50 protein-coding genes and 1 pseudogene (2 of these 51 only partly in view) are annotated in these 56,820 nt (G+C 70.5%); 22 read left to right on the plus strand and 29 right to left on the minus strand.

Annotated features, from left to right (window positions below; all coding sequences use genetic code 11):
* The 7 genes from AB0C19_RS13895 to AB0C19_RS13925 all read right to left on the minus strand — a co-directional run.
* On the minus strand, window positions 1–2,559 hold the 5' portion of the coding sequence (locus tag AB0C19_RS13895; protein ID WP_357184228.1) for a DUF3427 domain-containing protein. 525 nt of this gene lie to the left of the window's left edge; only the first 2,559 of its 3,084 coding nucleotides appear in the window; its start codon is at window positions 2,557–2,559; the stop codon falls past the left edge of the window.
* 53 nt (window positions 2,560–2,612) lie between these two features.
* A complete protein-coding gene (locus tag AB0C19_RS13900) occupies window positions 2,613–3,695 on the minus strand; it encodes a macro domain-containing protein (protein WP_357184231.1) in 1,083 nt (360 codons plus the stop codon).
* The gene (locus AB0C19_RS13905; protein ID WP_357184233.1) at window positions 3,692–4,381 is read right to left on the minus strand and encodes a DUF4433 domain-containing protein; all 690 of its coding nucleotides are present in this window, start codon (window positions 4,379–4,381) and stop codon (window positions 3,692–3,694) included. Before AB0C19_RS13905 ends, AB0C19_RS13900 begins: the two co-directional genes overlap by 4 nt.
* A 3-nt stretch (window positions 4,382–4,384) precedes the next feature.
* Window positions 4,385–5,983: a restriction endonuclease gene (locus tag AB0C19_RS13910; RefSeq protein ID WP_357184236.1), complete on the minus strand. Its 1,599-nt coding sequence runs from the start codon at window positions 5,981–5,983 to the stop codon at window positions 4,385–4,387.
* A gap of 348 nt (window positions 5,984–6,331) precedes the next feature.
* A complete protein-coding gene (locus AB0C19_RS13915) occupies window positions 6,332–6,877 on the minus strand; it encodes a GNAT family N-acetyltransferase (protein WP_357184240.1) in 546 nt (181 codons plus the stop codon).
* On the minus strand, window positions 6,874–8,247 hold the full coding sequence (locus AB0C19_RS13920; protein WP_357184243.1) for a hypothetical protein: 1,374 nt from the start codon (window positions 8,245–8,247) through the stop codon (window positions 6,874–6,876). The genes AB0C19_RS13915 and AB0C19_RS13920 overlap by 4 nt, the downstream gene beginning before the upstream one ends.
* Before the next feature lie 264 nt (window positions 8,248–8,511).
* Entirely contained in the window at window positions 8,512–9,030 is a 519-nt protein-coding gene (locus AB0C19_RS13925) for a flavoprotein (RefSeq protein ID WP_357184246.1), read from the minus strand.
* Between the two features lie 220 nt (window positions 9,031–9,250).
* Here AB0C19_RS13925 and AB0C19_RS13930 point away from each other — a divergent pair, with 220 nt between their 5' ends.
* Entirely contained in the window at window positions 9,251–10,351 is a 1,101-nt protein-coding gene (locus tag AB0C19_RS13930) for an FAD-binding oxidoreductase (protein WP_357184249.1), read from the plus strand.
* Here AB0C19_RS13930 and AB0C19_RS13935 read toward each other — a convergent pair.
* Together AB0C19_RS13935 and AB0C19_RS13940 are read right to left on the minus strand one after the other, a co-directional pair.
* Window positions 10,344–11,810, minus strand: a complete 1,467-nt coding sequence (locus tag AB0C19_RS13935; protein ID WP_357184252.1) for a hypothetical protein — start codon at window positions 11,808–11,810, stop codon at window positions 10,344–10,346. The two genes, AB0C19_RS13930 and AB0C19_RS13935, sit on opposite strands and share 8 nt — an antisense overlap.
* Window positions 11,811–11,886: 76 nt before the next feature.
* Complete coding sequence (locus tag AB0C19_RS13940) at window positions 11,887–12,771, minus strand: cellulose binding domain-containing protein (protein ID WP_357184255.1); 885 nt, start codon at window positions 12,769–12,771, stop codon at window positions 11,887–11,889.
* A gap of 206 nt (window positions 12,772–12,977) precedes the next feature.
* Here AB0C19_RS13940 and AB0C19_RS13945 point away from each other — a divergent pair, with 206 nt between their 5' ends.
* Entirely contained in the window at window positions 12,978–13,883 is a 906-nt protein-coding gene (locus AB0C19_RS13945; protein ID WP_357184258.1) for a hypothetical protein, read from the plus strand.
* A gap of 150 nt (window positions 13,884–14,033) precedes the next feature.
* On the plus strand, window positions 14,034–18,068 hold the full coding sequence (locus AB0C19_RS13950) for an SdrD B-like domain-containing protein (RefSeq protein ID WP_357184261.1): 4,035 nt from the start codon (window positions 14,034–14,036) through the stop codon (window positions 18,066–18,068).
* Window positions 18,069–18,095: 27 nt separating this feature from the next.
* Here the strand turns inward: AB0C19_RS13950 and AB0C19_RS13955 are convergent, their stop codons facing one another.
* On the minus strand, window positions 18,096–19,079 hold the full coding sequence (locus AB0C19_RS13955; protein WP_357184264.1) for a hypothetical protein: 984 nt from the start codon (window positions 19,077–19,079) through the stop codon (window positions 18,096–18,098).
* Window positions 19,080–19,129: 50 nt separating this feature from the next.
* Here AB0C19_RS13955 and AB0C19_RS13960 point away from each other — a divergent pair, with 50 nt between their 5' ends.
* Window positions 19,130–19,765 carry a hypothetical protein gene (locus tag AB0C19_RS13960; protein ID WP_357184266.1) on the plus strand — a complete coding sequence of 212 codons (636 nt, stop codon included), beginning with the start codon at window positions 19,130–19,132 and terminating at the stop codon, window positions 19,763–19,765.
* Between the two features lie 5 nt (window positions 19,766–19,770).
* Here AB0C19_RS13960 and AB0C19_RS13965 read toward each other — a convergent pair whose 3' ends face one another.
* Together AB0C19_RS13965 and AB0C19_RS13970 are read right to left on the minus strand one after the other, a co-directional pair.
* The gene (locus AB0C19_RS13965) at window positions 19,771–20,139 is read right to left on the minus strand and encodes a DUF4180 domain-containing protein (protein WP_357184269.1); all 369 of its coding nucleotides are present in this window, start codon (window positions 20,137–20,139) and stop codon (window positions 19,771–19,773) included.
* Window positions 20,132–20,584, minus strand: coding sequence for a helix-turn-helix domain-containing protein (locus AB0C19_RS13970; RefSeq protein ID WP_357184272.1), 453 nt, complete (start codon window positions 20,582–20,584; stop codon window positions 20,132–20,134). The genes AB0C19_RS13965 and AB0C19_RS13970 overlap by 8 nt, the downstream gene beginning before the upstream one ends.
* A gap of 168 nt (window positions 20,585–20,752) precedes the next feature.
* Here AB0C19_RS13970 and AB0C19_RS13975 point away from each other — a divergent pair, with 168 nt between their 5' ends.
* On the plus strand, window positions 20,753–24,046 hold the full coding sequence (locus AB0C19_RS13975; RefSeq protein ID WP_357184275.1) for an AAA family ATPase: 3,294 nt from the start codon (window positions 20,753–20,755) through the stop codon (window positions 24,044–24,046).
* A gap of 134 nt (window positions 24,047–24,180) precedes the next feature.
* Here the strand turns inward: AB0C19_RS13975 and AB0C19_RS13980 are convergent, their stop codons facing one another.
* From AB0C19_RS13980 to AB0C19_RS13990, 3 genes are read right to left on the minus strand one after another with little or no spacing between them, the layout of a single operon-like run.
* A complete protein-coding gene (locus tag AB0C19_RS13980; RefSeq protein ID WP_266303560.1) occupies window positions 24,181–25,038 on the minus strand; it encodes an ABC transporter permease in 858 nt (285 codons plus the stop codon).
* Window positions 25,035–26,048 carry an ATP-binding cassette domain-containing protein gene (locus AB0C19_RS13985; protein ID WP_357184278.1) on the minus strand — a complete coding sequence of 338 codons (1,014 nt, stop codon included), beginning with the start codon at window positions 26,046–26,048 and terminating at the stop codon, window positions 25,035–25,037. Before AB0C19_RS13985 ends, AB0C19_RS13980 begins: the two co-directional genes overlap by 4 nt.
* A 27-nt stretch (window positions 26,049–26,075) precedes the next feature.
* Window positions 26,076–26,630, minus strand: coding sequence for an NAD(P)H-dependent oxidoreductase (locus tag AB0C19_RS13990; RefSeq protein WP_357184281.1), 555 nt, complete (start codon window positions 26,628–26,630; stop codon window positions 26,076–26,078).
* Window positions 26,631–26,761: 131 nt separating this feature from the next.
* Between AB0C19_RS13990 and AB0C19_RS13995 the strand changes: the two genes are divergently transcribed.
* The gene (locus tag AB0C19_RS13995) at window positions 26,762–27,277 is read left to right on the plus strand and encodes a GNAT family N-acetyltransferase (protein ID WP_357184284.1); all 516 of its coding nucleotides are present in this window, start codon (window positions 26,762–26,764) and stop codon (window positions 27,275–27,277) included.
* A 25-nt stretch (window positions 27,278–27,302) separates the two neighbouring features.
* Here AB0C19_RS13995 and AB0C19_RS14000 read toward each other — a convergent pair.
* A pseudogene (locus AB0C19_RS14000) lies at window positions 27,303–28,289 on the minus strand (aldo/keto reductase).
* A gap of 179 nt (window positions 28,290–28,468) precedes the next feature.
* Entirely contained in the window at window positions 28,469–29,479 is a 1,011-nt protein-coding gene (locus AB0C19_RS14005) for a winged helix-turn-helix domain-containing protein (RefSeq protein WP_357184702.1), read from the minus strand.
* 130 nt (window positions 29,480–29,609) lie between these two features.
* Between AB0C19_RS14005 and AB0C19_RS14010 the strand changes: the two genes are divergently transcribed.
* Entirely contained in the window at window positions 29,610–30,140 is a 531-nt protein-coding gene (locus tag AB0C19_RS14010; RefSeq protein ID WP_357184287.1) for a nuclear transport factor 2 family protein, read from the plus strand.
* Window positions 30,141–30,196: 56 nt separating this feature from the next.
* On the opposite strand, the gene AB0C19_RS14015 is transcribed toward AB0C19_RS14010, so the two are convergent.
* Both AB0C19_RS14015 and AB0C19_RS14020 read right to left on the minus strand, forming a co-directional pair.
* Window positions 30,197–31,048 (minus strand): aldo/keto reductase, encoded by an 852-nt coding sequence (locus AB0C19_RS14015; RefSeq protein ID WP_357184290.1) that lies wholly within the window; start codon window positions 31,046–31,048, stop codon window positions 30,197–30,199.
* A gap of 96 nt (window positions 31,049–31,144) precedes the next feature.
* Window positions 31,145–32,110, minus strand: coding sequence for a LysR family transcriptional regulator (locus AB0C19_RS14020; protein WP_357184293.1), 966 nt, complete (start codon window positions 32,108–32,110; stop codon window positions 31,145–31,147).
* A gap of 52 nt (window positions 32,111–32,162) precedes the next feature.
* On the opposite strand from AB0C19_RS14020, the gene AB0C19_RS14025 reads away from it, so the two are divergent.
* Together AB0C19_RS14025 and AB0C19_RS14030 are read left to right on the plus strand one after the other, a co-directional pair.
* A complete protein-coding gene (locus AB0C19_RS14025) occupies window positions 32,163–33,092 on the plus strand; it encodes a serine hydrolase (protein ID WP_357184296.1) in 930 nt (309 codons plus the stop codon).
* A 153-nt stretch (window positions 33,093–33,245) separates the two neighbouring features.
* A complete protein-coding gene (locus AB0C19_RS14030) occupies window positions 33,246–34,223 on the plus strand; it encodes an MBL fold metallo-hydrolase (protein ID WP_357184299.1) in 978 nt (325 codons plus the stop codon).
* Between the two features lie 42 nt (window positions 34,224–34,265).
* Here the strand turns inward: AB0C19_RS14030 and AB0C19_RS14035 are convergent, their stop codons facing one another.
* Window positions 34,266–34,805 carry a DUF1697 domain-containing protein gene (locus AB0C19_RS14035; RefSeq protein ID WP_357184302.1) on the minus strand — a complete coding sequence of 180 codons (540 nt, stop codon included), beginning with the start codon at window positions 34,803–34,805 and terminating at the stop codon, window positions 34,266–34,268.
* A gap of 150 nt (window positions 34,806–34,955) precedes the next feature.
* Between AB0C19_RS14035 and AB0C19_RS14040 the strand changes: the two genes are divergently transcribed.
* Window positions 34,956–36,242, plus strand: coding sequence for a hypothetical protein (locus AB0C19_RS14040; protein WP_357184304.1), 1,287 nt, complete (start codon window positions 34,956–34,958; stop codon window positions 36,240–36,242).
* 63 nt (window positions 36,243–36,305) lie between these two features.
* Here AB0C19_RS14040 and AB0C19_RS14045 read toward each other — a convergent pair whose 3' ends face one another.
* Complete coding sequence (locus tag AB0C19_RS14045; RefSeq protein WP_357184307.1) at window positions 36,306–36,974, minus strand: response regulator transcription factor; 669 nt, start codon at window positions 36,972–36,974, stop codon at window positions 36,306–36,308.
* Window positions 36,971–38,128: a sensor histidine kinase gene (locus AB0C19_RS14050; RefSeq protein WP_357184309.1), complete on the minus strand. Its 1,158-nt coding sequence runs from the start codon at window positions 38,126–38,128 to the stop codon at window positions 36,971–36,973. The genes AB0C19_RS14045 and AB0C19_RS14050 overlap by 4 nt, the downstream gene beginning before the upstream one ends.
* Window positions 38,129–38,297: 169 nt before the next feature.
* On the opposite strand from AB0C19_RS14050, the gene AB0C19_RS14055 reads away from it, so the two are divergent.
* From AB0C19_RS14055 to AB0C19_RS14065, 3 genes are read left to right on the plus strand one after another with little or no spacing between them, the layout of a single operon-like run.
* Complete coding sequence (locus AB0C19_RS14055; protein ID WP_357184312.1) at window positions 38,298–39,047, plus strand: ABC transporter ATP-binding protein; 750 nt, start codon at window positions 38,298–38,300, stop codon at window positions 39,045–39,047.
* Window positions 39,041–41,464, plus strand: coding sequence for an ABC transporter permease (locus AB0C19_RS14060; RefSeq protein ID WP_357184315.1), 2,424 nt, complete (start codon window positions 39,041–39,043; stop codon window positions 41,462–41,464). The genes AB0C19_RS14055 and AB0C19_RS14060 overlap by 7 nt, the downstream gene beginning before the upstream one ends.
* Window positions 41,465–41,505: 41 nt before the next feature.
* Complete coding sequence (locus AB0C19_RS14065; protein ID WP_357184318.1) at window positions 41,506–42,537, plus strand: hypothetical protein; 1,032 nt, start codon at window positions 41,506–41,508, stop codon at window positions 42,535–42,537.
* Window position 42,538: 1 nt separating this feature from the next.
* Here AB0C19_RS14065 and AB0C19_RS14070 read toward each other — a convergent pair whose 3' ends face one another.
* From AB0C19_RS14070 to AB0C19_RS14085, 4 genes are read right to left on the minus strand one after another with little or no spacing between them, the layout of a single operon-like run.
* Window positions 42,539–43,102 (minus strand): heme-binding protein, encoded by a 564-nt coding sequence (locus AB0C19_RS14070; protein WP_357184321.1) that lies wholly within the window; start codon window positions 43,100–43,102, stop codon window positions 42,539–42,541.
* A gap of 32 nt (window positions 43,103–43,134) precedes the next feature.
* A complete protein-coding gene (locus AB0C19_RS14075; protein WP_357184323.1) occupies window positions 43,135–43,884 on the minus strand; it encodes a hypothetical protein in 750 nt (249 codons plus the stop codon).
* Window positions 43,885–43,886: 2 nt separating this feature from the next.
* Window positions 43,887–44,684 (minus strand): ABC transporter permease, encoded by a 798-nt coding sequence (locus tag AB0C19_RS14080; protein ID WP_357184326.1) that lies wholly within the window; start codon window positions 44,682–44,684, stop codon window positions 43,887–43,889.
* The gene (locus AB0C19_RS14085) at window positions 44,681–45,577 is read right to left on the minus strand and encodes an ATP-binding cassette domain-containing protein (protein WP_357184329.1); all 897 of its coding nucleotides are present in this window, start codon (window positions 45,575–45,577) and stop codon (window positions 44,681–44,683) included. The genes AB0C19_RS14080 and AB0C19_RS14085 overlap by 4 nt, the downstream gene beginning before the upstream one ends.
* Before the next feature lie 132 nt (window positions 45,578–45,709).
* Between AB0C19_RS14085 and AB0C19_RS14090 the strand changes: the two genes are divergently transcribed.
* The 4 genes from AB0C19_RS14090 to AB0C19_RS14105 all read left to right on the plus strand — a co-directional run bounded on the left by AB0C19_RS14090 (window position 45,710) and on the right by AB0C19_RS14105 (window position 49,719).
* Window positions 45,710–46,969, plus strand: coding sequence for a histidine kinase (locus AB0C19_RS14090; protein WP_357184332.1), 1,260 nt, complete (start codon window positions 45,710–45,712; stop codon window positions 46,967–46,969).
* Window positions 46,948–47,697 carry a response regulator transcription factor gene (locus AB0C19_RS14095; RefSeq protein ID WP_357184705.1) on the plus strand — a complete coding sequence of 250 codons (750 nt, stop codon included), beginning with the start codon at window positions 46,948–46,950 and terminating at the stop codon, window positions 47,695–47,697. Before AB0C19_RS14090 ends, AB0C19_RS14095 begins: the two co-directional genes overlap by 22 nt.
* Before the next feature lie 98 nt (window positions 47,698–47,795).
* Window positions 47,796–49,220, plus strand: a complete 1,425-nt coding sequence (locus tag AB0C19_RS14100) for a DUF234 domain-containing protein (RefSeq protein ID WP_357184335.1) — start codon at window positions 47,796–47,798, stop codon at window positions 49,218–49,220.
* A gap of 145 nt (window positions 49,221–49,365) precedes the next feature.
* Entirely contained in the window at window positions 49,366–49,719 is a 354-nt protein-coding gene (locus AB0C19_RS14105) for a hypothetical protein (RefSeq protein WP_357184338.1), read from the plus strand.
* Between the two features lie 102 nt (window positions 49,720–49,821).
* Here the strand turns inward: AB0C19_RS14105 and AB0C19_RS14110 are convergent, their stop codons facing one another.
* Window positions 49,822–50,601: a D-Ala-D-Ala carboxypeptidase family metallohydrolase gene (locus AB0C19_RS14110; protein ID WP_357184341.1), complete on the minus strand. Its 780-nt coding sequence runs from the start codon at window positions 50,599–50,601 to the stop codon at window positions 49,822–49,824.
* A 305-nt stretch (window positions 50,602–50,906) separates the two neighbouring features.
* Between AB0C19_RS14110 and AB0C19_RS14115 the strand changes: the two genes are divergently transcribed.
* Together AB0C19_RS14115 and AB0C19_RS14120 are read left to right on the plus strand one after the other, a co-directional pair.
* The gene (locus AB0C19_RS14115; RefSeq protein ID WP_357184344.1) at window positions 50,907–51,545 is read left to right on the plus strand and encodes a hypothetical protein; all 639 of its coding nucleotides are present in this window, start codon (window positions 50,907–50,909) and stop codon (window positions 51,543–51,545) included.
* A 42-nt stretch (window positions 51,546–51,587) separates the two neighbouring features.
* Entirely contained in the window at window positions 51,588–52,052 is a 465-nt protein-coding gene (locus AB0C19_RS14120) for a PPOX class F420-dependent oxidoreductase (RefSeq protein WP_357184347.1), read from the plus strand.
* A 132-nt stretch (window positions 52,053–52,184) separates the two neighbouring features.
* On the opposite strand, the gene AB0C19_RS14125 is transcribed toward AB0C19_RS14120, so the two are convergent.
* Window positions 52,185–53,417 carry a serine hydrolase domain-containing protein gene (locus tag AB0C19_RS14125; protein ID WP_357184350.1) on the minus strand — a complete coding sequence of 411 codons (1,233 nt, stop codon included), beginning with the start codon at window positions 53,415–53,417 and terminating at the stop codon, window positions 52,185–52,187.
* Between the two features lie 96 nt (window positions 53,418–53,513).
* Between AB0C19_RS14125 and AB0C19_RS14130 the strand changes: the two genes are divergently transcribed.
* The 3 genes from AB0C19_RS14130 (at window position 53,514) to AB0C19_RS14140 (ending at window position 55,685) form a co-directional block, all read left to right on the plus strand.
* The gene (locus AB0C19_RS14130) at window positions 53,514–54,107 is read left to right on the plus strand and encodes a pentapeptide repeat-containing protein (RefSeq protein WP_112582257.1); all 594 of its coding nucleotides are present in this window, start codon (window positions 53,514–53,516) and stop codon (window positions 54,105–54,107) included.
* Window positions 54,108–54,305: 198 nt separating this feature from the next.
* On the plus strand, window positions 54,306–55,238 hold the full coding sequence (locus AB0C19_RS14135) for a hypothetical protein (protein ID WP_357184353.1): 933 nt from the start codon (window positions 54,306–54,308) through the stop codon (window positions 55,236–55,238).
* Window positions 55,239–55,355: 117 nt separating this feature from the next.
* Window positions 55,356–55,685 carry a hypothetical protein gene (locus AB0C19_RS14140; RefSeq protein WP_357184356.1) on the plus strand — a complete coding sequence of 110 codons (330 nt, stop codon included), beginning with the start codon at window positions 55,356–55,358 and terminating at the stop codon, window positions 55,683–55,685.
* A 45-nt stretch (window positions 55,686–55,730) separates the two neighbouring features.
* Here the strand turns inward: AB0C19_RS14140 and dacB are convergent, their stop codons facing one another.
* On the minus strand, window positions 55,731–56,820 hold the 3' portion of the coding sequence (dacB, locus tag AB0C19_RS14145) for a D-alanyl-D-alanine carboxypeptidase/D-alanyl-D-alanine-endopeptidase (protein WP_357184359.1). Its footprint extends 494 nt past the window's final position; 1,090 of the gene's 1,584 nt are visible here — the last part of the coding sequence; the start codon falls outside the window, past its right edge — the gene reads right to left on this strand; it ends in the stop codon at window positions 55,731–55,733.

The following is a 56,820-nucleotide window of genomic DNA, read 5'->3' on the forward strand; positions in this document are numbered from 1 at the left end:
CAGCTCGGCGCAGCGGGCCGGTTCCTTCCACAGCCGCGCCAGCCGTTCGTTGCGCGTTGCGAGGGGTGCGTTCGGCCCCCAGAGGCTGAAGTGCAGCATGTCCAGCAGTCGGCTGCTGCCCGCGTACACCTGCTGACCTGGCGCGGGCGGTCCGGCCGCGACCCGGGTCAGCAGCTCTAGCCGGTCGACGTCGTCGGTGTGCAGCATGCGACCGATGGCCCGGCCCAACTCGCGGTCATCAGGACCGGGTGTGGACGTGTCGATGCCGGCGAGCCGCCGCAGTCCGGTCCAGCCGCCGATGCTGGCCGATCGGTACACGTCCTCGATCTCCAGGCCGGTCTCGCGGAGGAACGTCGCCAGGGTGACGTCGCCGAGTTGCCGCAGCTCGGAGACGAGACCGGCCTTCGAGGTGGGCAGCGCCGATCGCAGGTTGGCGAGCACTACCTCCTTCGCCACCCGGTCCAGCTCGACGTGGCAGCCGCTGGGCAGGCTCGGGAAGTCGTCGCGTACCGCTTCGGTGATTGCCCGCCGGCTGACCCCGGTCAGGGCACGCCAACGCAGGTCGAACCGGAAGTTCGCGTGCTGCCCACCGATGAAGTCGAGCACCGTGAGGCAGGGCTTGTCTTCGTCCAGGCGCAGGCCACGGCCGAGCTGTTGCAGGAAGATCGTGGCGCTCTCGGTGGGCCGCAGCATCAGGATCGTGTCGACCATCGGCAGGTCGACGCCCTCGTTGAACAGGTCCACTGTGAAGAGCACCCGCAGCTTGCCGGCCTTGAAGTCCCGCAGCAGCCCCGCCCGATCGGTGCCGGCCTTCGAGGTCACCGCCGCCGCCTCGACACCGTGCTTCCTGAACCAGGCGGCCATGAACTCGGCGTGCCCGATGCTCACGCAGAACCCGAGCGCCCGCATCCGCCCGACGTCCACCTTCTCGCGGACCGCCCGCAACACCGTCCGCGCCCGAGCATCGTTGCCGGTGTAGATGGTGCTGAGCTGCGTCGGGTCGTAGCCCTGGCCGCGCTTCCAGGTGACATGCGACAGATCCACGTCGTCGTGCAGCCCGAAATACTGGAACGGCGCAAGCAATTGCCGCTCCAACGCGTCCCACAGGTGCAGCTCAACGGCCGCGCGCCCGTCGAACCACCGGCGCACGTCGCCGCCGTCGGCCCGGTCGGGGGTCGCGGTGAGGCCCAGGAGTACGCGGGGACGCAGCCGCTCCAACAGTCGCGTGTACGTCGGCGCTTCCGCGTGGTGGAACTCGTCGACGATCACCATGTCGTACGCCTCGGGGTCGACCTCGCGGCGGTGCAGCGACTGGATGGAGGCGAAAACGTGCTTCCAACCATTCGGCTTCTCGCCCGCGACCAGCGTCTCGCCGAAGCTGCCGTCGCCCATGACCTGCCGGAACGTCGACAGGCTCTGCCGCAGGATCTGCTCCTGATGAGCGACGAAGAGCAGCGAGTCTGCTCGTCCCGCCTTGTGTAGTCGGCGGTAGTCGAGGGCGGCCACCACCGTCTTCCCGGTGCCGGTCGCCATCACCACCAGGTTGCGCCAGCGCCCGTGCACCAGCCGCTCGGCGTCCAGGTCGGCCAGGATCTCGGCCTGATAGGGGTACGGGCGTACGTCCAGGTTCGAGATCGCGGTCGGTGCGTCGTCGCGGCGCTCCCCGCTCAACGCACGGCGTAGCCGTTCGGCGTCCCTGGTCGCGTCGTAGGTCTCGAACGCCGGATCGTTCCAGTAGTCCTCGAACGTCGCCGTAAACGTGTCGATGACGTGCGGCTGCTCCATGTTCGAGATGCGGACGTTCCACTCCACGCCGTCCACCAGCGCGGTCTTCGACAGGTTCGACGAGCCGACGTACGCGGTGGTGGTGCCGTTCTTGCGGCGGAACAGCCACGCCTTGGCGTGCAGGCGGGTCGTCCTCGTTTCGTACGACACCTTGATCTCGGCGCCCAGCTCGGCGAGCCGGTCTAGCGCTCGCTGATCGGTCGCGCCGAGGTAGGTCGTGGTGATGACGCGGACCTTGCCGCCTCGGGCGATCAGCTCGCGGATATGTGGCTCGACGATCCGGAGGCCGTACCACTTGATGAACGCGCACAGCAGGTCTACCTGGTCGGCGGAGGCCATCTCGTGGTTGACCTCGTGGCCGATGCGGGGCTGGTGGCGGCCGTTGACGAGCAGCGCGCCGGTGGAGAGGGGAGTGGTGGGGCGCTGCGGGAAGGTGGGCTCCGCGGGTGGGGTTGGTGGGGCGGCGATGGCGTGGAGTAGGTGCTTGGCGTCGGTTACCTGGTCCTGATCGGTCGCTGCCCTGGGGCTCAGGGTGGCGATGGCTTCGGCGATCTGGTTCGCCATGGCGATCTGGTGGTGGAGCTTGTCGTCTCCGTTGGGGACGGAGTGGAGGGCTCGGGCGGCCAGGGTGGCGATGTGCCGGGCGAGGGTGTGGTGCGCGTCGGCGGGGTCGAGTTTGTGGTGTTGGATCAGAGCGGGGTCGATGTGCTGGAGGCGAGCGGCCAGCTCACGAGTGATCAGGTGTTCGTAAACACCCCGCTCAAGATCCGTCATCTTGACAGCTAATCAGCTAGAGCGCCGGGGCGTGGACCCGAAGCATGATGTATCTAGGTGGTGGCCAGCACAGGAAGCAATCCTGCAGACTGCAAGCGTTCGTACGCCACCCGGATATGCGCTGGGGTGAACAGCCTCGCCTTGCGGCCACTCCAAGCCTGAACTCGCTCGATTAACTCACTGAGCTCGTTGGTCGGAGGAGTCAGTTCGGCGGCGTAGTGCACAGTGGCCAACAATTCGAGACTGTATGGTGCCTCGAAGCCCTCAACCAAGCTCGCCAGCTGTTCTAGCGAATGCCTTGTTGGCGAGCAGCCGTTTGGTTCCAACCAAGCCGACACGGCCTCCGTCGTTCCGGCAGTCAGGCGGATCGGCTGGAAATCTTCGACCCGGGCGCTGCGGTCGCCAAAGCCGGTCAGATAATGCCCTTCAAGTCGGTCGAGAACCTGGTTCAAATTATCGGCATAAGGTCCGTACCGCCCCCGGTTGAACTCTAGCCGGAGCGGCTGCCCCAAAACCTGAAGGAAGTAAGCGATCTTCTGGATCTCAAGCACGGTCACCCCATCACGAGGCTCCAGCGCCCCTGCCCGATCGAGGTAGCGCTCGATGGCGCAGAGGAGGGTGGCACGGCCAGGAGTCAGCGGAGGCTTGGTCGTTGCCACTGGCATGTCCGAGGGGTTGGGAGCACCTTCCGGCGGAAACAGTAGAACCCGAACCTCTGGTAGGTCAGCGAAGCTCCGCTCTATCAATGGCCGGATCTCCTCCCAGTCCAGCCCTCCGTTACCGCATCCCAGCGCGGGCACAGCGAGCGAGGAGATCCGATGGTCACGGACGAGGCGAACGAGGTCGTTGAGGCCGTCCTTGATATCCGTCAACTTCGAACTGGTGCGCCAGTGGCCCTTGGTCGGGAAGTTGATCACGTAACGTCTAGGGCCTAGGAGGGCTGAATCAAACAGGAACATCTGGCCTAGTTTGACCTCTTTGGTGGCGCAGGCTGCCCGGTAGGCGGCATAGTTCGCCGGGTAGGCGCGCTTGAACTGCAGGGCTATCCCTTTACCCATCACACCCACGGTGTTGACGGTGTTGACCAGGGCCTCGACGTCAGCGGTCAGCAGGTTGCCGTGAGCGATGACGATCATTCGCGTGCCTCCCCCCGTCGGAACCCGTAGTACCAGTTGGGTCTGACATCAACGTACGCGTCGATGATGCCAGCATCACGTAAGACCTGCCTCAGCTGTTCCTGTCGCGCCGGTGTCCGTACGACGTAGCCGGCCAGTAGATGGAGAGGAAACTCACGGTGTACCAGCAGCTCGGCCATGCGACGCCGGACGCGATCGGGGTCTTCGGGCAGGTTCTTCCAGATCCGCTCGCTCATCAACGCCCAGTCGACGAGTTCGGCAAGGTCGTCCAGAGCTCCTGAGAATCTTGTCAAGGTTGCGGCGCAGTTGCCGTCGCTCGCGACCCAGCTCAACTGGGCTTGATCCACCTTCTCGAGCGAACTCACGAGGTAGACCAGCGGGTCGTCCCCGTCTGGGTAGCAACCCTGCGTTCCGTCCTGATGCTCCCGCGCGATACGAAACATCATCGGTGAACGCGGAGCGAAGTAGAAGGGTACGTAGTCGGCCACCGCTTCACCTGGAGGGCATGGGACGGCTCGCCGGCGGCGGCTGGCCTTAATATCGGAAGCCCCCACGTTCGTGGTCAGCCTCGTACCGACCATGCTGTCGGCGAAGAGTCGGCCTACGGCGAGGATAGCCGGCAAATTCTCAATGTGAGTGAAGTGCAGAATCCTAACTCGGCCTGGCTGACTGGGTGGCCCCAACACGGATCAGTCCAAATCTGTTGGATCGATGCGGGCCTTAACTTCTGCGTGCTCGGCGAGTAGGTAGAGCAGGTTCGAGCCGTCGATCAACTCTAGTGGCTTGCCGGACGCGAACTCGTATGAGGCGGGGCCGTATCCGCTCGTTGTCACCAAGATGCCCTTAGATGCGCCCTCGTTCTGCAGGGTTCCGTATAGGTCGCGAACGGAAGAAACGTCTACAGTGTTTCGGTAGCGCTTCGCCTGAATCACGACCTTGCCACCGAAAATGGGTCGAGGATCGAAGGCCACGCAATCCACGCCACCGTCCCGTGATGCGCGCGTTTGTCTAGTGTCGAGGCCCATCTTGGTGAATAGATTTTGGATGAGGCTCTCGAACTCGCTCGGCGTCAGCCTTAGAAGGTTTGGTCGCTGGTCGAGGTCGGCCAGCACGTCAACCTCGTCGATGAATCGCTTGTCCACCATGTCGAACTCAAGCACCGGTCGAACTGGCGCAAGAGCCTCGGGGCGCTTCGACACCGAGGCGTTAAGGTGTTGCAGGCATGCGGCTGGATCGACGCTGCGCAGAGTCAGGGCGGTGAACACTTCCCGGGTCGTCCGGAGTGTCACAAGGCAGGGTTGAACAGCAGTACCAGTGCGCGGGTCGGTTGTGTCGACGATGCCGTTAAAGACGATCGTGTCTATCAGTCCGGCTCGGTCGGACTCAAAGAGTTCGTGGATGGTCCGCAGAGTCACTTGGCTCACGGTGCTTGCGTAACGTTCCTTGACTTCCTTCGCTGGGCGTGCCACGGTGCTGATCTCGTCGCGCACTTTGACGTAGCGGTACTCTCGTACAGCCGGAACCACTTCCAATGTCGGTAAGTGGTATTCCACCACGAGTTGCCGCGATTCGGGCACGTATGCCAGTCGATAGTGCTGGGGAAAGTCATCGGGGTAGACCGAGTTGCCGAGCACCATTCCGAAATAATCCACCACCGCTGCAGGGTCTCCGGCAGCCACTGCGGCTGCGAAGCGATCGACCTCGGCGTTGTGCGCCTTCGTCTCGGCCTCGACTTTCGCCCGGCCCTGCTGGTATCCCTGGTACGCGAAAGCCAACCGGCGCTGCCGTTCGGCCTCTGCGGCTGCGTGCTGCGCCTGAGCCTGCCCGAAGGCATGGTGCGCCTGGGCGAGATGCTGCTGATATTTGGCCTGGCCGCCGAATAGCTTCCCAATGCCTGATGGAGCAAGCGGTTCGAACCGTCGCCAGTCCGGTGGTGGCAGGGGGGTGCCGAGAGGCCCCGGCTGGAAGGGTGGGTGCTTTACAGATTTGTGGAGCCGCCGAAAATCAATGTGATCGTCCACATCAAGCGTGGCCAGCAGCAAGCCGTCGAGTTCGTCTATGCGCGCCTGCAGGTCTGAGTTGTTTGCCGCGACCTCGGCATTGCGCGCCTCCGCGTAGAGTCGCTTACGCTCCCGTTCATCTGCGACGGACGCACGCTCTGCGGCCTTCCTGGCGCGATCTGCTTCGCGGTGAAGGTGCTGATGATGCCGGTAGGCGGCGGCTTGAGCCTGCCTTTGGGCGCGCTCCTGGCGAGCCTGCGCCCGCTGCATTTCCTTGAGAATCCCCACGCCATTCCTAAGATCGCGACGACTGCGGTCCGGACACCATAGCCAGCAACTGAGCGTCCCGATACCCGCCGTGCGGCTGTAATCGCGATTCTGGTAGGACGTTACGTCCCGCCTTGTTCGTGTTCATCGGCGTTCTCAGTGTCGGATCCCGGACAGATATATCCGCGCGTTGCAGGTCGGGGCAACCCTGGTTGCCGCACGTGGCCGCCGTTAGCATCGATGCTTGAGAGATCTGCAAAGTGAAGTGGGAAACGGGTAGCCTTTAATGCCAGCCATGGACCGATTGCTGACTCGCTCCGGGCGTTTCCCCCAGTCCATGGACCACCTCAGTCGCCCGCTTAAATAGGTCTAGCTCCCTGCGGCGTTGCGAACCAAGACATCGAAGATTGGTGCATCTTCCCAATTCGGCTGCAGCTTTGTGATCTTGAACCAGCCCCAGGAGCGGTACGCGGTCTGCGCGGCGACATCGTCGGGGCGGGCCAAGAGCGTCGTTCGGGACTCTGCCCGGCGGCCGATCAGGTCATCATGCAGCACCCTCGCGATGCCCAGACGCCGCCAACCGGGGTGCACCAGCAGCTCGCTGAGCGCGAACGTGCGCGTGCCGTCCTCTTCGGCGAACCCTGGCGGCACAGGCTCGTGGATGCCTTCCCACCACCGTGTCTGGGGAGGTAGCGGAAAGCCATAGATGTAGCCGACCAAGGCCCCGTCGACCGACGCGGTGACCATCTCCCACCCATCCCTCTCCATGTGTAGGGAGAGTTGACGCCGGTAACGGTCCTCGCTGTGGAACTCGCCGCCGCCCGCGTAGACCTCCAGGTAGAGGTCCACGAGCTGATCCAGGATCCCCTCAGTCTCGTCGGTGCTGTGATGGCGTAGCTGCAAGCCCTCGATCATGCCTGGACCGCTCGGTCATAGGCGTCGACGAACTGGCGCGTTGCCGTGGTCGCCTGCCGTGGTACCGCCAGGTTCGAGCGCACCTGCGCAAGGTGCCGGCTAATCCGCCCCGAGTTCATCTGGCTCACCGCGGGCAGGACGTCCAGCGCGATGCGTGCCGCCTCGTTGACGTCGCCCTGTTGATATGCGGCTTCCGAGAGGTGCACGGTGTAGTAGACCTGGTTACGTCGATGGCCAGGCGACGGATTGGCGATGATCGCGCGGAACGACTGAGCGGCACGGTCGGGCCTGTTCAGCGCGAGGTACGAAAGCCCCTGGATGCCGTTCACTTCCTGCTCGTTAACGAAGTCGACAAACCCGAGATCATCCTCGTGCGGTCCGCGCTCCAGCTCGCGGCGGGCCTTGGTCATCTCCCGGCTGAAGCCGCTCGCATCTGTGAGCACGGCGTATGTGTGTGCTCTCCGTAGATGCAGCAGTGTGGTGAGTCGAGGTGTCGCCCATCTAGCGGACACGCGTAGCGCGGCTTCGGCGCAGTGCAGCGACTCGCCGGGCTGACTCTCGCGGAGCAGCATGGAAAGCTGGGTCAGCGCCTGTACTTCCATGCGAGGGTCGTCGGCGATCCGGGCGCGGGTGACGGCCTCGTTTAGGAAAGGCCTGGCTTCGCGCCTGCGTTCAGCATCGGTAGCGAGCCACGCGGCCTGGATACCGAGGTCGGCCAAGGCGCTTTGAAGGGCATCGCCGACTTCTCGGCTGTAGGTCGCCCTTGCCGCCCACGTTGACAGCCTGGCGTGAGCCTGGACGGCAACGTCGCAGAGCTGGTCAGCACCTGCTGCCGCATCAGCCCGCCGGAAATCTTGTACCAGCGAACTAGCCAGTCGTACCTGTTCCATGCCGATGTTTCGAGGCACGTTGGCAGGGCCTGTGAGCAGGTAAGGGTGACCGGCTGCGGCGAGTCCCGCGAGCGCGGCCATTGCGTTGAAGCGTCGCCGGTCCGTAGCGCCACCCCCTCGGGTTGATGCCCCATCCAGGGTAACCGCCATGGCCGGCAGTTCGCCCTGCTCAGTTATCGCGTCATGCGCGTAAGTATCGTCTGCTGTGCCTTCTGCGGCGCGGTCGTCAGCTCGATAAGGCTGGCCAGGAAGACCGAACCAGAGACACGCCGCGGGTATCCCGAGAAGCTGTGCCCAGTGCGCCAATCGGTCCAAGTGCACGAGCGGCGGCCCGTTCTCCACCCGGCTGAGCTGCGCCTGCGTGATTCCCAACCACCCCGCCACCACGGACTGCGGCAAGGCGACCCGCCCGTGGTACGGATGGCACCGGTACGCCCGAATCACCCGCCCCAGATGCCGGTCGGCGAGAGCCTGTCGCACCGGCTCGTGCTCCCAGAAGCTCGCCGGTACCTTCGGTGGCGCGCTCAGCCGGTCCCGCTCGGCGGCCTGGCACGGCGTACACCGTCCGCTGTCGTTGTCCCGGGCCAGCCGTCCGCCACACCGAGGGCAGTTCGCGTGTGTCACCGGCGGCTCCGTCCATCTCGCCTCATCGAGCGTATCCATTGAACACGCTGCGTGGAGCGCTGGTATACGCGCGACGCATATCGTCAAAGGACCGCCGAAAAGCGAGCGGACTGCAACTACTCAGGACGTGCGCGCCGCCCGCAGCGCCTCGACAACGACGCTCCATCGCCCCGGCCCGTTCACCGACTCCAGCGGCTTACCGTCCGCCACGACCACGCCGGCAGCGCGCAGCACCGCCAGGTGACCCGCGTACGCCGGATGAGCGGCCAACTCAGCCTTGGTGTGCGGAAACGCGATGATCGGCAGCCCCGCGCCCAGCGACTCGTTGAGGACGCCGAGCGCCAGGGTGTCGTTGATGCCCAGCGCCCACTTCGTCACCGTGTTGAACGTGACCGGGGCGGCCACCACCACATCAGCCGGGGGGTGCGGCTCCGGGTCGCCGGGCATCCGCCACTCGACGCGTACGAGATAGCCGGTCTTGTCTTGCAACGCCGCCCGGTCGAGCCACGGCGCGGCGGTCGGGCTGACGATCATGCACACCTGCCACCCGTCGGCGATCAGGAGGTCGACCAGCTCGTCGATGTGTTCCGCCGGACCCGCGGCGCAGACGACCAGATACAGCACCGGACGTTCCGTCATGCCCGCAGTCTGCCCGATTCGACTGTCGCGACGTCGACCGCATACCGATCGTGTATGCCGTCAACGATCACCGTGACATGCCGTTGTGCCTGGTCAGACGCGACAGTCGACGCATGGCCCGGGGCGGGTGCCTTGTCCCGGAGTTGCGCCGGCCCTCAACGGCGCAGCTCCTCCCCGCCCGCCCCGGTGCCAGCCCATGAATCAACGACTTGGAGCCCGCATGCCCGAGGTGAAAGACGACCACCCGGCCAGCGGGAGCCTGGCCGCCGCCTGGGAGTCGGTCGACGTGCGGGCAGCCGGCGACTTCTGGTGCACAGTCGAAGACCGCCGACCCGGGCTACTCCCACAGCGTGACGCGCCGCTGTTCTTCACCGCGTTGGGTCGCCTCCTGGTCGGCGGCGACGACCCGGCGAACCGGGCGGCGCTGCTCCGGGTGCTCGGCCACGCGTACCGTCACTTCGACCTGCTCCCGCACGCCACCACCATCGGCGACGCGCTGGTCGCGACCGTGGCCCGCCACGCGCGCCCCCTGTGGACGCCGCAGCTCACCATCGCCGCCGAGCGCGCCCTGTGCCCCGCCACGCGCGCCCTCCGCCGCGCCGCCGCGCAGGCCGGGGACGGCCGGGCCTGGTGGCACGTCGAGGTGATCGGCCATGACCGGCCGTCGCCTGACATCACCATCCTGACGGTACGTCCCTGGCGACGGCTGCCCTTCCAGCCAGGTCAGGCCGTGCCGGTCTGCACGCCGCGCCTGCCCGGGCACTGGCGCTGGCTCTCACCGGCCAACGCCCCACGCGCGGACGGCACCGTCGAGCTGCACGTCCGCGCCGTACCCGCCGGCACCGTCTCCCACCGCCTGGTCCATGAGGTACGCCTCGGCGAGCTGCTCTGGCTCGGCCCACCCGTCGACACCGGGCTGAGTCTCGCGCCGGCGAGCACGAACGATCTGCTGCTCGTCGCCGGTGGCACCGGCCTGGCGCCGCTGCGCGCACTGGTCGAGGAGGTCACCGCCGCACCGGACGGTCGGCGGGTGACGCTGATCGTCGGCGCACGCACCTTCACCGACCTGTACGACGCGATCGCCCTCGACAAGCTGCAATGCGCCCACGACTGGCTGACCATCGTGCCGGCCCTCTCCGACGACCCCTGTGCGGAGCCGGCCGAGCAGGGCGACGCCCTGACCATCGCCCTCGACCATCACCGGCCCGGCCAGGACATCTACCTCTGCGGCCCACCCGCGATGCTGGCCGACGCGCGGCCACGGCTGTGCGCACTCGGCATCCCCGCCGCACGCATCCACCTGCCCAAAGGCCTCAACTGAGCTGCTTGACGGCCTGGCGGAAACGCCGCGGCGGCAGGATGGCCCGGAGCTTGTCGGCAGCGTCAGCGAAGTCCGAGATCGTGGTGACGCAGCCGTGGCCGAGGTGGGCGAGCCGGATGACGCCAAACCGCTCGACCACGAGTGCCTGGGACAGCGGGACGGTGTGCACGTTCCCGTCGTCATCCACTGTGGAAATCGCGTCGATGCCGATGACCAGCTTGCCCTTGTTGCGGAACCGCTTGGAGAACGGCGGCCTGACGACCTCACCTGCCGGCACGAAGCGGGTGGTCGGGCAGGAATCCTCGGTGGCGCGAGGAAGGTCGGGTTTCGACAGGTACGGCACGACGATCATGGCGCTTGAGAGCCAGCCCGACACCATGTCCCGTGTCGCTTCCGGAGTAAGCCCAGTCAGCTCGCTGAGTGATTCCGAGCCGTAGATCTCAGCCGTGCCCAGCAGCTCCTGGTGGGCCAAGGGTTGCAGCTCGTTAATCGACTGCATCCATTCGTTGTCGCCCTCCATGGCCATGCGCTGCGTTGGCACCCGGTCGGCGATCTCCACTCGATCGATCCCATCGGCGGCAAGCCGTTGCAGCTCGGCCCAGAGCAGCTCCGCCGCGACGGCGGCGTCGAAATTCTTGCCCTTCCTGCCGAAGTCTGGTGTGACCCTCAACCCGAGCTCGTGCCGCGTACCGTCGACGACCTCGCACATGAATTCCGCACCGGTGGCGACCCCGGCCTCGTCTACTGCCTCAGCGACTCGCGACCGCAGTGCCCACATCAGATCGACAGCTTCCGCGCTGGGTTCGACACCGACCGTCAGCGCGACGCCGCGGACCTCGTCGGCGTACCAGATCGGCCCCATGTGGTTGTTGACGAGTGGCGTGCTGCGGGTGACTCGCGGGCCGGCGGGCAATGGCAGTCGCATCGCCTGAGGCGGTTCGCCCGTCAGGGTGAGAACCGCGTTGCCGCTGGTGAAGAACCTTTCGACATACCGTCGGATCTCGTCCGCCGTGAAGAGCTTGTAGTCCACTGCGGGCCAGCGCGACAGGCCGTGTCCGCTCGGCCCGAAACGCCGCGACAGCAGCGCTCCCCACGGGTCGCGCAGACCATCTTCGATGTTCGAGACGTACCGGCTGTCCGCATCGAGGTCCGCGACCGCGTCGGACAGATCCTCGGGCGGAAGATTGCTGATGGCCGAGCAGATGGTGGCGAGATGCTCCGCTACCTGATCTGGTGGGCCGCCAGCGAGGAATGACGTGTCGTTCATCCAGACGTTGTCCTCGTGCTTCGCCGCGACGTGATCCTCCGTCCAGTCCACCAGGTGCTGCACGAGATGGGTCAGGCCGATAGAGTCGATCTCTTCGTCGCGGGCACCGCACCCAAACGTCAGCGACGCCGCCAAGGTGCCAGGCACATCGCGTTGGATGACAGTAACTCCGTCTATCTCCTCGCGTCGCATGAGCGGATCGTAAGGTGACCGGTCAAGCCACGGGCTGAGGCGTTCGACAGTCAGAGAACGCGGTGCCGTTGGTGCGTCAACTGATGGTGTCGCCGAACTCGCGTACCCCGTCGACGTCCAGCGTGATCCGGTCGTTTGCGGTCCACTGGCCGGTGGCGGCGGCCCAGCTAGGGTCGTCGCGTTCGTCGATGCTGCTCCAGCTGTGCCGATGGTGCCGCAGTTGGATCGGCCCGGTCGACTTTCCCGGCGCGAGCGTGCCGTCGGTGAAGGTCAGCTCCACCCAGCCGGGGACCGGCGTTCCCGGGATCGGGTAACCCGGCGGCGCTGGCGTCGTCATCCCGCTGGGCGGCCCGCCCGGCGGGACGAAGAACTGCACGGTCTGCCGGATCCGATCGCAGCCCAGTGCGGCCCAGTCGCAGTTCGGCACCAGCGAGGTGTTGGCGCCCTCGAAGCGCAGGTGGTAGCGCACCCGCACAGTGCTCAGGTCGAGTGGCGCGGTGCCGGTGTTTGTCACCTTCAGGAGGTGCTGGATCTGGTTGTTCGTGGGTGACCAGTCCAGGTTGAGGTAGCTGACCGTCGCGCGACCCGCCGCGGTGCGCACTGTGGTGGTGGGCGAGGTGTCGGAGTAGCCGCCGAGCGCGCGGGCGGCAATCGCGATCAGGTACGTCGTGCCGGGTGCGAGGTCGGTCAGCGTGATCGTGGTGTCGGTCGTGGAGCCGAGGAAGCGGTACGTGTTCGGGCCCAGCGGCACCTGCACCTCGTAGTTGATCGGCTGCTCGGCGCCGGGCTCGACCCAGGCGGAGGGCGTCCAGCTGAGGGTGAGCTGATGTGGTTCGTTGGCCACCACAGTGGGGGCGCCAGGGGTGCTGATCGCCGGCCCGTCGGCGCGGGCGGCGTTGACGGCGAGGAGGCTCGCCAGCGCGGCGAGGGCGATGGTGGCGGCGACGCGGCGAGCAGGCATGACCGAATGGTATGCACAAACATCGATGCCTTCGCATCGTCCGTCAGTCCAGAGACGCCGAACACGGGTCCAGTCCGTTACGCGACGTAGTCGGCTTGGAGATAATGCCTGGTCACGCGGCTACCTAGCGTGAACCCGTCATCACGAACGGCCTCGACGTCGGTGTCGCACCTGCCGCCCCGTCCGGCCTCAGACGGGAGAAACACATGCGTGCTCAGAACAAATGCCGGCGGTACGGCGCCCGAGCGTCAGTACTCGTGCTCGGTCTTGTCGCGACCGGAGTGGTGCTCGTCCCGGCGAGCCCGGCGTCCGCCGCGGTCCCCGGGCTGGTGCGGGTCGCCGCTACCAGCGTCAGCAACTCGACCGACTACCACAGCGTCACGGCGACCTGCCCGGTCGGGAAGGTGCTCACCGGCACCGGCTACGAACTCAACGGCGTCACCGGCGAGGGCGTCGTCGACGACCTGCGCCCCAACGGTGGCGTCGCCACGGCACCGACAGCTGTCACCGTTGGCGCCTACGAGACCGAGGCGTTCGCGGGCAACTGGTCGGTGACCGCGTACGCGATCTGCGCCAACCCGGTGCCCGGCCTGGTCCGGGTGGCCACCACCAGTGTCAGCAACTCGACCGACTTCCGTAGCGTCACAGCGACGTGCCCGGTCGGAAAGGTGCTCACCGGCACGGGCTACGAGCTGAACGGCGTCACCGGTGAGGGTGTCGTCGACGACTTCCGGCCCAATGGTGGCGTCGCCACGGCACCGACAGCTGTCACCGTCGGCGCGTACGAGTCGGACGCCACGGCCCTGAACTGGTCCGCCACCGCGTACGCGATCTGCGCCAACCCCCTCGCGGGCCTGGTGCGCACCTCGGCCGTGGGGGCCAGCAACTCCCTCGACTTTCGCAGCGTCACGGCAACCTGCCCGGTCGGGAAGGTGCTGACCGGTGCCGGCTACGAACTGAACGGGGTGACCGGCGAGGGCATCGTTGACGACTTCCGCCCCAACGGTGGCCCCGCGACCGCGCCGACGTCAGCCGCGTCCGGCGCGTACGAGGAGGACGCGTTCGCCGGGAACTGGTCCGACACGGCGTACGCCATCTGCGCCTTGCCGTAACGACGTTCCTCCGGTGTGGTCGCCCTGGCAGCATCGGGGCGGCCATGCTGTTTGTCCGTTATAGAGCAGGATGTCGGATCCGGATGGTTTAGTGGGGGCGGTAATCCGCAGACCAACAATGGTCGCTCGAACAATGGGCTGCTCACTTTCATGTCTCCAATTCGCAGGTCCCGGTCGTGGTGGTTCGGCTTCGCGGCCTCGGTGCTGGTCGCCTGCCTGGTCACCACCACAGTTGTCGCGCCCGCGCCGGCCCAAGCCGCCGTCAACCAGGTCGCGCTCACCGTCATCTCCGACGGCGCCGCGCCCTTCGACAGCCTGGACAGCGGTGCGAACAACGGGCGGGTACGCACCAAGGACGTGCTGACCTACGGCTGGGGGTACTCGTCCGACGGTGCCGGCGCGGGGTCGGTCACCTTCGTGCAGACGCTGACCGCCCCGTCGCTGGTCCGCTTCGACACGTCGAACCTGGCCCAGTGCACCGGCCCGGGCGGCGGCAACCTCAGCACCGACGGGCAGACGCTGACCTGCGCCGTCGCCGTGGACGCGACGGGCGCGGGCACCGTCCCGATCAGCGTCACCATCGGCGGCAGCGTGCCGAACGGGACGACCATCGGGGCTTCGCTCACCGCCAACGGCGGCGCCCTCAACGGCGGCACCCGGAGCACCACAGTGGTCGCTCTTCCCCAGCTCAACCTGCAGGCCAACCTCTTCGGCACCCCGACGCCCGCGTCGGTCGGCGGGGCCAGCGGCAGCGGGTACGCGTTCAGCTTCGTGGTGACAGTGCCGACCACCGCCAAGGGCACCGAGTTGGTGACCGCGCCACTGACGTTCACCGCCGACCTGAGCGCGATCTCCGCCAACGCGGTCCTCGTCGCCGACTCCTGCGCCCCGGTCAGCAACGGCGGATACGGCGTGCCGTACGGCCGGATCGGGATCGTCGCCAACGCCACCGCGTCGAACTCGGTGGTCAACTCCGGCACCGTCGGGTGCACCCAGACCGGGCGCACGGTGTCGATCACGATCACCGGCGCCGACCTCGCCGGGCGGACCAGCCCGACCTTCGGTGCCCAGGGCAACACCCTGCCGAGCACGCTCAGCTACCTGGCCTCCGGCACCTTCACCGTCTTCGTGCCCAGCGGCGACAGCACCTCGACGATCCAGTCCACCATCCAGTACCGGGGCTTCGACCCGACAAGCGTCACCGGGCAGTCCAACTTCGGCGCCGGGTACGAACCGGGCGGTGAGCCCGCCGCCGCCACCTGCACCTACGTCGCGGCCAACGCCACCCGAGCGAACGACAACTGCTTCTCGACGACCTTCGGACCCCGATCGGCCGGATACAACGGGTACTTCTGGACCACCGACACCCCCGCTGGGCTCCCCGCCGGCAACGCGACGAACGGGACCGCGGGCGACGGGATCGCCTCACCCGGGCAGACCTACTACGACCGGCTCCAGCTCTACTCCACCAGCGGACCGGCCCTTGTCGGCGCCGCGATCTGCGACAAGTGGAACCCCGTCGAAACCCGCATCGTCGGGACCGGGCGGGCGTACCGCAACAACACTGTCGTCGCCGCCAGCGAATACCTCGTCGAGTACGGCGTGCTGAACCTGCCCGACGACAACGCCCGGCGGACCACCTCCTGCGCCACGGGAAGCTGGTACGGCTCGATCGAAGCCGCCGGCGGCGCCGCGGTGGTCAACGCCGTCCGCTTCACAGTCACCTGGACCATCGGCAACGGCGAGGTGAGTTACTTCCACCCGCAGTTCCAGGTCCAGCCCAACCCGACCGGCACGATCATCGCCAACTTCGACAGCGGACGCCTGGGCGGTGCCGAAACCTGGGGACCCTCCTACTACAACCGGGCGACCAACAACCCCTCGTACACCGGGAACCGGCTGACCCTGACCGACGGTGTGCTGCGGGTGACCCAGTCGAACGGACTGCCGGTCGGCCAACAGTTCGTGGCCGCCGGCAGCACAGTCACCTACACCCTGACGCCCACCGTCACCCGGGCGACGTCGGCCACCTCTCCGGTCGGTGGGGTGACCATCACCGACACCCTTCCCGCCTGCATGAGCTACGTCGCCGGCAGCGCCCGCTACGTCTCCGGCGCCGCCACGCTGGCCGTGGAGCTGACCGCCGCGCAGCACGGCGCGGACGGCATCCCGTGCACCGGCGACAGCGGCGAGACCGGCCCGAGGCTCTTGCTCAAGCTCGGTGCGACCACCCCCGGCGTCACGATCCCGGCGATCACGTTCCAGGCCGTCGCGCTGCGCATCGCCTCGGACAACACCGCAGCGACCAACCTCGCGGTGATCAGCTCGGACGCGGCCGTCGCCATCGACCTCGCCCGCCGCACCACCAGCAACACCATCGCGGTACGCAACCAGACCCAGTTCGCCCTCTCGGAGTCGACCTCCACCCCGCAGGTCACCGCCGGCGATCCGATCAACTTCACGCTGGCGTACCGAAACATCAGTGGGTTGACAGTGCCCTCGCTGGTGCTGTTGACCGAGCTGCCGTACAACGGGGACGGTCGCTCCGTGTTCACCGGAACCCTCGCCTACACGGGCAGCGCCGCGCCGGCCGGCGTGCAGGTCCAGTGCACCAACCGGGCGCACGGCACCATCACCCCCAACCCCGGCGACTACACCCCGACCTGCGGGCCGGACACCACAGCTCTGCGCATCGTGGTCAGCAACCTGGCGAACGCGGCCGTCGACTCGGTGCGGATCACCCTCACCCCGAGCGGCAACGCGAGCGGGGACCGGTACGTGAACACCAGCACCGGCAGTTACACCCCCAGTGGCACGACGACGCCGGTGGCGTTGCCGACCACCGAGATCACCCAGGTCACAGTGGTCTCCTCCGGCATCAGCGGTCGGACCTGGAACGACGTGAGCGCGGACGGCATCCGCCAGGCTGGTGAACCGGCCGTGTCGGGCTTCCCGGTCACCCTGTCGGGCACCAACGACCAGGGCGCGTCGGTCACCCGCTCGACGACGACAGCGACCGACGGCACGTACGCCTTCACCGGGCTGCGGGCCGGCAGCTACACGGTGACCTTCTCCCCGGCCGCGCTGCGGGCCGACCAACGCTTCTCGCAGCGGTCGCAGGGCACCAACAGCGCCGTCGACTCCGACGGCGACCCGAGCACCGGCAGCACGGCACCGCTGACCCTCGGCACCGGGGCCAACCTGAACGACATCGACCAGGGCATCCGGCTGCTGCCGCCCGCGATCAGCATCACGGCGGCCAACGCCGGATCGGGTTCGGCCACACTGAGCTGGACCGCTCCCGACTACGTCGGCAGCCCGATCGTGTCCTACACGGTCACGCCGTACGTCAACGGTCAGGCGCAGAGCGCGCGCACCTTCGACGGCACCGCCACCACCCGAACGGTGACCGGGCTCACCCCGGGCACCACCTACACCTTCACAGTGGCGGCGACGAACGTCGTCGGTACCGGCCCGGCCTCGGCGGCCTCCGCGCCGGTCCGGGTGAACGCCCCACCGAGCCTGTCGTTCCCGGCCCCGCCGAGAGGGCAGGAGACCATCGCTTACAGCGTGCAGTTGGTAGTGACCGGCGGCACCGCGCCCTACGCCTGGACGGTGAGCGCCGGCACGCTCCCGCCGGGGTTGACCCTCGGCCCGACCACCGGGCTGCTGGCCGGCACCCCGACCACCCCGGGCAGCTACCCGTTCACGGTGCGGGTCACCGACGCCAGCGGGCTCTCCGCCACCCAGGCCGTCACCGTGCAGATCGAGGCCCTCGTCGGGCTCAGCATCAGCGTGCCCGAACAGTCGGCGCTCGGGACGATCTCAGCGGGGGACGGTGACTTCTCCGGCCAGCTCGGCACCGTCACGGTGACCGACGACCGCGGACCGGCGGCCGGGTCGTGGCAGGCGACGGTGACCGTCACCGACTTCACCACCGGTGCCGACACCGCGATCATCGGTCGGGGCCTGGTCAGTTACTCGTCCGGGCCGGCCACCGCCAGCAGCGGCAACGGGGTCTTCATCCCGCAGCCGGGGATCGGGCTGTCCGCGTCGCAGGTCGCCGCGGGCTGGTCCGGCACCGGCTCGAACGTGGTGTCGTGGAATCCGTCACTGCGGGTGGTCCTGCCGGTCGAGCGGGTCGCCGGCACCTACACGGCGGTGGTGACCCACTCGGTCGGGTAGGACGGCGGACCCGGTGCTCGTCCGGCTTCACGGGTTCCAGTAGACGAGGACGCTGGCCTGGTCGAAGCGGCGCTCCTTCAGGTCGGCACGCTGGATCACCCAGTGGATGGACGCGCCGCCTTGTCTGCCGCCGTGGAACTCGGCCAGCACAACCCAGTCACCATGGTCAGGTGTCCCACCATCGCGCCCCGACCCGTCGTCGCCGGCGCGGCCCGAGGGGTTGGCGCCCAACCACGCGGGGTTGAAACCGTTGCAGTCAGTGCCGTAGCCGCCCAACAGCAGCGGCGTCGTCCAGCCTCCAAAGGAGAACGGGCCGTCTGGCACCTCGCCCAGGACGTCCTTCCACACGTCGGTCAGCTCTTCGAACGGGGGATCTCCCGGCAGCGGCGGAGACCACGGGGGCCCCGGGATCGTCTTGACGTAGGGCAGCGAGATGTCGACAGTGAGGTGCAGATCGCCCTGCGGGATTTCCGCGTAGACCTCGGCGAACTCCTCGTCGTCCGGAGGGAAGCCCGGCGGATACTGCTCTCGCTCCTCGACCGCCACGCCTGCCGGCACATACCTGACCTCGCCCCAGCCGCTTTCCTCGGGCCAGCCGAACAGCAGCAGTTGGCCGTCGGACGGTAGTGGAAGGTCGGTCACGTCTGCCGGAAGAGCAGCGCAGTCGATGGTGGCGATCAAGGGGAACGTCGGGTCCTCGGCGTCGGCCGGAAGCATCACGGGCCCACGGATGGCGCCCACTACCGGCCCGTCACCCCCCTGCGTCAGGAGGGCGGACGGCCGGGCGAGCTCCAGCCAGCGCTCCACGTCGGCGGCGGGGATGTCGCGGCGCAGCGCCTCGGCACGGACCTGATCGAGGATCTTCACGTTTCGGGGAAGCACGGGAGCACCGTAGGTCAACAGTGCGACGTTCACGACCCCGCCGGATGCTGGCTGCCCGGAAGGCAGGCGCCCCTCCTGTCGATACCGCGATTTGCTGTAGGCGGGCGGCAGGCAGAAGCGCTCGACCATAGCGTCCGAACCAGGGAGTTTCGTGCGCACGCGATCTGTGGGAGGCGACGATGCAGTCGGCCGAAGGCGTGGTGTTACCGGGCGAGCGGGGCCCGGTCACAGTGAACGTCGACCGCTGGCGGGCGGGGCTTCCGCCGGAGACGTGGCACGAGGGCCTTCCGGCGAGCGGTGAGCTCTGGCGGCGCGACGTCTTCGCTGTGGCCGACGCGTACCGGGCGGGGTCCGCGAGCCCACGTCAACTACTGACGGCAGTGCTGGTCTGGGCTTACGGACCCATCGGGTACGGCCCGTGGCGCGTCGCCAGGTCGCTCGACGCCGATCCCGACGGCAAACGCCTGGCGTACGCGCTGGAGGAGGTGTCCACGCCAGCGCCCGACGAGGCCGCGCTGTGCACGGCGTACCGCCGCTTCCGCGACCCCGATCACGCTCGCCTGCCCTGGTTGGGGCCGGGCCTGTCCACGAAGGTCCTCTACTTCGTCGGCTACCGGCGCGGCGTGGGTGGCGTGCAGCCCCTGATCCTCGACCGTGTCGTGGCCGGTCTGCTTCCGGCCGAGGCGGGCGTCGGCCGGCGCAACGGGTGGTCGTCCGAGGAGTGGCTGGCCTACCTGCGGTGGGCGGCCGAGCAGGCTCGGGCCCGGGGAGTGGAGCCGGACGCGGTGGAGATGGCGGTCGTGCCCGACCGGTGAGGTGGCTATCGGGCGGCGCGGAGGCGGGTGTCGAGCGCGTCGAGGTCGGGGACGAACCAGATCTGCCCGCCCTGGTTCGACTCGTGCACCAGGGCGCGCAACGCGGAACTCTCCGCGAGCTGCGCCGAGATGTCGCCAACGACGGCCAGCCGCACCCGGTAGTTGACGAACTTCTGCATCACGTCGCCGGCGAAGCGGGTGCCCAGCGAGAAGAAGCGCGCGTCGAGTCGGTTGGCCGGCACGGCGACCACCTGGGCGCCGAGGAACGCCGCCCCGATCAGGTCCAGCGCGTCCTGCTCGGTGGCCACCGGCGGCCCCGCCGGGTCGCAGACCAGCACCGGCACTCCGGCCCGTTCCTGGATCTCGTCAGGCATCGCGAACCTCCCGGTCGAGCAGGCCATTGTCGGCGTTGAGCACGGCGTCGAGCAGGTGCAGCAACTCGGCGGTGGCGGCCGGGTCGCCCAGGATGATGATCTTCAGGCGGTGGCGCTGCTCGTCGTGCACGGTCTGCACCCGCAGCGGGTTGGCCTGGTCGTGGGCGGTGTTGGCGCTGGTCAGCACGAGCGTGCCGAGCCGGTCGGCGGCGGCTCTGTCGACACCGTCGATCTGGACGATGCTCGACACCTCCGCCTGCCTGGCGACGCCGGGCGTGGTCGGGGCCTGACCGGTCAGCGCGTCGAGATCGCTGGCGGCGATCCGGTACTGCTTGCCGATCCGCACCGCGCGCAGCCGGCCCGAGCGGATGTAGCCGCGCACGGTGCGCACATGCAGGTTGAGCCGGTCGGCCACCTGCTCAACTGAGTACATTTCTTCCGTCATCGCCCCCTACGCTACCCGAATAGGGAAGCATAGGGAGCGATAGGGTCGACTCGTTTACGGCATCAGCTCCAAAGGCTCCGAACACACCTGCGTCAGCGAGACCCAGCGAGGCGGTTGGCCGGTTAACACGCCCGCGCTGTCGGACGCTTCCAGTACCGTCTGGAAACCATGAACGCGCTCGGCGACGCCATCATCGGGCGGGATCACCCCGCGGGTCTGCTGCGCGCCGAGCTGGATCGCGCCACCACCAGCCACGGCGGTCTCGCCCTGGTCACCGGCGAGCCGGGCATCGGCAAGACGACACTCGTCACGTCGGCGGCCCGCGAGGCCCGGCAGCGAGGCGCGCTGGTGCTCGGCGCCGCCTGCTGGGATTCCGACAGCGCCCCCGGCTACTGGCCGTGGGTGCAGGTGCTGCGTGCCCTACGGCGCTCCGCCGACGACTGGGGGGTGGCACGGCAGTCCGCCGAGCCGGCCCTCGCGGCCCTGCTCGGCCAGTCCGGCGCCGGCGGCGATCAGGCCGGTCGCCTCGTCAGCTGGGCCGGCGTCGACCCCGGCCCGGACGCCGCCGACCAGGAGGCGTTCGCGCTGTACGACGCGGTTACCGCAGCCCTGGTCGCCGTCTCCCAGCACCGGCCGGTAGTGGTCGTCCTCGACGACCTGCACTGGGCCGACCCGGCCTCGCTGCGGTTGCTGAGCTTCGCCGCCCAGCACACCTGGTTCGAGCGGCTCCTGCTGATCGGCACCTACCGCGACGCCGAGGTCGAGTCGGGCGAGCATCCGCTGCGCCCGCTGCTGATGCCACTGGTTGCGAAGGCCACCACGATCACCCTCACCGGCTTCACCCGCGACGAGGTCGCCGCACTGATGACCCGGACCGCCGGCCGGGAGCCCGAGGCCAGCCTTGTCGACGAGGTGCACCGGCGCACCGGTGGCAACCCGTTCTTCGTCGAGCAGACCGCGCGGCTGTGGCACGCCGACGACGCGGTCGGCACTATCGCACCCGGCGTACGGGAGGCGGTGCGCCGCCGCCTGGCTCAACTGCCCGCCGCTGTGGTGGAGGCGCTGACCGTCGCCGCCGTACTGGGTCGCGAGTTCCACCGTCAGGTCCTCGCGGCCTGCGCGGCCGCACCTGCGGCGCAGGTCGACCGACTGCTCGACCGGGCGGTGACCGCCCGACTGGTGGTCGCCCGGGGCGGTGGCCGCTTCGCCTTCGCCCACGACCTGGTCCGCGAAACCCTCTACGACGGGCTGACCGACGACGACCGACGGGCCCGGCACGGCGCTGTCGTCAGGGCGGTCGACGACCTGCGGGAGCTCACCGACCGGCTGATCCCGGCCGACCTCGCCCGCCACGCCTACCTGGCCGGCCCCGCGCTCGACCGGGCCCGGGTGGCCACGCTGCTGGTCGCCGCCGGGCGGGACGCGTTCGCCCGGCTGGCCGGCGACGAGGCGGCGGTGCACTTCCGCCGAGCCCTCGAGGTCGTCGAAGACCCGGCACAACGAGTGCGGATTCTCGTCGAGTTCGCCGAGTCGCACTATCACCACGCCCGCCGGGAAGAGGTCACGCGACTACTGGCCGAGGCCGCCACCCTGGCCCGTTCACTCGACGAACCGGTGTTGCTGGCCCGGGTCGCGCTCACAGTGAACCGCTCCCGCCAGGTCGACACCGCCCAGTCGATCGAGGCGGCGGAGCTGGTACGCGAGGCGTACCGCCGGTTGATCGGCGAACCGGACGCCAGCGCGACGGTCGGCGCCCTGGTCGCGGACCTGATCACCGCCAGCGAGACGATCGCCCGCCGAGGGCAGGACGACGAGGCGCTCACCTTCAGCCTCTGGGCCCGTCACGACACGACCTGGGGGCTGGGCACCGCCGCGACCCGAGCCGCGCTCACCGCCGAGATCCGGGACGTGGCCCGGCGGACGGGCGACCGGGAGACCGAGCTGTGGGCCACCTCGCTGCGCTGGGTGGCGTTGCTGGAGCTGGGCGATCCTCGCTTCGCCGAGGAGCTCATCACCTTCGTCGACGCCGAACGGCAGGGTGACTTCGCCCGGCACCGGATGGCCGCGGCCGTCGACAGCGGGATCATCGCGGCGTTCCAGGGTGACTTCACCACTGCCGACGAGCGGTTCGCCATCATCACCGACCAGACCGACCCGGGCCACACCGAGTTCGGGTTCATGGGCCACCACCTGCGGTGGTCCCGACTGCTGCTCCAGGGCCGGGTCGCCGAGGCCGCCGTGCTGGTGGACGGGCTGGCCCCGGTCGACTACCCCTACCGGGAGCTGCTGCGGGCGATCACCGCAGCGGAGGGGGGCGACGGCGAGACGGCGATCCGGCTGACCGCCGGCATCGAGGCCGCCGCCATCCGGTACCCGCGCCCGGTGTCACCGCTCTGGCTGCGGTTACGCGCGCAGGCCGCCGCCGCGTCCGCCGACCCGAAGCGCTGCGACGCCGCGCGGGCCGCGCTGGCCCCACACCGTAAAGAGTGGATGGTGGGGCTCTTCGGCTGCGACATCAGTGGCCCCGTCGACCACTGGCTGGCGCTGATCGACGCCGCCCAGGAACGCTGGGACGACGCCATCGCCGGCTTCGCCGCCGCTCGGGACTCCGCCGACCGGCTGGGCTCCCGGCCCTGGTCGCTGCTCGCCCGCACCGGCCTCGTGAGCGCCCTCGCCGGTCGAGGTCACCGGGGCGACTCCGCGACGTCGACCGCGTTGCGCGCCGCCGCCATTCAGGAGGCGACAGCCCTCGGCATGACGCAGGTGCTCCACCGGCTCGCCGCCCCGACAGCCCCCGACGCCGACCTCCCGGCCCAGGCCGCCGGCTCGGCCCAGGTTGTCGCGCCTGGCCAGGCTGCCGGGTCGGGCCAGGCTGTCGCGCCCGGCCGGGCCGCGCCGGTCGCGGCTGCGATCGAGGGGTACGAGTTTCGGCGCGACGGACCGGTCTGGCAGCTCGCGTACGACGGCGTCGTCGTTCACCTGCCCGACGCCAAGGGCCTGCACGACCTGCACCTGCTGCTCAGCCGCTCCGGCACCGACGTGCCCGCCGTGGAGTTGCTCGACCCGGCGGCCGGGCCGGAGTTGGTCGCCGCCCGCCGGATGGGCGCCGACCCGGTCCTCGACGACGAGGCGAAGGCCCGCTACCGGCGGCACCTGGCCCGCCTCGACGAGGAGATCGACCGGGCCGCCGCCCGCGACGACGACCAGAAGGTGGCCAAGCTGGACGCCGAACGGGGTGCGCTGCTCGACGAACTGCGTGCCGCTGCGGGCCTCGCCGGCCGTAGCCGCCGACTGGGCGACGAGGCCGAACGGGCCCGAAAGGCAGTGACCGCGCGAATCCGCGACACGCTCCGCAAGCTCGACGACCGACACCCGGCACTGGCGGGCCACCTGCGCGACGCCGTCTCCACAGGCACCACCTGCCGCTACCTGCCCCCCGGGCCGCTGCCCTGGAAGCTCTAAACCCACCCCACTCCACCCCACCCCAGCCCTCCGCGATCTTGCACTTTCGGTCGCCGGTTCAGGTGGATTCGCCACCTTTGCCGGGACAGTAAGTGCAAGATCGCGGGGGCGGGGCGGGGCGGGGCGGGGTGGGGTTAGCGGCGGTTGTACCTGTACATGGTCAGGGTGCCGAAGACCAGAACGAAGCCGGCGCTCCAGAGCAGCAGCCACATCGTGGCCGACGGGTCCGACTCGCCGCTCATCGCTCCGCGGATCGCGGCCACCAGTTGCGTCACCGGGTTGACCTTCACGAACGCCTGGAGCCAGCCGGGCATGGTGCTCGGCTCGACGAAGACGTTGCTCAGGAACGTCAGCGGGAACAGCACCATCATGCTGACCCCCATCACCGACTTCTCGCTGCGCAGGATCAGGCCGAAGAACGTCCACACCCAGGAGAACGCGAACGAGAAGACCACCAGCAGCCCGATCCCGACGACGGCCCCGACCACCCCGCCTTCGGGGCGGAACCCGAGCACCAGCCCGAGCCCCAGGATCACCACGGCGGCGAGGATGTAGCGCAGCACGTCGCCGAAGATCATGCCGACCAGGGCGGCCGGGCGCCAGATGGGCAGCGTCCGGAACCGGTCGAAGATGCCCTTCTCGATGTCGGTGTTGAGGCCGATGCCGGTGTACATGGTGATCATGACGACGCTGGTCACCATGATGCCGGGCAGGAAGAACTGCAGATACTCGCGCGGGCTGCCGGCCAGGGCGCCACCGAACAGGTACGTGAACATCAGCACCATGATGATCGGGAACGCGGTCACGTCGAAGAGCTGCTCCGGCACGTGCTTGATCTTCAGCATGGCCCGCCAGCCGAAGGTGAGCGACGCGCCCAGCGCGCTCGGCCGGGGCGGTCGGGAACCGGGTGCGAGCACTGTCGCCAGCGCCTCGGCGGACGGGACGTAGACGGTCGGCGCCCGTTCGGTAGTGGTGGTGGTGGTGTCGCTCATCGGGCTGCCTCCAGCTCGTCGTCCCGCTCGTCGGTCGGCACGGCGGGGTGGTCGGTCAGGGCCAGGAAGACCTCGTCCAGGCTCGGCTGGCCGAGGGAGAAGTTGTCGACCACGATGCCGGCGCGGGCCAGGTCGCTGAGCACGCGAGCGGCCTGGGAACTGGCGTCGAGGTCGGTGCCGGCCTCGCCGACGCGGGCGGTCAACGCCACCGGATCGGCGGCGAGTTGCACCGGCACGTCGAGTGCCTCCCGGAGCACCCGCTCCGCCTCGGGGCGCTGAGCGGGGTCGCGCAGTCGCAGGTGGACGGTGCCGGAGCCGATCGACGACTTCAACTCACCCGGGGTGCCCTCCGCGATCACCCGGCCGTGGTCGACGACCGCGATCCGCCCCGCGAGTTGGTCGGCCTCGTCGAGGTACTGAGTGGTCAGCAGCACCGTCGTGCCGTGCGACACCACCGCCCGGACGATCTCCCACACCTGGTTGCGGCTGCGCGGGTCGAGGCCGGTCGTCGGCTCGTCGAGGAAGAGCAGATCCGGGGTGTTCAGGATGCTGGCGGCGATGTCGATGCGTCGCCGCATCCCGCCCGAGTACTTCTTCACCTGGCGGTCACTCGCCTCGGTCAGACCGAACGCGGCGAGCAGGGCCGCGGCGCGCTCCCGAGCGGCCGGCTTGCGCAGGCCGAGCAGGCGGGCGAGGAGCACGAGGTTCTCCGTGCCGGTCAGGTCCTCGTCGACGGATGCGTACTGGCCGGTGAGGCTGACCCGGGAACGAACCTTGTCGGCCTCGGTGACCACGTCGTGCCCGAAGACACGGGCCGAGCCGCCGTCGGGTCGCAGCAACGTGGCGAGCACCCGGACCGCCGTGGTCTTGCCCGCGCCGTTCGGGCCGAGCAGACCGTAGACGGTGCCGGCGGGCACCTGGAGGTCGATGCCGGCCAGCGCCCGGGTGTCCCCGAACGAGCGGGTGAGCCCCTCGGCCTCGATGGCCAGACCGGTGGTGCGTCTACTCATGATCCTTACCTTTCATATTGGACGTGTTCAGGAGACGTAGGGCCGAGCCGCCCGGCCGTCGCGCAGTGCCAGACCCCACCAGCGAAGCTGGTCGAGCAGGACGCCGACGTCGCGTTGCCGCTCGTCGGTGCACTGGGCGGTCGGCTCGCCGGCGAGCAGGTCGATCCCGACGACGTCGCGCACCGTCATCGCGTGCAGTGCGGTGAAGACGGTACGTAGTTGGTCGACCGCGTGCAGGCCGGTGGAGCGACAGCCGTACGACACGAAGCCGACCGCTTTGGCCTGCCACTCGTCGTACGCGTAGTCGATCGCTTGTTTCAAGGGCGCCGGGAAGCTGTGGTTGTACTCGGGGGTGACCACGACGAACGCGTCCGCCCGGCCCACCTCGCTGACGAACGCCCGGATGGACGCGGTCGGCTCGGCGGGGTAGGTGGCCGGGAAGTCGTACTCGGTCAGGTCAACGACAGTCACCGCCAGGTCGTCGTGCCGCGCGGCCTGCTCGACGAACCAGTGGGCGAGCCGGTCGCCGACCCGACCCTCACGGGTGCTGCCGACGATCACGGCGATCCGCAACGGTGCCATGGCCCACCTCCCTTCCACACCGAAGGCGCGAGGTGACGACACGCGCCCGCTAGATCCGATCTAGCGGGCGCGGTTCGGGACGAAATGTCGGTGGGATCGGCTTGACTGGGGTCGACGAATGGGGGAGCGGAATGGCACAGGTACGCATCGAGCCGTGGCACGAGGACGACCTCGACCTGCTGCGGCAGCTCAACTCACCGGACACCCGCAAGCACACCGGCGGCCCGGAGACCGACGAGCAGGTGCTCGCCCGGCACGATCGGTACGTGCACTTCTCGGGCACCGAGCAGGGCTGCATGTTCACGCTGGTGCTGGCGGACGGGGTGCGGGCGGGCAGCGTCGGCTACTGGGCCCGCGAGTGGCGCGACCAGCCGGTGTACGAGCTGGGTTGGGCGGTGCTGCCCGCGTACCGGGGGCAGGGGCTGGCTACCGCGGCGGTGCGCGCCGTGGTGGACGTGGCCCGCGCCCGACGGGACCGGCACTACGCCCACGCCTACCCCTCGGTCGACAATCCCGCCTCGAACGCTGTGTGCCGCAAGGCCGGCTTCACGCTGCTCGGCGAGACCGGTTTCGAATACCCGCCGGGGCAGATGATGCGGGCCAACGACTGGCGGCTCGACCTGACCGCCCCACCGACGGTGAGCTGAGGTCGGCGGGGCGGCCGGTGACAGGTCACCAGGTGGTGTCGAGGCGGTGCCGTTGCTCGGCGGTCAGCTCCAGGTCGACAGCTGCCAGGCTCTCCTCCAGTTGCGCCACCGACGAGGCGCCCACCAGCGGAATGGACGCCAGCTCACCGCCCAGCAGCCAGGCGAGCACCACCTGGTTGACAGTCGCACCGCTCTGCCCGGCCACCTCCCGCAGCGCGGCCAGTCGCCGTGGCGCGCTCGGCAGGTCGTACGCCGAGCTGAGCGGCTTGTCCGCCCGGGTGAACGCCCCCTTGAGCAGCGGCGAGTACGCCACCAGGGTCAGGTCGGGCTCGGCACGCAGGTAGCTGAGCAGGTCACCGCCGACACCGCCCGGCTCGCCGTCCGGGTCCAGTTCGCTGACCAGGTCGGTGCGGTTCGGCAGGTAACTGCGGTGGTACTGGAGCACCTCGTACCCGGGCAGGCCGGCGGCGGCGGCCAACGCGCGGGCCCGCTCCACCCGCCAGGCCCGGTGGTTGCTGGCGCCCAGCAGACCCACAGTGCCCTCGGCGACCAGCTCGGCGAAGCCCTCCACGGTCTCCTGGAGCGGCACGGTCCGGTCCTCGATGTGCGCGTAGAGCAGGTCCAGCCGCTCCACCCCGAGCCGTTCCCGGCTGCGCTCCGCGGACTCGCGGATCACCTTGGCGGAGAGGCCCTCGGCGTTGTCCAGGTAGCTGGTCCCCGGGGCCAGCGGTCGGGCGCCCAGCTTGGTGGCGATGACGATCTCGGCGCCGACGCCCCGGCTGCGCCGCCACCGGCCGAGCAGCTCCTCGCTCTACCCGCCCTGGCCGCCGTCCACCCAGAAGGCGTAGTTGTCCGACGTGTCGATGAACGTGCCGCCGGCCTCGACGTACCGGTCGAGGATCGCGTACGAGGTGGCCTCGTCGGTGGCGCTGCCGAAGAGCATCGCGCCGAGGCTGAGCACGCTGACCTCGCGCCGGGTCGCCGGGTCGCCGCCGATCGTGCGGTACCGCATGGGGATCTCCTCTCGTGCGCCCTACCGGTGGGCGCACGAGTCACACTGCCGGCTGGAGCGCACTCCAGGTCAAGCGCTCAGTGGCGGACCTGTGGGCCGCCTACGGCCGTTACCCGGCCGACCCGGCGATCCGTGAGCTGGTCACCGAGCTGCTCGGTACCTCGCCCCGGCTCGCCCACTCAGGCGGTGTTCCGCCAGCTCGCCGAGCGCGTCGCGCCGCCCTGACCTGGCCGGCGGCCGACCAGCCCGTCCCCGTGGTCGGACCGCCGGTAGAGCACGCTGTGCCGCTCCCTGGTGCGCACCACCAGGCCGGACCGCAGCAGCACCCCCAGATGGTAGGAGACGGTAGCCGGGGCCAGCCGGTGCCGCTCGCTGAGCTGTCCGGTGGACCGGGGCACGTCCAGGTCCGCCAGGATCGCCGCCCGGCTCGCACCGACCAGGTCACCGAGCCGACCCGCCCGGCGCTGAACCGTCGGCCCGGCGCCGACCGGGTAGACCAGCACGGCGTTGCCCTCGTCGCAGAGCTGGGTGGACACCTGGGGCCAGGCCAGCGCCGACGGCGCGAGCACCAGCTCCGCGCCGGTCAGCGCCGTGGTGATCCGGTACGAGCTGTCGATGGTCAGCGACCTGCCGGTCCAGCCGACCTTTGGGTGCAGGCCGTTGAGCATGCTGCCCACCCCGGCGGTGGCCATCGAGGTCGCGCGCACGGCCAGTTCGGCCTCCAGCATGGCCCGTACCGCCGGCCACTGCTCGGCGAGCGCGGCCCGCCAGAAGTGCCGGAGCCCGTCGGTGACCCGCCGGGCGAGGGTGCCGTCCTCGACCGCCGCGCGGACCCGCACCGGCATCGGGCCCGTCGGGAACCGCTCGTTCATCTGTGTCGCCACCTCGTTGGCCGAGGTCGCGGCCGTGGCCGCCAACTGCTGCTCGAAGATCGTGTCGAGCGGGCCCAGCGGCGGCTTCGGCGTGAGCAGGTCCGGCGTGTAGCCGAGCCGGCCGGGCGGGGTCAGCAGCTCCGCGGCCAGGGCTACGTCGGGGTGCCGCAGCGCGGCGCGGGCGGCTGGACCGGGATCGCCGTGCACCGGATGCCCGAACCGCGAGAGCGCTGCCCGCAGCCAGGACGTCACCTCCCAGGCCGGCGAGATCGCCAACCGGAGCCGGGCGAGGCTCGAACCGTCCAGATGCGCGACCATCACAGCGCGGATCGTACAAGCGGTGGCATCGATGTGCCGTCGGCATTCGAACTGGTTCGAATCACTGGCCGACTGCGTGGCGGGCCGGGTTGGCTGCGACTGCACAACCACTCGTCCGAAGGAGAACCCGATGCGTCCACCCGCCTCCGCCCGTCCCGCCGGCCGGCTCGGCCGCACCATCGCGCTGCTCGGGCTCACCGCCGGCCTGCTCGCCGCCGTTCCGTCCGCGGTGTCGGCCGCCACCCCCGGCCCGGGCGACACCACAACCGGGGACGCGGCGGCCGGCGGCTGCGAGCGCGCCTTCGACCGCGCCGTCCGGGCGTACGTGGAGACCACCGCCCGGCGCGACCTGGAGGGCTTCGCCGCGCTGCTGCACCCCGACGTCACCTCAGTCTTCGCCTCCGACGGGGAGGTGCTCGACGGCAAACGGGCCACAGTGGACTGGCTGCGCGGGTTCTTCGCCGACGATTCCTGGACCCAGTCCTTCAGCGTGGCGAAGCAGACAGTGGTGGGTTGCCGGACGGGCTTCGTGCTGTTCGACTCCGTCTACGCGGTGCCGGCCACCGGCACCAGGGTGCCGCTCCTGATCGGGGTGAGTTACACCTACCAGCACGGCCGGTGGCTGGTGTTGCAGAACCAGGACTCCGTGGGCCGGATCTGACCGGGGGGTCGGGGAGGGGCGGGCGCCAGCGCAATGGGCGCCCGCCCCAGCGCAGGTCAGTTGGGCAGGTAGGCGAAGGTGTCCGGGTCCGGGCCCTGCCGGCCGGCCTCGCCCTTGTTCAGCGCGGTGATCCGCTCCATCGCCGCGTCGTCCAGCTCGAAGTCGAAGATCCGGGTGTTCTCCTCGATCCGCTTCGGGGTGGTCGACTTCGGGAAGATGATGTCGCCGCGCTGCACGTGCCAGCGGAGCACCACCTGCGCCGGGGTCCGGTCGAGCTGCCCGGCGATGTCGACCACCGTCGGGTCGTCGAGCACCTTGCCCTGCGCGATCGGCGACCACGCCTCGGTGAGGATGTTCTGCTGACGGCCGTAGGCGCGGACCTCGTCGTTGCCGAAGTACGGGTGCGCCTCGATCTGGTTGACCACCGGCACGACACTCGCCTCGTCGGCCAGCCGCTCCAGGTGCGACACCTGGAAGTTCGACACGCCGATCGAGCGGGCCCGGCCGTCGCGCTGGAACTCCTCCAGCACCTTCCACGTCGAGACGTAGTCGCCGTCGTACAGGGTCGGCAGCGGCCAGTGGATCAGGAACAAGTCGATGTAGTCCATCTTCAGCGCCGCGAGCGTCGAGTCGAACGCCCGGCGGGCGTCGTCGGGGCGGTGGAAGCCGTTGTTCAGCTTGCTGGTCACGTAGACCGAACCCCGGTCGAGGCCGGACACGCGGACCGCCTCGCCGACCTCGGCCTCGTTGCCGTACATCTCGGCGGTGTCGATGTGCCGGTAGCCCACCTCAAAGGCGGTGGTCACCGCCGCGACGGTGTCCTTCGGCTCGATCTGGAACACCCCGAAGCCGAGCTGCGGAATGGTGGTGCCGTCGTTCAGGCTGATGTCGGGAATCGTGATTGCCACTGCGGCTCCTTCTCGTCTTCGTATGTGTCATCCATACCCGGGTGGGCGGACGATCCACCGCCCAATCGGGGGTGACGAACGCAACGGCGGATCGGTTCACCCGGTCGTGTCGAACAGCACCGGCCACGGCCGTGCCGCGGGCACCGACGTCGTGGCCGGCGCGGGCGCCGTGGGCTCGGCATCGGCCAGCACCTCCGCGGCGAGTTGGCCGAACATCGCCGCCGCCGGGTGTGCCGAACGGTCCGGCCAGGCCGCCGAGGTGCGCCTGGCCAGCGGCGCGTCGGTGATCGGCCGCCAGGCCATCCGGGGTTCCCGGCGGGCCACCGCCGCCGGTTCCACTGCCACCCCGCCGCCGGCCAGCACCAGCCCGCACAGGAACTCCGGGTTGCGGGCCGGACGCACCCGGGCCGGGCGCCATCCGTGCTGCCGGCACACCGCCAGCAGGTGGTCGTGCCAGCCGGGGGCTGTGGCGCGGGGAGCGGCCACCAGATCCAGACCGTTCAACGACGCGAGCGTCACCTCGCGGCCGCGGGCCAGCGGCGAGGTGCGCGGCAGCAGCACCCCCAGGGGTACGTCGACCGGGGCCCCGAAGCGCAGCCCGTCCGCCGCCACCGGGTGATGCACGAGCCCCACGTCCAGGGTCCGCTCGGCGAGCATCCGTACCTGCTCGGCAGTGGTCAGCTCGTGCAGCTCCACGTCCAGGCCGGGCGCCCGGGTGGTGAGCCCGTCCAGCAGCGAGCGCAGCGTCACGGCGGGCGTCTCCGGTGGCACCCCGGCGCGGAGTACGCCCAGCTCACCGGCGCGGATCTGCCCCATCAGGCTGCGGAGTCGACCCTCGCCGGCGAGCAGTTCCTCCGCCTCGCCGAGCAGCAACTCACCGGCGGTGGTGAGGCGTACCTGGCGGCGGGACCTGTCGAACAGCTCGACAGTCAGCTCCCGTTCCAGCCGCTGGATCGACTGGCTCAGCGGCGGCTGGGCCATCCCGAGCAGCTCCGCGGCCCGCCCGAAGTGCAGTTCGTGTGCGACCACCACGAAGTGCCGCAGGTGCCGGAGCAGATCCACGGCCGGGACCCTACGCCAGCACCGCCACCGCGGCGCTGGATACCGTGCTGGCGTGGACGTGGACGTGGAGGAACGGATCGGGGCCATCTTCGCCGCCGTCGGGGTGACGGCCAGCCTGCACGTCGTGGACCTGGACGCCGTCGACCTGAGCGCCGTCGAGGGTGGCGGCCCGGCCGGGCGCGGTCGCGAGGTCGGGGTGCGGGCCGACGAGCAGGTGGTGATCGCCTCGATCTTCAAGATTCTGCTGGTGTTGGAGTTCGCCCGGCAGGTCGAGGCCGGTCAGCTGGACCCGACCGAGCGGGTCCTGGTCACCGCCGCCGACCGGCTCGGTGGGTGGGGTCTGGCCGGCTGCGACGACGACGCCGAGGTGTCGCTGCGCGACCTCGCGTACTTCGCCATGTCGGTCACCGACAACACGGCCGCCGACCTGCTGCTGCGCCGGGTCGGCCCGGACCTGCTGCCGATGCTCGCCGTCGAGCTGGGGCTGACCCGTACCCGCGTCCTCGGCGGCCCTCGGGAACTGGTCGAGATGATGCTCGCCGACGTGGGCGCCCGGACCGAGGCGGAGTTCGCCCGGATCTTTCCGACGCTGCCGGCGGACCGGGTCCGGGCCATGCGGGTCTTCGACCCCGCGCACACCACGTCCAGCACCGCCCGGGAGATCACCCGGCTGCTCGCGCTGATCTGGCGGGACGAGGCCGGGCCGTCGGCGGCCTGCGCGATGGTCCGCACCTGGATGGCCCGGCAGATCTTCTGGACCCGGCTGGCCGCCGGTTTCCCGCCCGGCGTCCGGGTCTCCGGAAAGACCGGCACCCTGCCCGGGTTCCACCTGGAGGCGGGGGTCGCCGAATACCCCGACGGTGGCCGGTACGCGATCGCGGTCTTCGCCCGTGCCCAACAGTTGACCCCACGCCGCATCGACGTGGACCTGGCGATGGGGGAGGCCGCCCGGACGGCCGTCGAGGCGCTGCGCGGCGACTGATTTCGTGCCCTCCGAGCGCCGCCGCACCCCTGCTGAGCAGGCTCGATATCCGTGGGCGTATCGAAGCCGACGGCCCTTGATCTTGGACCGCGGCCCGGTGCCGCTGATTGGCTCGTGGTCGACACATCACCCGACCACGGGGAGTAGATCCGCATGCCCAGTCTCGACCGCCGACGCTTCCTGCGCGACGCCGCCGCCACCACCGCCCTGGTCTCCGCCGGTGGCCTCGTCGCCGGCGTCGCCACCCCGGCGCAGGCCGCGCCCTCGACCGCCGCGCCCACGCCTACCGCTCGCCGCAAGGGCCCGGTCAGCTTCCGCTGGTGGGGTACTGCCGGCTGGCGCGTCGACATCGGCGACCGCACCGTCCTCGTCGATCCGTTCCTGAGCCGGATCGACACCGGGCTGTTCACCGGGGCGTTCAAGACCGATACCGCGTTGACGGTGCGCACCGACGTGATCGACCCGCGCGTCGACCGGGCCACGACGGTGCTGGTCACGCACACCCACTGGGACCACTTCATGGACGTGCCGTACATCGCCAAGCGCACCGGCGCACGGGTGTTCGGCACGCTGACCGCGTACCACCTGGGGTTGGCCTACGAGTTGCCGTCGACGCAGCTCAGCGCCGTGAAGGGTGGCGAGGTGCTGGACTTCGGCGACCACAGCGTCGAGGTGGTCGGCTCGCTGCACAGCCGCAACCCGTCGTACTCGGTGGCCTTTCCCGGGGTGCGGGTGAGCCCGCCGCCGCAGCCGGCCACCATCGCCGACCTGCCGGAGGGCGACACGCTGGGCTACCTGCTGCGGGTCGACGGCGGACCGTCGGTCTACTTCACCGGGGCCAGCGACGTCGCCGAGCGGAACCTCACCGGCCTCGCGCCCGACGTGGCGATGGTGGCCATGCAGAACGCCACCACCACCGGCGACTACCTGCCCCGGCTGCTGGCGGGCCTGGACTACCCGAAGGTCGTGGTGCCGGTGCACTACGACAACTTCGAGACGGCGTTGCAGAACCCGCCGCCGGTGGCCCCGACCGACCGCACCCGCCTGAACGAGATGATCGCCGCGGTGCGCCGGATCTCGCCGCGCAGCCGGGTGCTGGTGCCCGAGTACGAGACCGCGTACCACTTCTGAGCAGCGTCGGTGGGGGTCGCCGAGGCGCGGCCCCCACCCCGGTCAGGAGGCGGTCATCTCCGCCAGGGCCCGCACCGACTTCCAGTTGCGGGAGGTGGCCACCACGGCGAGCTTCTTCTCCAGGTACGCGTTCGTGAACTTCGACCGCCCGTAACCGCCGTCGACGTAGTGCAGGAACACCTCTCGGCCGGTCACAGTGAACGACACGTTCTCGCCACCGGGCACGGACAGGGCATCCACCGTGGACTTGCTCGGTGCGGTGGCGAGGAAGGCCACCAGCAGTCGCGTCGGGTCGTCCTCCCGGTCGGCGTACGGGTTGCCGCCGGCGATCGCCGCCAACTCCCGGCCGCTGCGCACCAACACCGGCACTGTCAGCGCCAGCTCGTCAGTGAGCGCCCGCGCGATGCCGGCGGCCAGCTTCTCCGCGTCGCGCACCGAGCTGCCGAAGGCCACGTTGCCGCTCTGCAGGTACGTCGTGACGTCCTCGTGCCCGAGGTCGGTGACGATCCGGCGCAGGTCAGCCATCGCCAGCCGGGTGGTGCCGACGTTGACCCCACGCAGCAGGGCGACGTACCGGGTCATCCCGTCCACCTCCGTCCACATGGGTACGGCGTCAGCCTAGCGGTGCGGGCGGAGCTGTCGGACGGGATCGATAGGCTTCCTCTGCCGGCCGCCACTCAGCGAATCGCCGGCCTTTCCTGGAGGTCAACTTTGATCCGTTCCCGTTTTGCCGTGGCGATCGCCGTCGCCGCGGCGACGGCGATCGTGGGGCTTCCCGCGACCGCACACGCCGACGAGATTCCGGTCGTCACGTCCGCTCACAGCGACTACGACCTCGATCGGGGCACGTTGCTGGTGTCCATCACGTCGCCCAGCGATGTCACCGACGTCCGTGCGCACATCCGCGAGTACAACACCGGGGCGGAGGTCGCCGTTCAGGAGGACTTCTACCTCCAGTCCGGCACCGAGCGTGACGGCGTGTGGCGATCCAACCCGATCGTCCTCGACAAGCTCGGCTACTACCGGGTCGACGTGGAGGTCACCGACGAGGCCGGTCACCACGTCACCCAGACCGATGCCGGCGACCTGGACTACTCCGTGGTCACGTTCTTCGACAACGTCACGCTGAACCGCACCACTGTGACCTACGAGAATCGCAACGTGACAGTGCGGGGATGGCTCAAGGGGCGCTGGCCGGGCAGCGGCGAGATCAGGTCCCTGGGGAGGTTCCCCATGTCGGTGAACGCCGGCTTCAGTTGGGACGCGGTCACCACCAGGGCCGATGGTTCCTTCACCGGCACTGTCACGATCGGTCGCAAGGACGTGATGGTGTACGCGTCCTACAGCTATGACAACGACCATCTCTTCCACGGCTCGTCGCGTTCGGCCGAGACCCCCATCGCGATCACCAAGCGGCCGATGCGGATCACCATCGAGGCGGACCAATCCAAGATCCTCAAGGATGAGAACGTCACTGTGAGCGGTCGGCTGACCTGGCGGACGCCGGAGGGCTGGGTGCCGGTGCCCGGTGTGGAGCCGGGGGTCTCCCTCTGCATGAGCGCCGACTACTGCCGCACGTACCTCGGCTCCGCCACCACTGACGCGGACGGTCGATACTCGCTGACCACCTCGCCGTACGAGTCCGGCCGCCTCCAGGTCGGTTACTCGATGAACGACGAGTTCGTCAGCGCCGCGATCGCCAGCACGAACATCTCAGTGCTACAGCCGGCCGCGTTCCGGAGCTTCTCGGCGGTCCGGGAGAACGCGACGACGGTGGCGCTCAGCGGTGAGATGGAGTTCAACGGCGGGTTGTCCCCGGGGACGGTGCCGCTGAAGGTGCAGTTCTCGGCGACCGGCGACGAGGGCACCTGGGGCACCCAGGCCACCATCTACGCTGGCGCCAGTTACGACTTCGCCACGTCGATCTACCGGAAGACGGCAGGTTTCTGGCGGGTCGTCTACCCCGGCACCTCGACCGACTTCCAGTCGGCGACCAGCACGTCGGTGTACGTCAGCTGATCTCGGTGAGCGCGGGAGCGTCCGGATCGGATGCTCCCGCGCCCACGTCGAAACACGACCTCGCTACCCCGGCCGGTGAGGACCCACCAGGCCCGTCTCGTACGCGACGATGACCAGTTGGGCGCGGTCGCGTACCGCCAGCTTGGTCAGCAGCCGCCCGACGTGCGTCTTGACTGTGGCCTGGCTGAGGTTGAGGTGCGCGGCCAACTCCGCGTTGGACAGGCCCCGGGCGATCAACGCGAGCACCTCCCGTTCCCGGTCGGTCACCCCGTCGAGCTGCCGGGGCAGCGGTCGGGTCGGCTCCGGCTGCCGGGCGAACTCGTCGATCAGCCGGCGGGTCACCGTCGGCGCGAGCAGCCCCTCCCCGGCGGCGACCACCCGGATCCCGGTCAGCAGGTCCGCCGGTGGGGTGTCCTTGAGCAGGAACCCGCTCGCCCCGGCGCGCAGCGCACCGTAGACGTACTCGTCGAGGTCGAACGTGGTCAGGATGATGACCCGGGTGTCGGCCGTCGCCGGGTCGGCGCAGATCCGCCGGGTCGCCTCGATGCCGTCCATCTCCGGCATCCGGACGTCCATCAGCACCACATCCGGCCGGTGCTGCCCGGTCAACGCGACTGCCTCCACGCCGGTGCCCGCCTCACCGACAGTGGTGCAGTCCGGGCTGAGATCCACCAGCAGCCGGAAACTGCCGCGCAGCAACGCCTGGTCGTCGGCGATCAGCACGCGGATCACGCGGCCACCCGGTAGGGGAGGCTGGCCGTCACCGCGAAGCCACCGTCGGAGCGGGGGCCGGCGCGGAACTCCCCGCCGTGCAACGCCACCCGTTCCCGCATGCCGATCAATCCGTGCCCCTCCCCGCCGAGCAGAGCCGGCCGCTGGCCGTCGTCGGTCACCTCCACCCGCACCTCGTCGGGCAGGACGGTCACCGTAGCCCGGCAGGCGGCCGGCGCCGCGTGCTTGACCACGTTCGTCACCGCCTCCTGCACGATCCGGTACACAGCGAGGCCCACCGACTCCGGCACCGCGCCGGCCGGCTCGTCCCGCCGCACGTCGAGCTGCACGTCGACGCCGCCGATCGCCGCCTGCCGGGCGAGGAGGGGCAATTCGTCCAGCCCCGGCGTCGGCGCGTACGGGCTGTCCTCGCGCAGCACGCCGAGCACCCGACGGACGTCGGTCAGCGCGGTGCGGCCGGTCTGCTCGATGACCCGGAGCGCGGCGCCCGCCTCGCGGGGGTCGGCTTCGGCGACGTGATTGGCGACGGCTGCCTTCACCACGATGAGACTGAGCGTGTGCGCGACCACGTCGTGCAGTTCACGCGCCACCCGCAACCGCTCCTCGGTGGCGGCCTGACGGACGAGCTGATCACTCTGCCGGGTGGCGAGGGCGCGTCGCTCCCGGATCAGCCAACCGATCACCCAGGCCGGCGCGACCATGACGGTGGCGTAGACGACCCCGCCGGTCCGCGACCAGAGGTCGCCAGCGGTCAGCGCCAGGCCGACGCTCACCAGTGCCAGACAACCGGCGGCGCAGAGCATCGACCGGTGGGTGGGCGTCAACACGGCCACCGTGTAGAAGGACAGGCCGATGGCGAACGCCGGAGCGGCGGCCGCGAAGTTGGGTATCACCCCGGTGACCAGGGCGACAGTGGTGATCGAGCTGATCACGACGGCCACCGTCATCGGCCACCGTCGCCGGACGGCCAACGGCAGCCCGAGGGCCATCCCGACCAGCACCGACACCCAGAGCGGCTCGCGTACGCCGCCGTGCAGCGGCGATTCCAGCGCGGCGTACGGGCAGAGCAGCCCACCGACGGCCACCGCCAGCAGGGCGTCCACGGCGTACAGGTCCGCCGGCCGCATCCGTCGGGTCAGCAGAAGAGCGGTCATCCGTCGAACGGTAACGGCCGGCGGGGTCGGCCGCGTCCGCCTGCGGGTGGTCATCCCGCAGGACGATGTGCCGGCGCTTGCGGGCCGCCGAGTCCACCCGGGGGAGGGCCGGAAAGTGCCCGCCCCGGTCCGACGCGCCGTACCCCCGGCATTCGGCACGGTAACGGTCATGACCACACATACGGTGACCCTGACGGGGCTGCGCGCGGTGTACGGTGCCGGCACCCGGCGGGTGACGGCGCTCGACGGCGTGACCACCGGCTTCGCGAGCGGCACGTTCACTGCGGTGATGGGCCCCTCCGGCTCGGGGAAGTCCACACTGCTGCACTGCGCGGCGGGGCTGGACCGCCCGACCGAGGGGACCGTCACGATCGACGGCACCAGCCTCAACGACCTCGGTGAGGACGAGCTGACCCGCCTGCGGCGGGACCGGATCGGCTTCGTCTTCCAGGCGTTCAACCTCGTGTCCACGCTGACCGCCGCGCAGAACGTCGAGTTGCCGTCGCGCCTGGCGCGCCGCCGCCCGCCGGCCGGGGACGTGGCCGCCGCCCTCGACGCCGTCGGCCTCGCCGACCGGGCCGGGCACCGGCCGAGTGAGCTGTCCGGCGGGGAGCAGCAGCGCGTCGCCGTGGCCCGAGCGTTGATCACCCGTCCGGCGGTGGTCTTCGCCGACGAGCCGACCGGGGCGTTGGACAGCGCGTCCTCCCGGCAGGTGCTCCGGCTGTTGCGGGCGCTCGTCGACGACCACGGGCAGACCGTCGTGATGGTGACCCACGATCCCGCCGCCGCCGCGTACGCCGATCGGGTCCTCCTGCTGGCCGACGGCCGCGTCGTCGACGAGCTGACCGGCCCGATCACCGCCGCCGTCGTCGCCGCCCGGATCGCCGAGCGGGAGACCGTCGCGGAGTCGTCGTGCTGAGCGTCCGGCGGTCGGCGAGCGCGTTCGTGGCCGTCGCCATCGGGGTCACGCTGGTCGCGGCGGCCACCCTGCTGCTCGCTTCCGGCCGCCCGCAGGTGCCGGACCGGCTGGCGCGGGCGGCGGTCGTGGTGCAGAGCCCCGAGGCGGGTGCGTCAGCTGACGAGTTCGTGCCGACCCGGCCCTGGTCCGCCAGCGCGGCGGCGGAGTTGACCGGCAGGCTGGCCGGTCTGCCGGACGTGGTGGCGGCGGTGCCGGACCGCACCTTCTACGCCCAGCCGCTCGTCGACGGCCGGCCCTCGGCCGCCGACACCCGGCGGGAGGACGCCTACCAGGGGCACGGCTGGTCCAGCGCCCAACTCGGTGGGCTGCGCCTCACCGCCGGCGAGCAGCCCCGTCGGCCCGGCGAGGTGGTCGTCGACAGGGCGCTCGGACTGCGCGTCGGCGCACCGGTCACAGTGCTGACCGCGGCGGGCCCGGAGTCGTACACAGTCACCGGTCTCGTCGACGGACCCGGCGTGCACGTCGCGGACGATGTCGCCGCCGCGCTCGCGCCCGGCGTCCGGGCCATCGGGCTGGTGCTCGCCCCGGACGCCGACCCCGAGCGCGTCGCCACTGCGGCTCGCGGGGTCGTCGCCGGCGACGGACGGGTGCTCACCGGTGCCGCCCGTGGTGCGCTGGAGCCGCGCGGCGACGCCCGTACCCGGTGGATCGGCATGCAGGTGCTCACCGCCACGGCAGCCCTCGCCGGCTTCGTCACGGTGTTCGTGGTCGCCTCCACCTTCGCGTTCACCATCGCGCAGCGCCGCCGTGAGCTGGGCCTGCTGCGCGCCGTCGGCGCCACCGGACGCCAGGTCCGCCGCATGGTGTACGCCGAGGCGCTCGCCGTCGGCGTGTCGGCGGGGCTCGTCGGCCTGCTGGTGGGCGCGGCGCTCGCCCCGTTGCTGGGCCGGCTGCTGGTCGACGTCGGCTACGAACCGTCGACCTTCCGGGTCCGCTACGAACTCTGGCCGGTCGCGGTCTCGATCACCGCCGGGCCGGTGATCGCGTTGCTGGCCGTCTGGTCGGCGTCCCGCCGGGCGGCGCGGGTCCGCCCGTTGGAGGCGTTACGCGAGGCTGCTGTGGAGCAGCGACCGATCGGGCGGCTGCGCGCCGCCACCGGGGTGCTGCTTCTCGCGACGGGGGCCGCGCTCAGTGTGGGGACGGCGACCGCCGACGAGGCGCGGGTGGGGGCGCAGTACGCGCTCTACGCGGTGATGGCGCTGGTGGCCGGCACCACTGTGCTCGCCCCGGTGGTGGTCGGGCCACTGGTGTGGCTGCTGCGTTCTCCGGTGCGTCGCCCCGGTGGCGCGATCGGGATGCTGGTCCGGGGCGGGGCGTTGACAGCGACCCGACGGACCGCCGCCATCGCCGCGCCGGTGCTGCTCACTGTCGCGTTCGCGGTGCTGGTGTCCGGGATGGTGCGCACCACCACCGCCGCGTACGCGGCGGGTCGGGCGGACAACGTGAACGCCGGCTGGATCGTCGTGCCGGACCGCGCACCCGGCCTGTCCGACAGGGCAGTCGCCGCGACCGGTGGCACCGCGCTCCTGCCGACCACCGTCTACCGCACCGACCCCGGAACATCGCCACCGCACCGGCCGATGACCGCGCTCGGTGTGGACCCGGAGGGCTTCGCCACCGCGAACCGGGTGCTCACCGTCGTCGCCGGTTCACTGAGTGATCTGAGGGGTGACGACACTGTGGTGGTCAGCGCCTCGGCGAACCGGCTGCCGTCCGAGCCGTATCCGGTGGTCTTCGCCGACGGGACGACTGTGTCGTTGCGCGTCGTCGCCGTGGTCGACGACACCTCGATCCCCGGCGACCTGCTCGTGCCGCGGGCCGTGGTGCGGGCGCACGACCCGTCGGCGCTGACGTCCACCGTGTACGTCCGGGACCGCATCGATCCGCCGGTCGGCGCGCGGATCCTCGACGTCCCGGGCTGGGCGGCCGAGGCGGACGCCGCCGAGGACCGCCTCGTCTGGCTCTTCACACTGCTGCTGATCGGGGTGTCCGCCGGCTACGGGGCCATCGCGGTGGCCAACACGCTGTTGCTGGCCGCCGCCGGCCGCGCCGCGGACCTGCGGCTGATCCGGATGGCCGGCGCGACCCGACGGCAGGTCATCTGGCTGGTCACGGCGGAGTCCGCACTGGTGGTCCTGATCGGCGCGCTGCTGGGTGGGGCTGTCGCGTTCGTCGGTCTGCTCAGCATCAGCGCCGGCCTCGCCGAGCAGGTCGGCGCCCCCGTCGACCTGGTGATGCCGTGGTCGGTGGTCGCCGGGGTGGTGGGGCTGTGTCTGCTGCTCGCGGTGCTGGCCAGTGTGGTGCCGACGTGGCGGCTGCTGCGCCACCGTCCCGCCCGGTCACCGGTCGGCGGATGACCGCGCCCCCGCACGGGCGGTAGGGCCGCTACCGTCCACTGATGCGATTCGCGCGCCCGGTCGGGCTGCTCCTCTCCGCCGCCGCCGTCGCGCTCTGGGCGTACGGCATGACCACGTGGCAACCGCTGACCGAGCCGCTCGGCCCGTGGTCGGAGATCCTGCCGGGCAACAACACCTACTGGGCGCGCGACCTGCGGTTCATGGCGATCATGGTGGTGCCGCTCGGGCTGGTGCTTGCCGGGCGGGGGCAGGTGCGGTGGGGCGGCCCGGCGGTGGTGCTGGGCGGCTGCTGGATCGCCGCCGACGTGGCTGTCGACCGGGCCGACCCGATCGGCGTCGACGCGACGGTGCTGCTGGCCGTCGCGGGCTGCGCCGTGCTCGGCGTGGTCGCGGCGCTTCTGCTCTGGTGGGAGCGCCGCACGCCGAGGCGGGAGCCTGACACGCCGTCGGGGCGGGAGCCTGGCACGACCCCGGCCACCGACCGGCGGGTGTTGACCGGAGCGGCCTGCGTGGCCGGGGTGCTGACGCTTGTGGCGGCCGCGATGGAGTCACCGACCGACCGGGAGCCGGAGCTGAACCAGGGCGCCCTGGTCACCGCGGCGCTGCTGGTGGCAGTGGCCGTCGGCGCCGCGCTGGCGGCGGCTCCGGCGCGGACCCGGGTTCGCGTCGGATTGGCGGCCGGCCTCACAGTGGTGGCCCTGCTCGGCGTCGGGCTGGTCCGTGCCACAGCGCCCGGCGAACGACTCCTGCCGGAGGTCGCTCTCGGGGTGGTGCTGCTCACCGGAGTCACACTGCTGGCCTGGGACTGGCCGGGTGGTCGGCCGATCTGGTGGCACCACGCCCTGGCCGCGCTCATCGCGCTTGTGGGCCCGTTGGTGTTGCTGCTGGCCACGGCCATCACCATGATGATGATGATCCCGATCGGTGCGGCGCTCACCGCGCTGGCCGGCAACAGCCCGATCCACGCCGCCGACTCCGATCTGCTTGTCTCCCTGGCCGGGCTGCTCTCGGGGCTGGGCATAGCCGTGCTGCTGGCGCGGCCGAGCGTCGAGGACCGTCGGCAGCTCCGCTAGCTCACTCGACGACCGGCAGCACTACCTCGTTGCGGCGCAGGAACCACGGCTTCCACGGCGGGTCGAAGCGCGCGTATCGAATCGCGCCGGTGGGTTGCAGCCCGGCGGCGGTCACCGACCGGCCGAGCATCGTGGCCCGCTGGCTGAACGCCTGCTCCGTCCACCGCCCGGAGAACCGCATCGCTGCCGCCAGCCGCGCCGGAACCGCATGGATCCGCACCCGGGCGTCCACCGGCTCGGGCAGCGTGGCTGTGGTGAAGGTGGCCGGCATGACGAACTGGATCAGGTAGGCGCCCGGCCACTCACCCTCGATCTGCACCACCGGCACGGTCATGGCGATCTTCTCCGAGCCGCTGGCCGCGGCCGTCGCCGGAGCGGCGGAGCCGATCGGGTGCCGGGCCCGATTGGCGCCACCGATGTACGCGGCCAGCGGCCGGAACGCCTCGATCGGCGCCCGGGTGAAAGACGCCTGGATCTGCATCTCGGCCACCAGGTGGGCGGGGTACCGACGCAGCTCGAAGCCGGGGTGTCGGGACACCACCCGGTACGGCTGCTGTTCGGTCATCGCGTGGCTCCCAGGGTCTGCTGGGACAGACGCTACCGCCCGTCCGCCTCCCGCTCGGCCGAAGTCGGCCGCTCCGGCCCGGGGGCGAGGGCCTTGGTGGTCAACCGCCAGTACTGCCGCTTGCCCTCGTCGCGCAGCACCACCCCGATCTGGCCCAGCTCGCGGCGCAGCTCCCGGGCGTCGTCGCGGCGGTCCCGCTGGATGGCCCGATCCCGGGCACGCAGCAGCGCGTCCGCGCCGGTCGGCAACCCGGGCAGGTCCGGAACCCACAGCCGGTACGCCGACCGGTGCGGGTCGTCGTCCGCCCAGCCCCAGCCGTGCGCCCGGAACGCCGCCGCCAGCTGCGCGGTCGGTAGGTCCGTCGACTCCCGGACCAGTTCCGCGCCGTCGGCGTCCAGCAGCACCAGGTGCTTGTCGGCGAGGAAGACCACCCGTGTGTCGACCCGGGCGACGGTCCGGTTCTCGTCGGAGCGGCGCAGCTGGACCTGCGCCCCGTCGACGGTGACGATCAACCGTTCGGCGGTGCCGATTCCGGCGATGACCAGGCCGGCCAGGACGCCCACGCCGATGGTGCCGGCGGTGGCCTGCGGCTCGGGCAGCCTTTCCAACCACTCGATCAGGTCGCTGAACGGCACCCAGGGCAGCCGGGCGAGCCAGCCCGTCGCCGCCGCGAGGAGCCATCCGGCGCCCGCGCCGAGCAGCGGGAAGCCACCCCACATGACCGCAAGCTCCAGCGGGCCGCCGCTGACCACTGTGCGCGGACGGTAGCCGGCCACGTCCATGGTCAGGACACCTCGCGGCGCAGCGTCCGGAACAGGCCGGCGGCCAGCGGGAGGACCATCCAGACCAGCAGGGAGACCGCTACCCGCCCCCACTGCTCGCCGGTGATGGCGTCGCTGCTGAACAACGGTTCCATGGTCTTGCTGGTGTCCAGCCATTCGGACGGACCGCGCAGCGGCTTGACCATCTCGCCGAGCACCCCCCACAGGGTGGGCAGCAGCAGGTAGCCGACGATCGCCAGCGGCGGGTTGAGCAGCAGCAGACCGAAGGCGGCGCCCATCAAGACGCTGGTGACCTGGAGGATCCCCGCGTTCAGGACCAGCGACCAGTCGAACTCCCAGGTGCCAGCCCCGCCGGTGGCGGACGCCACCAGCGTGCCGACGGCGGCGACGGCGAGACTGGCCAGCACCGAGGCGAGCGCTGTCAGCGACACGGCGATCAGCTTCGCGGCGACCACCCGCTCCCGGCGGGGCACCAGGGCGTACGTGGTGAGGGCGGTGCGCTGCGACCACTCACTGGTGATCGACAGGATGCCCAGCACCGGCAGCAGCACCGACACCGGCAGCAGCGAGGGGACGAAGAAGTTGAGGAAGGTCTGGTCGGCGTCCCCGGCGTAGATCAGTTGCAGGGTGACGATCGCGGCGGTGACCAGACCGATGGTGATCATCAGCCAGCGACCGGCCCGGGTGTCGACGAGCTTGCGCACCTCCACGGCGCTGAGCCGGAGCAGCGACGGTCGGCGTACCGGAGTGTGGTGCCGGGGCGCGAGGGCGCCGGCGGCGGGCGCGGTGGTGGTGGTCATCGGACGGCCTCCTTTGTCGATTCGCCGGCGGTCAGGGTGAGGAAGAGCTGTTCCAGGCCGCCGCCGCTGGCGGGGCGCAGCTCGGCCAGCGCGACGCCGGCATCGGCGGCGGCCTGACCGACCGCCTCGGCGTCGGCCTGCACGAGCAGCCCCTCCGAGCTGTCGGCGGCGCTCAGGTTGGCCACCTCCAGCGCCCGGCGCAGCGCCGCGCCGTCGCGGGCCCGGACCACTGTGCCACCGCCGGCCAGTAGCTCGTTCTTGTCGCCCTGGGCCACGATCCGGCCACCCCCGATAACCACCAGCCGGTCCGCGACCGCCTCCACCTCGCGCAGCAGGTGGGAGGAGAGCAGCACGGTGCCGCCCCGGTCGGCGAAGTCGCGCAGCAGGCCGCGCATCCAGAAGATCCCCTCCGGGTCCAGGCCGTTGGCCGGCTCGTCGAGGATCAACACCCGGGGGTCGCCGAGCAGCGCGTGCGCCAGCCCGAGCCGTTGGCGCATGCCCAACGAGTACGCCCGTACCCGACGCTTCGCGGCCACCGCGTTCAAACCGACCAGGTCGAGCTTCGCGGCGACCTCGCGCCGGTCCAACCCCATGGTGTACGCGGACAGCGTCAACGCCTCGCGGCCGGTGCGCCCGGCGTGCTGGGCGGAGGCGTCCAGCAGCACCCCGACCTCCCGCCCCGGGTTGGGCAGCTCCCGGTACGGGTGCCCGGCGACTGTGGCGCGGCCGGCGGTCGGCGTGGTCAGCCCGCAGATCATGCGCATGGTGGTCGACTTGCCGGCGCCGTTGGGGCCGAGGAAGCCGGTGACGGTGCCCGGCTCGCACTGGAACGACACGTCGTCCACGGCCGGGTGTGGCCCGTATCGCTTGGTGAGGTTCTCCACGGTGATCATGCGGTTGAGCCTGCCCGCGCCGCCCGGCCATCCGCTGCGGCCGCCGGTCTGTGCCCCGTCGACCTTGGTCGATCATCGGATCTCGACTTTGGTAGCTGGTCGTGGTGCCCGTCGGCTGCCTAGCATGGGGCCGTGACCAGCCTCGCCGTCCCGGAGCACCCCTGGCTGCTGCCCGGGGCGCTGGCCGGCGCGGTCAGCCCGGACGCGGCGACCCGGCGGCCGCGCCGCACCACCCGTGACTGGGCGGTCGACACCCTGGCCTTCCTGGTCTCCCTGCTCTGGGTGCTGTTCGTCACCGCGGACGCCCTGTCGCCGGATCCGGCGATGGCGATCCCACTGCCGTACGACTGGATGACCGGCGTTGACGCGTTGATGGGTCTGGTCTGTTGCGGGCTGCTCTGGCTGCGCCGACGGTGGCCGCTCGGGCTGTTGGTGGCCACGACACCGCTGACCCTGTTTGCGCTGGCCGCCGCCATTCCGCTGCTGATCTTCTACTTCACAGTGGTGGTGCATCGACGGACGGCCGTCGCGATCGCGGTCACCGGTGCCGGCCTTCTCACGAACCTGGTCTTCAGCTGGGTGCGTCCGGATCCGCACATGTCGTACTGGGAGACCGCGTCCTGGGGTGTGGTGATCAGCTTCGCCGTGCTGGCCTGGGGGATGTTCGTCCGGGCCCGCCGGCAGTTGATCGTGTCGTTGCGGGAGCGGGCCGAGCGGGCCGAGGCGGAGCAGCAACTGCGGGTCACCCAGGCTCGCCACCTCGAACGCACCCGGATCGCCCGGGAGATGCACGACGTGCTGGCCCACCGGATCTCGCTGCTCAGCCTGCACGCGGGTGCGCTGGAGTTCCGTCCGGACGCACCGGCCGACGAGGTGGCCCGGGCCGCCGGGGTGATCCGGGGCAGCGCGCACGCCGCCCTCCAGGACCTGCGGGAGGTGATCGGTGTGCTCCGGGCCGAGGACGATGGTGCCGGCGACGCCCCGGAGCCGCCGCAGCCCACCCTCGCCGACCTGCCTTCCCTGATCGCCGAGTCGCGGTCGGCCGGGGTGCGGGTGAACGTCAGCGACAGCGTCGCCAGCCCGGGGGAGGTGCCGGCGGCGCTGGGCCGGGCCGCGTACCGGATCGTGCAGGAGGGGCTGACCAACGCCCGCAAGCACGCTGCCGGCGCGGCCGTCACCGTGGACGTGGCTGGCGGGCCGGGCGCCGGGCTGACAGTGGCGATCGGCAACCGGTGGCCGGTCGGGTCGCCGGCCGGCGGCACACTGCCGGGTGCCGGCACCGGCCTGGTCGGCATCAGCGAACGGGTCACCCTGGCCGGCGGGCGGCTCGCCTACGGTCGGGACGACAGCGGTGACTTCCGGCTGGCCGCCTGGCTGCCGTGGCCGGCGTGACCAGCCCTGCCGGCGCAGCCGGGCCGTCGGGCGCGGGCGGGTCGGCCGGCGTGGGCGCGCCGCCGGTACGCGTGCTGATCGTGGACGACGACGCCTTGGTCCGGGCCGGGCTCTCGATGATCCTCGGCGGTCTGCCGGACCTGGCCGTGGTCGGCGAGGCGGCCGACGGTGGCGAGGTGCCGGCTGCCGTCGCCGCGTACGCCCCGGACGTGGTGCTGATGGACATCCGGATGCCACGGGTCGACGGGCTGACCGCCACCGAGGCGCTGCGTGCCCAACCGCATCCGCCGGAGGTGCTGGTGCTGACCACCTTCGACGCCGACGAACAGGTGCTGCGGGCGCTCCGCGCCGGGGCGGCCGGTTTCCTGCTCAAGGACACCCCACCGGCGGAGATCGTGCGCGCCGTACGCCGGGTGGCGGCGGGTGAGGCGACGCTCTCGCCGACTGTGACCCGGACGTTGATCGCCCACGTGACCGCCGCCGCCCCCGGCCCGGTCGGCCCGGACCCGCGCCGCGAACGGGCGCTGCGGCTGCTCACCGGGCTCAGCGAGCGGGAGCGGCAGGTGGCTGTCGCGCTGGGGCGGGGCCACACCAACGCGGAGATCGCGGGGGAGTTGTTCATGAGCGTGGCGACGGTGAAGGCGTACGTCTCCCGGCTGCTGACCCGACTGGAGCTGAACAACCGGGTCCAGGTGGCGCTGCTCGTGCACGACGCCGGCCTCGTCTGACGAGCGGTTTCACACGCGCCGAATGATCGGGCACACCAACATGGATGAGGTTACACTCATTTTTGGTTGTTCCATCGTTGGTTGTGTCAGGAGTGGTCGTGGACGGCTTTGTCGGGCGGGACCGTGAACTCGATCTCCTGGGCAGCATGCTCTCTCGGGTGCGACGGGGTGGCCGTGCCGGTCGGCCTGGGCGGGCCCTGCTCATGCGCGGTCGCCGGCGGGTAGGCAAGTCCCGACTGGTCGAGGAGTTCGTGGAGCGGGCCGAGGTGCCGTACCTCTTCTTCACCGCCTCCGCGCAGCCGACCGTCGCAGCCGAGCTCGCCCTCTTCGTGGAGGAGGCGGCCGCCTCGACGCTGCCGGGTGCGCAGATTCTTCGGGAGCAGCAACCACAGACCTGGGACGCCGCGCTGACCCTGCTCGCCGCCGCGCTGCCGTCCGACCGGCCGAGCGTCGTCGTCCTGGACGAGATGCCGTACCTCATCGCTGGCGACCCGGGCTTCGAGGGAACGCTGCAGAAGGTCTTCGATCGCGAGTTGTCCCGACGGCCGGTCCTGCTGATCTGCGTCGGATCGGACCTGGCCATGATGGAAGCGCTCAACGACTACGGCCGGCCGTTCCACCAGCGAGCCACGGAAATGGTCATTCCGCCGCTGAGCCCGGCCGACGTCAGCGACATGCTCGGCCTGTCCGCCGCCGACGCGTTCGACGCCTACCTGGTGTCCGGCGGATTGCCGCTGATCCTCGACGAGTGGCCGACCGGTGCATCCGTCCACGAGTACCTGACCGACGCGGTACGGGATCCGACCTCTGCCCTGCTGGTGAGCGGCGAGCGGGCGCTGGCGGCGGAGTTCCCGCCCCAGTCCCAGGCGGGTCTGGTGCTGCGTGCCATCGGCTCCGGTGAGCGGACCTTCTCGCTGATCTCCCGCGCGGCAGGGGATCTTCCGCAGGCGTCCCTCAACCGCGCCCTGCGCCTGCTGACCCAGAAGCGGGCAGTGGAGGTCACCGTTCCGCTGTCGACCAAGCCGTCGCGGGAGACCCGCTACGCGGTGGCCGATCCGTACCTGCGCTTCTGGTTGTCGTTTCTCGGGCCACACCTCTCCGAGATCGAGCGGGGGCGTGGCGACCTGACCCTGGACCGGATCGACCGGTCGTGGACGTCCTGGCGGGGGCGGGCCATCGAACCTGTCGTCCGGGAGGCGCTGCGCCGGCTGCCCGGTGACCATCTGCCGGCGGAGGCGGCGACGATCGGCGGCTACTGGACCCGGACCAACGACCCGGAGATCGATATCGTCGGCGCCGACCGTGCGCCAGTCGCTCAGAGGATCAGCTTCGTGGGATCGGTCAAGTGGCAGGAGAGCCGACCCTTTGACGCGCATGACCTGGGCCGGCTGCTCCTGCACCGCTCTCTGCTGCCCGGCGCCGACGAGTCGGTGCCAGTCGTTGCCGTGTCGCGCAGTGGCACCGCCGTGGACGGCATCCGGGTGCTGTCGGCGGAGGATCTGCTTACCGCGTACCGGAATTGAACTTTCGTCCGGTGTCCGCCGTACCCATGGCCGAGGATGTCGGTGCGGTAGGTCCGCCGTACCGCTGCCGAACTGCGGGAGGCCTGCCGTGCGAGTTGGTGAGCAGTCGACGGATCCCATCGATCAGGTACTGGGTGAGGTGCCAATGCCGGCACCATTGACCCCGGAGGATGTGCGGCTCGCGGTCCGGGCGGTGGTAGTGCACACAGCCGAGGAGTGGCCCACCGGGCCGCTGTGCCGCAACGACGGCGCTTCCTACCCGTGCCGGCTGCACCGCTGGGGGCGTCGGGTGTTGGAGACACACGGGCTCAACGAGCGGCAGATCGAGGCGTTGATCCGGCATGGCAATCCGTTCGTGCACGTGCCGTTCCCGTTCACGGCGACCGGGCCGTCGCGGCAACAGGCCGCGCGGGTCGTCCCCCAGGGGATACGGCCCACCGCTGCTGGCCGGCCGGTGACTCCCCCCGTCACCGCGCCGCGCTGGCCCCGGGCGAGCTGAGCGCGCTACCCCTCCGCCCATCCGACCCGGGGCGACACGACGTCGGCCCGGCGCGAAGATTCCCCCTCCGCGTCGGGCCGACGTCGCTCTGAGCGGGTGGGCTCAGTTGCCGACCCCGCAGTCCGGGGCGGACCAGTTCGTCGTGTTCGAGCTGTCGTCGCTGTTGTTCTCCCGACGCGAGTCGACGTGCACGTGGTCGTCGTGGTCGGGGTAGCCCGGCCCGTAGATTCCACTGAAGCCGTTGTTGCGGGCGCCGCGGGCGACCTGGCACAGCGAGGACGTCCGTGAGGTCACGTCGGCCGCGTTGCCGTACAGGTGCTGGCTGTCGGACGCGCCGCCGACCTGGTTGTTGCAGGCGCGATTGCGGAAACCGCTCGACACGTGGAGCGGCTTGTCACCGAGGCTCTTGCGCAGCGCCTCCAGCTTCCACATGGTGCGCAGCGCGTTCTGCTTGGTCTGGTTGGCCGACAGCGGGCCGCCGCTCCACCCGCTTCCGCCGCACCCGTTGTCCAACTCGCCATAGGTGAAGTGCGCGGGTGTGCAGTCGTTGTCCTGGAGTTGGTACAGCTTCGCGAAGGTCTGTGGGCCGGCGATGCCGTCGGCGCGCAGCCCGTACGCCTGCTGGAACCGCTTGACCGCGGCGGCGGTCTTCGGCCCGTAGCGGCCGTCGTTCTCCACGATGTCCCGGTAGCCGGCCCACCCGGCGACCCGGATCTGCAACTGGCGGACGTCGTCGCCGGAGCGCCCCTGGCTCAGGGTGCGGTTCCAGGTGTAACAGCCGTCCGCGTACGCCGCCGGTGCGGCGATCACCGTGGCGATTGCGGCCCCGGGCAGTGCCAGGGCGAATGCGACGGCGACCCGCTTCAAGGTGTTTACGCGCACAGAAGTCCTCCCGATAGGAGAGCGAATGGGGTGGCTTCGGGACATCGACCGAGAAGTCCCGTGATTTCCACCCTCGCACTGATCAGTGCCGTTGGAGGTGGTTAACGAGAATCGTGCTCACAATCCGCTGTACCTGGGTATTGGCTGGGAATTAGGCTGATTTGCGAAACAGCCATTTCCGGCCGATCGCCCCTCCTGCGGAAAAGGGCACCGAACGTCGCAATCTGCCACACGGAGGGTGATGTTCCCGGGGTGATGGCTGCCGGTAACGTCAGCCCCGGGGCTGCGGACTGGCGGAGGTGCGCGTGGCACGCGGTGGCGTCTTCTGTGTCGAGGGTCAGTGGCACCGTGACCTCAACGAGCGGGGCTCGGTGCTGCCCACGCTGGAGTTGCTGGAGCGGCTGGGCAAGATCCGGTTCATCCACAAGGACGCGGCCACCCGTGACGAGTTGTTCTACTTCCTGGACCGTTGGCTGCTCAAGCAGTACGCCGACCACCGGGTCGGCTTCTTCGCCATGCACGGTGAGCCGAGCCGGCTCTGCCTCACCGACTGGCAGTCGGTGGAGTTGAACGAGGTGGCCGAGCTGATGGCCGGCCGCGCGGAGGGGCGGCGACTCTATTTCGGTAGCTGCTCGGTGCTGCGCGCCTCGGACGCGGTGCTGCGCGAGTTCCTGGAGGTCACCGGAGCCGCTCTGATCTGCGGGTTCACCCGGGAGGTCGACTGGGTCGAATCGGCGGCCTTCGAAACAGTGCTCCTCGACGTGCTCGCCAACGGCCAGCGACACAATGCCGCCGAGCTGCGGATGGGCTCCGCCCACTGGGCGCCCCTCGCGTCGTACCTCGGTTTTCGGGTGATCTACGCCAACGGTCGGGCCTGGCGTCCGTCCGGCCGTCCCCGGGTGCCCACCCAGGCGGTGCACCGCGACGCGGCCCGACCCCGCTGACCCGCCGCCGCCGTTGCGCCCGCACCCTGGTAGGAACGGGGAATGGCACGCAGCATCGCAAGGAACACCCGGGTCGACCGGGATGGCCTGCTCGACTTCCTCCGGCCGCGACACCGCGTCGTGCTGATGACCACCCGGGCCGATGGGCGACCGCAGTCCTCGCCGGTCTCCGCCGGGGTCGACGGGCAGGGGCGGCTGGTCATCTCCACCTACCCCGAGCGGGCCAAGGTGAGCAACCTCCGCCGCGACCCCAGGGTCTCGGCCTGCGTGCTCAGCGACGACTGGAACGGCCCCTGGGTGCAGATCGACGGCACCGCCGAGGTGCTCGACCTGCCCGAGGCACTGGAGCCGTTGGTCGAATACTTCCGCAGCATCTCCGGTGAGCACCCGGACTGGGACGACTACCGGGCGGCGATGGAGCGTCAGGGCAAGTCGCTGATCAGGGTGACCATCGACGCCTGGGGTCCGATCGCCACCGGTGGCTTCCCGGCCCGCCTCGCCGACTGACCGTTCCTTCGCCGGGCATTCCGTCGATCTTGCAGTTTCTGTCCCGACAAACGACTCATCAGGGTCATCTAGACAACACAATGTGCAAGATCGACAGGGCTGGGGTGGGGTCCGTCAGCGCCTCCGGCGGGGTCAGTCGACCAGGGCGGCGTAGACGAGCTGGCGTAGTTGGGAGCGGAGCGGGTAGGTGCTCGACGGCATCAGCTGCGTGAACAGCAGCGCGGTGATCTCCTCGGCCGGGTCGACCCAGAACGCGGTGCTGGCCACCCCGCCCCAGTAGTACTCGCCGACGCTGCTGGGCACCCGGCTGGGGATCGGGTCGTCGACCACCGCGAAGCCGAGGCCGAAGCCGATCCCGTCCAGGGTGGTCTCGGCGAAGCCGCCGGTGGACAGGGTGCCCAGGTCCTGACCGCCGGGCAGGTGGTTGCGGGTCATGAACCGCACAGTGCGCGGCCCGAGCAGCCGGACGCCGTCGAGCTCGCCGCCGCGCAGCAGCAACTGGGTGAACCGGTGGTAGTCGGCGGCGCTGGAGATCAGGCCGCCACCGCCGGAGAGCAGCGCCGGCTTGCTGAACGCGAGGGCCCCGAGGCTGTCGTAGCGGACGGCCCGGCCGCTGCGCGGTTCCGGTACGTAGAGCGCGGCCAGCCGGTCGGCCTCGTCGCCCTCCACCCACCAGCGGGTGTCGGTCATGCCCAGTGGGCCGAAGATCCGGTCGGCGAAGAACGCGTCGAGGCTCTGCCCGGAGATCACCTCGACGAGTCGGCCCAGCACGTCGGTGGCAACGGAGTAGCCCCACGCCGAGCCGGGCTGAAACAGCAGCGGCAGCTCGCCGAAGGCCGCGCAGGCGCCGGCCAGGTCGACGTCCGCCGGCGGGTACAGGTCGTAGCCGGCGGCCCGGTAGAGCCCGTCGACCACCGAGGTCTGCATGAAGCCGTACGTCAGGCCGGCCGTGTGGGTGAGCAGGTGCCAGACCCGGATCGGCTCGACCGCCGGCACCGTGTACGGCTTGAGCGCCGACCCCTTGGAGTAGACCCGCAGGTCGGCGAACTCGGGCAGCCAGCGGCTGATCTCGTCGGTCAGCTCGAACCAGCCCTCCTCCCACAGCATCATCGCCGCGACCGAGGTGACCGGCTTGGTCATCGAGTAGATCCGCCACAGGGTGTCGGCCTCGACAGGTGCGCCCGACTCCCGGTCGCGCAGCCCGTACGTCGAGGAGTGCGCCACCTCGCCGCGACGGGTGACCACCACCTGCCAGCCGGCCAGCCGGCCGTCGTCGACGTACCGGCCGAAGTGCTCGTCGATCCGCGCCAGCCGCGCCCTGTCGAAACCGATCTGATCCGGGTCCTTGCTCCGAGCCACACTCACGCCGCCGAACGTACTCGCCGGTACACCGACACCGGAAGGGGGCCGGCGTCGGCCCGCCGGCCGTCGGCTGTCGGCGGTGCCCACTAGCCTGGCCGGATGCCGGAGTTGACCGAGGACGTGACCTTCCGCAACGAGGACTGGTACGGCGAGGAGCTGACCGACCGGCACTTCGTGGGTTGTGAGTTCTTCGGGGTGGACCTGACCGAGGCGGTGAGCAGAGGCGCGGTCTTCACCGGATGCACGTTCGGCAACGTGGCGTTCAACGCCTCCCGGCATGTCGACTCCGCCTTCACCCGTTGCGTCTTTCGGCGGTGCAACTTCTTCGAGGCCGAGTTCACCGGCTGCAAGCTGGTCGGCAGCACCTTCAGCGAGTGCGATCTGCGTCCGTTGACGGTGGACGGCGGTGACTGGTCCTTCGTCGCGTTACCCGGTGCCGACCTGCGTGGCGTCCGGCTGACCGGGGTGCGCATGCGCGAGGTGGACCTCACCAGGGCCAACCTCACCGGTGCTACGGTCACCGGTGTCGATCTTTCCGGGGCGCAGCTCACAAACGTCCGGCTCGGTGGCGCCGACCTGCGGGGCAGCGATCTCACAGCGCTGGACCCGACGGTCGTCGAACGGGCCGGTGCCGTGATCGACGTCGAGCAGGCAGTGGTCGTCGCACAACTGCTCGGCTTCCGGATCGGCTGACCCGAAAGGGGCTGGTGGTCTGCCCAACTGCCCGTCCGGGCGGCCGGGTTGTCCGACAGCGTCCCATTGTGGGCTGGACACGTCCGGCAGTCCGGATCTAGCGTGTCGTCCACGCCCGGGTAAACGTGAAACTGCCCACAGTGGATGGTGTGGTCCTCGGCGGTCCAAAACGGCCGGGCGGCGGAGTTGGAGGGGTCGGTGGCGGACGAAGACCGCACGCGGGCTGGTTCGAGGGCTGGCGACGCGCCGCCGAAGCACCGTCCGCGTGCCATTACCGCCGGGAAGACCCGCAGCGTGTTGCGCCGTGCCCGACAGCGGCGGCGCTGGGCGGTCGAAGGAGCCGCCGTCCTCGTCTGCCTTGTGGTGTTGATCTCGTATCTCGCCACCCGGTCCGGTCCGGCGCCGGACGACGACCAGGCGGGTCCGGGCGGCGTGCCCGCCCGTCCCTCCGGTGTTCCGGCCGCCGACGGGCGCACCGGCGAGGCGGGGCCGGCGACGCCCGGTCTGCGTCCGCGCCAGCGCCCACCCTCGCCGGACCCGACGCCGTCGGCCAGCACGCCCGCCCCGCCGCCGCCGAAGCCCGGTTCGCCGGCGTTGACAGTGAGCCGCGGCGAGATGCCGGCCATCGTCGACCTCACCGCCGTTGGCGCCCGTGACTGGGTGCACTGGGGGGAGCGCGGCGGCAGGTCGATGAACCGCAAGCGTTCCGGCTCCGGCGAGATCATCGACGGGGGTGGTCCAGGCCGGCGGGTCGGTTGGGACGGCAACCAGGAGTACGTGCGCTGGGCCGACGGCACGCCGGAGCGGTCGACGAACGGCAGTTCCAACGGCGTCTACGCCTGCGGTGCCGGGAACGGGTTCAGCCTCGCCGTCGCCGGCAGTGGTGAGCCGCGCACGGTCCAGCTCTACGGTGGCATCTGGATGGCTCGGGGGCGACTGGAAGCGCGGCTGTCCACCGGCGGGCCCGCCAGCATCGCCCGACTGGAAGACCCCTACACCAGTCAGAGCGCCCAGTTCACCATCCGCTTCACGGTGCCGAAGGGTGCCCGGCTGCTGCTGAACTGGACCGTCGAGAAGGTCTTCACGCCGCACTGCGGCAACGTCGGCCTCCAGGCCGTGACGGTGCGTTGACTGACTGACTGATCGCTGTGCGTCCGGACAGCGGGACAGTTTGTCCGTCGCAGACTGTCGAATGCGTCGTAACTTTCTGCTGTCCCCATCCGACCATCCAGTGTGGAGGCAGCGGAGATGAGTAGCAGCACCGTCCACCGCGACCGTCGTGCCGCTTCGTCCGGCACCGGTGAAACGCCCGGGGAGGTTCTTCGCGACATCCCCCTGCCGCCGTACGTGACGGGCGAGGACACCCAGTTCGCCGTACGGGCGGTGGTGGTGCACGCCCCCCGGCTGTGGTCCGGGGGTGTGGTGTGCCGTAACGATGCCAGCCCGCACCCGTGCCGCCTGCACCGCTGGGGCACCCGGGTGCTGGCGCTGCGCGGGCTGCGGGCCGCTGAGATCGCCGCGCTCATCGAACGTGGTGACCCGACGGCGGTGGTCCCCCCACCGGACCGTCCGGCCTGAGCGTTCGCCGGGCCGGGAGGCGTGATCGCGCCTCCCGGCCGTCGCTCAGCAGGTGATCGGTTTGACCCAGGAACACTCGACGCCCTCCGGGGTGCGCGGTGTCTCCGGCACCGCCGGCGGGGCGACCCGTGCCGTCGACGCACCACCCTCGCGGAAGCCGGCCAGCGCCACGGCGATCTGGTCCTCGAGCGACTTCACTGACGCCGTGAGGTAGTTGTTCAACAGGATGGAGAACGCCAGCAGTCGACCATCTGCGCTGGTGACGTAGCCGGAGAGCCCGGAGACACCGGTAAGGCTGCCGGTCTTGGCGTGCACGTTGCCCGCGGCCGGCGTGTCGGCCATCCGGCTGCGCAGGGTGCCGCCGACGAACCGTTCGGGCTGACCGGCGATCGGCAGCGCCGCGTACCAGGTCGCGAACCACGGTTCGGCGCGGACGGCGCTCAGCAGGTCGACGAATTCCGCCGCCGGGACCAGGTTGCGCCGGGACAATCCTGAGCCGTCACGCTGGCGCAGTCTCCCGGTGTCCATTCCGGTGTCGGCGACGTACTCGCTGATCGCGGTGAGCCCGGCCGTCCAGGTGCCCGAGCCGGAGAGCACGCGACCGATCTCCTTGGTCAACACCTCGGCGTGCCCGTTGTTGGACAGCTTCAAGAATGGCGTCATCAACTCGCCCAGACTCATCGAGTCGTGGCGCGCCACCGGGTCGGCCGTCTCCGGGGTGGGCTGGCCGAGCACGGTCCGGCCGAGCACCCGGACGCCGTGTCGGTGCAGCGCCGCCCGGAACACGTCGGCCGCGTAGCCGGTGGGTTCCCAGACGGTGACCCAGTCGCTCGCGGGCTCGTCGCCGACGGCGATCTGACCGGTCACCACTACGGTGTTGCCGCCGTGCTCGCGCTCGATCGAGATCGAGGTCTCGCCGTCGCTGACCGTCTGGGCGCGGTTGTCGACGCGGACGTACCCGGTGGCGGGGGTGGTGGTGACCACCGGCGGGGCGCCGGCCCGGCCCGCCGGTGCGGCGTGCACGATCACCGTGCCCGCGTCGTAGTCGGTGTCCGGGGCGATGGTCAGCGCGGAGACCTGCGCGGCGTAGTAGTAGGGCTCGTCGTCCCAGGTCCAGTCGGGGCCGAGGCGGGTT

The sequence above is a fragment of the Micromonospora sp. NPDC048842 genome (genome assembly GCF_040649935.1).
Classification (GTDB): domain Bacteria; phylum Actinomycetota; class Actinomycetes; order Mycobacteriales; family Micromonosporaceae; genus Micromonospora; species Micromonospora hortensis.

Coding starts and splice junctions, on each gene's coding strand:
- AB0C19_RS14140 (WP_357184356.1), top strand. CDS start 55,356: ATGAGTAGCAGCACCGTCCACCGCGACCGTCGTGCCGCTTCGTCCGGC.
- AB0C19_RS13980 (WP_266303560.1), bottom strand. CDS start 25,038: ATGAGCGACACCACCACCACCACTACCGAACGGGCGCCGACCGTCTAC.
- AB0C19_RS13990 (WP_357184281.1), bottom strand. CDS start 26,630: ATGGCACCGTTGCGGATCGCCGTGATCGTCGGCAGCACCCGTGAGGGT.
- AB0C19_RS13945 (WP_357184258.1), top strand. CDS start 12,978: ATGCGTGCTCAGAACAAATGCCGGCGGTACGGCGCCCGAGCGTCAGTA.
- AB0C19_RS14105 (WP_357184338.1), top strand. CDS start 49,366: ATGCCGGCACCATTGACCCCGGAGGATGTGCGGCTCGCGGTCCGGGCG.
- AB0C19_RS14080 (WP_357184326.1), bottom strand. CDS start 44,684: ATGACCACCACCACCGCGCCCGCCGCCGGCGCCCTCGCGCCCCGGCAC.
- AB0C19_RS14070 (WP_357184321.1), bottom strand. CDS start 43,102: ATGACCGAACAGCAGCCGTACCGGGTGGTGTCCCGACACCCCGGCTTC.
- AB0C19_RS14065 (WP_357184318.1), top strand. CDS start 41,506: ATGCGATTCGCGCGCCCGGTCGGGCTGCTCCTCTCCGCCGCCGCCGTC.
- AB0C19_RS13925 (WP_357184246.1), bottom strand. CDS start 9,030: ATGACGGAACGTCCGGTGCTGTATCTGGTCGTCTGCGCCGCGGGTCCG.
- AB0C19_RS13995 (WP_357184284.1), top strand. CDS start 26,762: ATGGCACAGGTACGCATCGAGCCGTGGCACGAGGACGACCTCGACCTG.
- AB0C19_RS14050 (WP_357184309.1), bottom strand. CDS start 38,128: ATGACCGCTCTTCTGCTGACCCGACGGATGCGGCCGGCGGACCTGTAC.
- AB0C19_RS14030 (WP_357184299.1), top strand. CDS start 33,246: ATGCCCAGTCTCGACCGCCGACGCTTCCTGCGCGACGCCGCCGCCACC.
- AB0C19_RS14075 (WP_357184323.1), bottom strand. CDS start 43,884: ATGGACGTGGCCGGCTACCGTCCGCGCACAGTGGTCAGCGGCGGCCCG.
- AB0C19_RS14130 (WP_112582257.1), top strand. CDS start 53,514: ATGCCGGAGTTGACCGAGGACGTGACCTTCCGCAACGAGGACTGGTAC.
- AB0C19_RS13965 (WP_357184269.1), bottom strand. CDS start 20,139: ATGCCTGACGAGATCCAGGAACGGGCCGGAGTGCCGGTGCTGGTCTGC.
- AB0C19_RS13935 (WP_357184252.1), bottom strand. CDS start 11,810: ATGCGACGCGAGGAGATAGACGGAGTTACTGTCATCCAACGCGATGTG.
- AB0C19_RS13900 (WP_357184231.1), bottom strand. CDS start 3,695: ATGATCGTCATCGCTCACGGCAACCTGCTGACCGCTGACGTCGAGGCC.
- AB0C19_RS13950 (WP_357184261.1), top strand. CDS start 14,034: ATGTCTCCAATTCGCAGGTCCCGGTCGTGGTGGTTCGGCTTCGCGGCC.
- AB0C19_RS13930 (WP_357184249.1), top strand. CDS start 9,251: ATGCCCGAGGTGAAAGACGACCACCCGGCCAGCGGGAGCCTGGCCGCC.
- AB0C19_RS13975 (WP_357184275.1), top strand. CDS start 20,753: ATGAACGCGCTCGGCGACGCCATCATCGGGCGGGATCACCCCGCGGGT.
- AB0C19_RS14055 (WP_357184312.1), top strand. CDS start 38,298: ATGACCACACATACGGTGACCCTGACGGGGCTGCGCGCGGTGTACGGT.
- AB0C19_RS14120 (WP_357184347.1), top strand. CDS start 51,588: ATGGCACGCAGCATCGCAAGGAACACCCGGGTCGACCGGGATGGCCTG.
- AB0C19_RS14085 (WP_357184329.1), bottom strand. CDS start 45,577: ATGATCACCGTGGAGAACCTCACCAAGCGATACGGGCCACACCCGGCC.
- AB0C19_RS13940 (WP_357184255.1), bottom strand. CDS start 12,771: ATGCCTGCTCGCCGCGTCGCCGCCACCATCGCCCTCGCCGCGCTGGCG.
- AB0C19_RS13955 (WP_357184264.1), bottom strand. CDS start 19,079: ATGGTCGAGCGCTTCTGCCTGCCGCCCGCCTACAGCAAATCGCGGTAT.
- AB0C19_RS14010 (WP_357184287.1), top strand. CDS start 29,610: ATGCGTCCACCCGCCTCCGCCCGTCCCGCCGGCCGGCTCGGCCGCACC.
- AB0C19_RS13970 (WP_357184272.1), bottom strand. CDS start 20,584: ATGACGGAAGAAATGTACTCAGTTGAGCAGGTGGCCGACCGGCTCAAC.
- AB0C19_RS13985 (WP_357184278.1), bottom strand. CDS start 26,048: ATGAGTAGACGCACCACCGGTCTGGCCATCGAGGCCGAGGGGCTCACC.
- AB0C19_RS14035 (WP_357184302.1), bottom strand. CDS start 34,805: ATGACCCGGTACGTCGCCCTGCTGCGTGGGGTCAACGTCGGCACCACC.
- AB0C19_RS13915 (WP_357184240.1), bottom strand. CDS start 6,877: ATGATCGAGGGCTTGCAGCTACGCCATCACAGCACCGACGAGACTGAG.
- AB0C19_RS14005 (WP_357184702.1), bottom strand. CDS start 29,479: ATGGTCGCGCATCTGGACGGTTCGAGCCTCGCCCGGCTCCGGTTGGCG.
- AB0C19_RS13960 (WP_357184266.1), top strand. CDS start 19,130: ATGCAGTCGGCCGAAGGCGTGGTGTTACCGGGCGAGCGGGGCCCGGTC.